General features: G+C 70.8%; 46 protein-coding genes and 9 pseudogenes (1 of these 55 running past the window's edge). 37 read left to right on the top strand and 18 right to left on the bottom strand.

The genetic code is table 11. The features are described from left to right. Window positions 1-356: the 5' portion of an alkaline phosphatase family protein gene (locus tag ACWD1U_RS33735; protein WP_451113167.1), read on the bottom strand. Its footprint begins 1,189 nt before the window's first position; only the first 356 of its 1,545 coding nucleotides appear in the window; the start codon lies at window positions 354-356; the stop codon falls past the left edge of the window. A gap of 495 nt (window positions 357-851) precedes the next feature. Between ACWD1U_RS33735 and ACWD1U_RS33730 the strand changes: the two genes are divergently transcribed. The 12 genes from ACWD1U_RS33730 to ACWD1U_RS33675 all read left to right on the top strand — a co-directional run bounded on the left by ACWD1U_RS33730 (window position 852) and on the right by ACWD1U_RS33675 (window position 12,905). After that, entirely contained in the window at window positions 852-1,790 is a 939-nt protein-coding gene (locus ACWD1U_RS33730) for a glycosyltransferase family 2 protein (RefSeq protein WP_451113166.1), read from the top strand. Beyond that, complete coding sequence (locus ACWD1U_RS33725; protein WP_451113165.1) at window positions 1,787-2,974, top strand: PIG-L family deacetylase; 1,188 nt, start codon at window positions 1,787-1,789, stop codon at window positions 2,972-2,974. Before ACWD1U_RS33730 ends, ACWD1U_RS33725 begins: the two co-directional genes overlap by 4 nt. A gap of 81 nt (window positions 2,975-3,055) precedes the next feature. Beyond that, a complete protein-coding gene (locus ACWD1U_RS33720; protein ID WP_451113164.1) occupies window positions 3,056-4,168 on the top strand; it encodes a radical SAM protein in 1,113 nt (370 codons plus the stop codon). Then, entirely contained in the window at window positions 4,161-6,491 is a 2,331-nt protein-coding gene (locus ACWD1U_RS33715) for an AMP-binding protein (RefSeq protein WP_451113163.1), read from the top strand. The genes ACWD1U_RS33720 and ACWD1U_RS33715 overlap by 8 nt, the downstream gene beginning before the upstream one ends. Then, a complete protein-coding gene (locus tag ACWD1U_RS33710; RefSeq protein WP_451113162.1) occupies window positions 6,491-7,264 on the top strand; it encodes an SDR family NAD(P)-dependent oxidoreductase in 774 nt (257 codons plus the stop codon). The genes ACWD1U_RS33715 and ACWD1U_RS33710 overlap by 1 nt, the downstream gene beginning before the upstream one ends. Before the next feature lie 35 nt (window positions 7,265-7,299). Next, on the top strand, window positions 7,300-8,460 hold the full coding sequence (locus ACWD1U_RS33705) for a Gfo/Idh/MocA family protein (RefSeq protein ID WP_451113161.1): 1,161 nt from the start codon (window positions 7,300-7,302) through the stop codon (window positions 8,458-8,460). Next, window positions 8,457-9,560: an LLM class flavin-dependent oxidoreductase gene (locus ACWD1U_RS33700; RefSeq protein WP_451113160.1), complete on the top strand. Its 1,104-nt coding sequence runs from the start codon at window positions 8,457-8,459 to the stop codon at window positions 9,558-9,560. The genes ACWD1U_RS33705 and ACWD1U_RS33700 overlap by 4 nt, the downstream gene beginning before the upstream one ends. A 25-nt stretch (window positions 9,561-9,585) precedes the next feature. Next, complete coding sequence (locus ACWD1U_RS33695; protein WP_451113159.1) at window positions 9,586-9,957, top strand: hypothetical protein; 372 nt, start codon at window positions 9,586-9,588, stop codon at window positions 9,955-9,957. Between the two features lie 13 nt (window positions 9,958-9,970). Continuing rightward, a complete protein-coding gene (locus tag ACWD1U_RS33690; protein WP_451113158.1) occupies window positions 9,971-10,903 on the top strand; it encodes a transglutaminase domain-containing protein in 933 nt (310 codons plus the stop codon). A gap of 213 nt (window positions 10,904-11,116) precedes the next feature. Continuing rightward, window positions 11,117-11,485 (top strand): MmcQ/YjbR family DNA-binding protein, encoded by a 369-nt coding sequence (locus ACWD1U_RS33685; protein ID WP_451113157.1) that lies wholly within the window; start codon window positions 11,117-11,119, stop codon window positions 11,483-11,485. Window positions 11,486-11,544: 59 nt separating this feature from the next. Next, the gene (locus tag ACWD1U_RS33680) at window positions 11,545-11,943 is read left to right on the top strand and encodes a VOC family protein (protein WP_451113156.1); all 399 of its coding nucleotides are present in this window, start codon (window positions 11,545-11,547) and stop codon (window positions 11,941-11,943) included. Between the two features lie 26 nt (window positions 11,944-11,969). Continuing rightward, window positions 11,970-12,905, top strand: a complete 936-nt coding sequence (locus tag ACWD1U_RS33675) for an ROK family protein (RefSeq protein ID WP_451113155.1) — start codon at window positions 11,970-11,972, stop codon at window positions 12,903-12,905. 20 nt (window positions 12,906-12,925) lie between these two features. Here the strand turns inward: ACWD1U_RS33675 and ACWD1U_RS33670 are convergent, their stop codons facing one another. The 4 genes from ACWD1U_RS33670 to ACWD1U_RS33655 are packed head-to-tail and all read right to left on the bottom strand — an operon-like array spanning window position 12,926 to window position 16,461. Then, on the bottom strand, window positions 12,926-14,299 hold the full coding sequence (locus ACWD1U_RS33670; RefSeq protein WP_451113154.1) for an alkaline phosphatase family protein: 1,374 nt from the start codon (window positions 14,297-14,299) through the stop codon (window positions 12,926-12,928). Between the two features lie 48 nt (window positions 14,300-14,347). Beyond that, window positions 14,348-14,797 (bottom strand): type II 3-dehydroquinate dehydratase, encoded by a 450-nt coding sequence (locus tag ACWD1U_RS33665; protein WP_451113153.1) that lies wholly within the window; start codon window positions 14,795-14,797, stop codon window positions 14,348-14,350. Continuing rightward, window positions 14,794-16,176: an alkaline phosphatase family protein gene (locus ACWD1U_RS33660; RefSeq protein WP_451113152.1), complete on the bottom strand. Its 1,383-nt coding sequence runs from the start codon at window positions 16,174-16,176 to the stop codon at window positions 14,794-14,796. Before ACWD1U_RS33660 ends, ACWD1U_RS33665 begins: the two co-directional genes overlap by 4 nt. 18 nt (window positions 16,177-16,194) lie before the next feature. Further along, window positions 16,195-16,461: a phosphopantetheine-binding protein gene (locus ACWD1U_RS33655; protein ID WP_451113151.1), complete on the bottom strand. Its 267-nt coding sequence runs from the start codon at window positions 16,459-16,461 to the stop codon at window positions 16,195-16,197. 668 nt (window positions 16,462-17,129) lie between these two features. Between ACWD1U_RS33655 and ACWD1U_RS33650 the strand changes: the two genes are divergently transcribed. From ACWD1U_RS33650 to ACWD1U_RS33620, 7 genes and pseudogenes are all read left to right on the top strand, one after another. Beyond that, window positions 17,130-18,296, top strand: coding sequence for an aminotransferase class I/II-fold pyridoxal phosphate-dependent enzyme (locus ACWD1U_RS33650; protein WP_451113150.1), 1,167 nt, complete (start codon window positions 17,130-17,132; stop codon window positions 18,294-18,296). Between the two features lie 69 nt (window positions 18,297-18,365). Then, window positions 18,366-19,022, top strand: a complete 657-nt coding sequence (locus tag ACWD1U_RS33645) for an HAD-IA family hydrolase (RefSeq protein ID WP_451113149.1) — start codon at window positions 18,366-18,368, stop codon at window positions 19,020-19,022. Continuing rightward, a complete protein-coding gene (locus tag ACWD1U_RS33640; RefSeq protein ID WP_451113148.1) occupies window positions 19,019-20,044 on the top strand; it encodes an LLM class flavin-dependent oxidoreductase in 1,026 nt (341 codons plus the stop codon). Before ACWD1U_RS33645 ends, ACWD1U_RS33640 begins: the two co-directional genes overlap by 4 nt. A gap of 2 nt (window positions 20,045-20,046) precedes the next feature. Further along, entirely contained in the window at window positions 20,047-21,642 is a 1,596-nt protein-coding gene (locus ACWD1U_RS33635) for a serine hydrolase domain-containing protein (protein WP_451113147.1), read from the top strand. A gap of 53 nt (window positions 21,643-21,695) precedes the next feature. Next, a complete protein-coding gene (locus tag ACWD1U_RS33630; protein WP_451113146.1) occupies window positions 21,696-22,538 on the top strand; it encodes an SAM-dependent methyltransferase in 843 nt (280 codons plus the stop codon). A gap of 51 nt (window positions 22,539-22,589) precedes the next feature. After that, entirely contained in the window at window positions 22,590-24,032 is a 1,443-nt protein-coding gene (locus tag ACWD1U_RS33625) for an MFS transporter (RefSeq protein WP_451113145.1), read from the top strand. Window positions 24,033-24,764: 732 nt separating this feature from the next. Beyond that, window positions 24,765-24,994, top strand: a pseudogene (locus ACWD1U_RS33620) (IS21 family transposase); the annotation flags it as partial. A gap of 112 nt (window positions 24,995-25,106) precedes the next feature. Here ACWD1U_RS33620 and ACWD1U_RS33615 read toward each other — a convergent pair. Then, window positions 25,107-25,568, bottom strand: coding sequence for a hypothetical protein (locus tag ACWD1U_RS33615; protein ID WP_451113144.1), 462 nt, complete (start codon window positions 25,566-25,568; stop codon window positions 25,107-25,109). Window positions 25,569-26,068: 500 nt separating this feature from the next. Further along, window positions 26,069-28,354, bottom strand: coding sequence for a catalase (locus ACWD1U_RS33610; protein WP_451113143.1), 2,286 nt, complete (start codon window positions 28,352-28,354; stop codon window positions 26,069-26,071). 412 nt (window positions 28,355-28,766) lie between these two features. Here ACWD1U_RS33610 and ACWD1U_RS33605 point away from each other — a divergent pair. The 8 genes and pseudogenes from ACWD1U_RS33605 to ACWD1U_RS33570 all read left to right on the top strand — a co-directional run. Next, window positions 28,767-28,909 (top strand): annotated as a pseudogene (locus tag ACWD1U_RS33605) (IS5/IS1182 family transposase); the annotation flags it as partial. A 542-nt stretch (window positions 28,910-29,451) separates the two neighbouring features. Then, window positions 29,452-29,718 (top strand): DNA alkylation repair protein, encoded by a 267-nt coding sequence (locus tag ACWD1U_RS33600; protein ID WP_451113142.1) that lies wholly within the window; start codon window positions 29,452-29,454, stop codon window positions 29,716-29,718. 94 nt (window positions 29,719-29,812) lie between these two features. Beyond that, window positions 29,813-30,010: a hypothetical protein gene (locus tag ACWD1U_RS33595; RefSeq protein WP_451113141.1), complete on the top strand. Its 198-nt coding sequence runs from the start codon at window positions 29,813-29,815 to the stop codon at window positions 30,008-30,010. 258 nt (window positions 30,011-30,268) lie between these two features. Beyond that, window positions 30,269-31,000 (top strand): phosphotransferase, encoded by a 732-nt coding sequence (locus ACWD1U_RS33590; RefSeq protein WP_451113140.1) that lies wholly within the window; start codon window positions 30,269-30,271, stop codon window positions 30,998-31,000. 206 nt (window positions 31,001-31,206) lie between these two features. Next, entirely contained in the window at window positions 31,207-32,583 is a 1,377-nt protein-coding gene (locus tag ACWD1U_RS33585; protein WP_451113139.1) for a pyridoxal phosphate-dependent decarboxylase family protein, read from the top strand. A 70-nt stretch (window positions 32,584-32,653) separates the two neighbouring features. Further along, window positions 32,654-32,869, top strand: coding sequence for a hypothetical protein (locus ACWD1U_RS33580; protein ID WP_451113138.1), 216 nt, complete (start codon window positions 32,654-32,656; stop codon window positions 32,867-32,869). 576 nt (window positions 32,870-33,445) lie between these two features. Further along, window positions 33,446-34,546, top strand: coding sequence for a calcium:proton antiporter (locus ACWD1U_RS33575; protein ID WP_451113137.1), 1,101 nt, complete (start codon window positions 33,446-33,448; stop codon window positions 34,544-34,546). Between the two features lie 385 nt (window positions 34,547-34,931). After that, window positions 34,932-35,342 carry a hypothetical protein gene (locus tag ACWD1U_RS33570; RefSeq protein WP_451113136.1) on the top strand — a complete coding sequence of 137 codons (411 nt, stop codon included), beginning with the start codon at window positions 34,932-34,934 and terminating at the stop codon, window positions 35,340-35,342. A gap of 255 nt (window positions 35,343-35,597) precedes the next feature. On the opposite strand, the pseudogene ACWD1U_RS33565 reads toward ACWD1U_RS33570, so the two are convergent. From ACWD1U_RS33565 to ACWD1U_RS33550, 4 genes and pseudogenes are all read right to left on the bottom strand, one after another. Beyond that, window positions 35,598-35,872, bottom strand: a pseudogene (locus ACWD1U_RS33565) (transposase); the annotation flags it as partial. A gap of 83 nt (window positions 35,873-35,955) precedes the next feature. Next, on the bottom strand, window positions 35,956-36,243 hold the full coding sequence (locus ACWD1U_RS33560; protein WP_451113135.1) for a hypothetical protein: 288 nt from the start codon (window positions 36,241-36,243) through the stop codon (window positions 35,956-35,958). Window positions 36,244-36,486: 243 nt separating this feature from the next. After that, window positions 36,487-37,887 (bottom strand): hypothetical protein, encoded by a 1,401-nt coding sequence (locus ACWD1U_RS33555; protein ID WP_451113134.1) that lies wholly within the window; start codon window positions 37,885-37,887, stop codon window positions 36,487-36,489. Beyond that, window positions 37,884-39,158, bottom strand: coding sequence for a glycosyltransferase (locus ACWD1U_RS33550; protein WP_451113133.1), 1,275 nt, complete (start codon window positions 39,156-39,158; stop codon window positions 37,884-37,886). Before ACWD1U_RS33550 ends, ACWD1U_RS33555 begins: the two co-directional genes overlap by 4 nt. Window positions 39,159-39,823: 665 nt before the next feature. On the opposite strand from ACWD1U_RS33550, the pseudogene ACWD1U_RS33545 reads away from it, so the two are divergent. The 4 genes and pseudogenes from ACWD1U_RS33545 to ACWD1U_RS33530 all read left to right on the top strand — a co-directional run bounded on the left by ACWD1U_RS33545 (window position 39,824) and on the right by ACWD1U_RS33530 (window position 43,228). Further along, a pseudogene (locus ACWD1U_RS33545) lies at window positions 39,824-40,348 on the top strand (PadR family transcriptional regulator). Continuing rightward, a pseudogene (locus tag ACWD1U_RS33540) lies at window positions 40,345-41,041 on the top strand (ABC transporter ATP-binding protein). The pseudogenes ACWD1U_RS33545 and ACWD1U_RS33540 overlap by 4 nt, the downstream one beginning before the upstream one ends. Beyond that, window positions 41,038-42,888: pseudogene (locus ACWD1U_RS33535) on the top strand (FtsX-like permease family protein); the annotation flags it as partial. The pseudogenes ACWD1U_RS33540 and ACWD1U_RS33535, both read left to right, overlap by 4 nt. Window positions 42,889-42,892: 4 nt before the next feature. Continuing rightward, entirely contained in the window at window positions 42,893-43,228 is a 336-nt protein-coding gene (locus tag ACWD1U_RS33530) for a hypothetical protein (RefSeq protein WP_451113132.1), read from the top strand. Window positions 43,229-44,103: 875 nt separating this feature from the next. On the opposite strand, the gene ACWD1U_RS33525 is transcribed toward ACWD1U_RS33530, so the two are convergent. Together ACWD1U_RS33525 and ACWD1U_RS33520 are read right to left on the bottom strand one after the other, a co-directional pair. Continuing rightward, complete coding sequence (locus ACWD1U_RS33525; protein ID WP_451113131.1) at window positions 44,104-45,018, bottom strand: S41 family peptidase; 915 nt, start codon at window positions 45,016-45,018, stop codon at window positions 44,104-44,106. A 342-nt stretch (window positions 45,019-45,360) separates the two neighbouring features. Then, complete coding sequence (locus tag ACWD1U_RS33520) at window positions 45,361-46,815, bottom strand: VWA domain-containing protein (protein ID WP_451113130.1); 1,455 nt, start codon at window positions 46,813-46,815, stop codon at window positions 45,361-45,363. 256 nt (window positions 46,816-47,071) lie between these two features. On the opposite strand from ACWD1U_RS33520, the gene ACWD1U_RS33515 reads away from it, so the two are divergent. After that, complete coding sequence (locus ACWD1U_RS33515) at window positions 47,072-47,671, top strand: TetR/AcrR family transcriptional regulator (RefSeq protein WP_451113129.1); 600 nt, start codon at window positions 47,072-47,074, stop codon at window positions 47,669-47,671. Further along, window positions 47,668-48,651, top strand: a complete 984-nt coding sequence (locus tag ACWD1U_RS33510) for a GNAT family N-acetyltransferase (RefSeq protein ID WP_451113128.1) — start codon at window positions 47,668-47,670, stop codon at window positions 48,649-48,651. Before ACWD1U_RS33515 ends, ACWD1U_RS33510 begins: the two co-directional genes overlap by 4 nt. Window positions 48,652-48,892: 241 nt before the next feature. On the opposite strand, the gene ACWD1U_RS33505 is transcribed toward ACWD1U_RS33510, so the two are convergent. Beyond that, window positions 48,893-49,624 (bottom strand): alpha/beta fold hydrolase, encoded by a 732-nt coding sequence (locus tag ACWD1U_RS33505; RefSeq protein ID WP_451113127.1) that lies wholly within the window; start codon window positions 49,622-49,624, stop codon window positions 48,893-48,895. 102 nt (window positions 49,625-49,726) lie between these two features. Then, window positions 49,727-51,002 (bottom strand): annotated as a pseudogene (locus ACWD1U_RS33500) (IS701 family transposase). Between the two features lie 23 nt (window positions 51,003-51,025). Between ACWD1U_RS33500 and ACWD1U_RS33495 the strand changes: the two are divergent. After that, window positions 51,026-51,511, top strand: coding sequence for a VOC family protein (locus ACWD1U_RS33495; RefSeq protein ID WP_451113126.1), 486 nt, complete (start codon window positions 51,026-51,028; stop codon window positions 51,509-51,511). 432 nt (window positions 51,512-51,943) lie between these two features. Here ACWD1U_RS33495 and ACWD1U_RS33490 read toward each other — a convergent pair whose 3' ends face one another. After that, on the bottom strand, window positions 51,944-52,486 hold the full coding sequence (locus tag ACWD1U_RS33490; protein WP_451113205.1) for a serine hydrolase: 543 nt from the start codon (window positions 52,484-52,486) through the stop codon (window positions 51,944-51,946). Window positions 52,487-52,491: 5 nt separating this feature from the next. Further along, a pseudogene (locus ACWD1U_RS33485) lies at window positions 52,492-53,094 on the bottom strand (serine hydrolase domain-containing protein); the annotation flags it as partial. A gap of 442 nt (window positions 53,095-53,536) precedes the next feature. Between ACWD1U_RS33485 and ACWD1U_RS33480 the strand changes: the two are divergent. The 3 genes and pseudogenes from ACWD1U_RS33480 to ACWD1U_RS33470 all read left to right on the top strand — a co-directional run. After that, complete coding sequence (locus tag ACWD1U_RS33480; RefSeq protein WP_451113201.1) at window positions 53,537-53,746, top strand: hypothetical protein; 210 nt, start codon at window positions 53,537-53,539, stop codon at window positions 53,744-53,746. 312 nt (window positions 53,747-54,058) lie between these two features. Then, window positions 54,059-54,289 (top strand): hypothetical protein, encoded by a 231-nt coding sequence (locus tag ACWD1U_RS33475; protein ID WP_451113125.1) that lies wholly within the window; start codon window positions 54,059-54,061, stop codon window positions 54,287-54,289. A 140-nt stretch (window positions 54,290-54,429) separates the two neighbouring features. Continuing rightward, window positions 54,430-54,735: pseudogene (locus ACWD1U_RS33470) on the top strand (Tn3 family transposase); the annotation flags it as partial. 146 nt (window positions 54,736-54,881) lie between these two features. Here ACWD1U_RS33470 and ACWD1U_RS33465 read toward each other — a convergent pair. Further along, complete coding sequence (locus ACWD1U_RS33465) at window positions 54,882-55,103, bottom strand: hypothetical protein (RefSeq protein ID WP_451113204.1); 222 nt, start codon at window positions 55,101-55,103, stop codon at window positions 54,882-54,884. Window positions 55,104-56,828 lie beyond the last annotated feature (1,725 nt).

The raw sequence follows: 56,828 nt of genomic DNA, 5'->3' as shown, positions 1-56,828 counted from the left end.
GCCGGCGGGTGGGACATCGGGATGTTGACGAGCCCGAGCGTGTACGACTGTGCCGCGAGCCAGTCCCATGCCGAGGACCGCCCCAGGTCGCCGGCCTGGGTGATCCGGGCGCCGTAGCCGGGGTCCTGGGTGTCGTAGAACTGGTAGATGCCGTGGTTGCCGGGATCCGCCGCGCTGACGAAGGCGGACCAGCCGGGAGCGGTGTGGGCCGGCCAGGTGCAGGTGGTCCTGCTGCTGGCCGAGGCGGTCAGGAGACTTCCGATGTTCGGGAGCAGTCCCCGCTCCACCAAGGGGTCGATGAGATCGAACGTGCCCCCGTCGATTCCGATGACGAGGGCGAGCGGCGAGGGTGGCACGTGATTGCCTCCAGCGGTGTCGCCGGTGATCGGACCTGACCGTAACACTGAAGCAGACCGGCATTCTGCGAAAGACCTTTGTCAGGGGCACCTTGACCGAAAACCGAGGATCGGGCGCCGCTCCGTTCCTGTTCCGCCGTCCGGTTCGGGGAGACCGACGACGCACATGAACAGCTCCTTCCGGATGTACTGGACACGGATCGGATCCCATGCAGTTATGGCCAAAACGAATCGCCCGGAGTGATCGCTCCGGTGCCCGCGCGTGCTTTCCGGTCAGGCGGCCTTTCCGAAATTCGGCATGCCCGGTTGACTTCCCCAGCTTCGTCGATGGACCCTTCCCAGGCGGGCTCTTCGCGGACAGTCCGGCGTCATCCCGTCTCTTCCTCTGTCGTTCACGTCGATTTCCGCAGCGCACCCGCCTGGTTTCCCGCGCTCCGGAGCGCGCCGGGATTTGCCGGGCAGTGCTGATTCCCCTGTCGACGGAAAGGCCGATGCATGTCCCCGCACCTGCCATCCGCTCCGCTCACCCTGGCGGTGGTGGTCCCCACCCGGGGCGACCACCAGCGGCTGCGCCTCACGCTCGCCTGTCTCGCGGCCCAGACCGACGCACCCGCCCACGAGGTGATCGTGGTCGACGACAACGCGCCCGAGGGGCGTCCGGCACTCGCCGAGGTCCTCGCCGAGGCGCGCGACCGGCTGCCGCTGCGCGTGGTGCCCGGTCCCGGACGAGGGCGGGCGGCCGTCCGCAACACCGGTGCCGGCGTGGCCGAGGCCGCCTGGTTGGTCTTCCTCGACGCCGACGTCGTCATCGGCCCCCGCTTCCTGCAGGCGTACGCCGACGCCGCCCGGCCCGGGTTCTTCCTGCATGGTCGGATGCGCGAACTCCCCACGGCGGCACGGCTGCTGACAGCGCTGGCGGACGCGCCCTGGCCCGAGATCCAGCGGACCGCCGCCGAGCTGACCGGATCCGCTCCGGACGCCCGCGGCCGGGATCCCCTGCGCCGCACGATGGCGAACGCCCTGGAGCGCGCCGTCGAGGCGATGGACGCGGGGACCCTGCCGGACGTCGCCGCCTGGCTCGGCTTCGTCGGCGCCAACTCGGCCGTGGAGAAAGGGGCGTGGCGCTCCGTGGGCGGCTTCGACGAGGGGTTCGGGCGCGACTGGGGCTGTGAGGACATCGAGTTCGGGGTGCGGCTGCACGCCGCGGGGCTGCGGCGCGCCCTGGTGCCCGAGGCGTACGGCATCCATCTCAGCCACGCCCGGCCGGGCCGCTGGCACCAGCACGGGCGGAACATGGAGCGGTTCGCGATGCTGCATCCCCTGCCCGGGGTACGCGCCCTGACTGCCCTGCTGGGCCCCGACGGAACCCCGGAGCGCTATGTGGCCGCGGTCCGGGCCGAGGCGGCCGGGGCCCGGCCGACCGGCACCCGATGAGCGCGCAGCGCGAGGCCCGCGCCCAGCTGGTGGTCTCCCCGCACCCGGACGACGCGGTGTGGTCTCTCGGCGGCCGGCTCGCCCACTGGGTCGCGCAGGGGGTCTCGGTCACGGTGGTCACGATCTTCGACGGGCCGGAGCCGGAGGCCGGTCCGGCGGTCGAGCCGGCAACCGGCTCCGTGCCGGCATCCGGGTCCGAGCCGACATCAGGGTCCGAGTCGGAGGAGGCGGCACCGGACGCCGCCGGCGCGCGCCGCTCCGCCGCCCCCGACGCCGGGCGGCACGCCGCTCACCCCGTGCGCCGCCCGGCCCCGGAAGCAGATTCCCCGGCACCCGGTCCGGCCGACATGTACCGGACTCGGCGGCAGGCCCACTCCCTGCTGCACCGCCGAGCCGCGGCCGCAGACGCCCCCGATCCGCGCGGCACTGCGGTCCCCGGCGCATTCGACGCGCACGGCGTGGAGCGGGATGCCGCCCGCGTCGTCCCTCACCGCCCGGCCGCCGACGCCCTCGCCCCGCCCGGTGCCCGGCGGCACGACGCCCACCCCTTGCTGCGCCGCCACCTCCCGCCCCCCGGCACGCCCTCGCCCGAGGACCCCGACGCCTGGCGGTACGTCGCCCAGCCCGCGGTCCGGCGTCGTGAGGACCGTGCCGCGCTCGGCGAACTCGGTGTCGAGCACGTCTCGCTCGGCTTCACCGACGCCGCGCTGCGCACCACGGACGGCCGATACCGTTACCGTTCGGCGCCCCGGGTCTTCGCCGCGCGCCACCCGGACGACGACGATCTGCCCGGCGCGATCCGGGACGCCCTGCGTCCGCTGTGCCCGCCCGGGACCCGGGTGCACGGCCCCCTGGCCGCCGGCCGGCATGTCGACCACGTGGTCTCCCGGGCCGCCGTGGAGCGCCTCGCCGCGCCCGGCACCGCCTGGTACGAGGACTTCCCCTATCCCTTGCGCAGCCGGGACCACCACGGCTTCGTAGCCCGCTGCCATTCCCTCACCGACGCCGAGGTCGAGCGCTGGCTGGTCGCCGCCCTGCACTACGCCAGCCAGGCCGAGGCTCTGTTCGGCGGCCCGGACGGGCTGCGCCGGGCCCTGCTCGCCCGGGCCCGCGCCCATGGAGCCGAGGCGGGGACACCGCACGCCGACCGCCACTGGCTGGGCGCCGAGCCGGACGGCCCCTAGCAGTCCACCGGTCCGGTGCCCCGGCCCCGCGTACAACCGCGCGTCACGTGCCCCGTCGGACGACCGTGAAAGGACCCGCAGATGCCGCCCCTCGCCCCGCTTCCGCTGATCGGCAACGACCTGGTCATCAACGAGGACTCGTGCAACCTCAGTTGCACCTACTGCCTGACCGGGCAGAGCAACCTCAAGGAGGGCCACTCCCTCAAGCTCATCTTCGACCCGCCCAAGCGCGACGACTACACCCCGGACTCGGGCCTCGGCCGGCGCATCAACACCGTCGCCGACCGGCTCGGTGACCGCTTCGACCTGCCGCTGCTGAAGGTCACCGGCGGTGAGATCTTCCTGGTCCGCGGCATCATGGACTTCCTTCAGGAGCAGTCCTCCCGGTATGAGGTCCTCGTCGTCCAGACCAACGGCGTGCTCGTCACCGACGAACACCTCGAACGCATGCGGTCCTGGGGCAACGTCGTCCTCCAGGTCTCCCTGGACAGCCACCTCTACCCGGGCAACAGCTACCGCGTGCAGTCGGAGTCGCTGCACACCAAGGTGATCCGAGCCGTCAGCCGGATCCTCGACTCCGGCCTGCCGGTGGAGATCTACGGCGTCCTCAACGACCGCAGCGTCGGCGAGTTGTCCGACTTCGCCGGCTGGCTCGCCGCCTTCGACACCGCGCCCACCTTCTTCCCCTTCCCGGTCCGCGGCCCGGACGCCGAGGGGTTCGCGGTCCGCCGCGACCAGATCGGCCATATCGAGGAACTCGCCGGGCGTCACGACGAGTTCAGCCGGGTCCTGCCGCCGCGCGCCTACTTCGACCGTCTGCTCAGCTTCTACCACGAGGGCAGGCGCACCTTCCGCTGCCATCTGCCCCGGCTGGTCGTCTCCAGCTTCAGCGACGGCGTCGTCACCCCCTGCCCCAACATCTGGTTCTCCGACATGGGCAACCTCCTCGGGGACGAGGCCGAGCACCTGCTCGACCGGCTCGGCTCCAGCGGCCTCTACCAGGCCCTCCTGGCGCCCAAACCGAGGCTGGGTGCCTGCCACGGCTGCTTCACCCCCTGGGACACGCTCTCCATGTACTTCGAGGACGAGATCACCCTCGACGAGCTGTGTGCCGCCCCCACCTACGCCCCGCCCCGCATCCGCGGCATGATCGAGCGGGCCAAGGCCGACTACCTGGCGAGCAGCGATGGCTGAGGGCGCCGAACGGGCCCCGGACACGCTCCCGGACACGCTCCCGGACACGCTCCTGGACGCCGTCGGGCGCCTCGCCCCGGACACCGGGATCCTGCCCGGCCGCACCTCGGCCGAGCTGACGGCCGAGGCGCAGCAGGTCGCCGACGCCCTCAAGGCCCAGGGTGCCGAGGGCGAGGCGGTGGCGCTCCGGCTGCCCAACGGGCCCGGCTGGGTGGTGCACTTCCTCGGCCTGCTCGCCGCGGGCGCCCGGCCGCTGCCCGTGGCACCCGACACCCCCGACCCCGAGGTCCGCAGACTGCTGGAGCTGGCCGGCGGCGGACGGGTGCTGACGCCGGCCGACGGGCCCGGCCGGCCGCCCCGGCTCGACGGCACCCCGGGCGCCCCCGCCGACGACGGCCCCGGCGTCCTGCTGCCCACCTCGGGTTCCACAGGCGCCCCCAAACTGGTCTGGCGCCCCGAGGCGAGCTGGCTGTCCGAGGCCCGCCGCTACCGCGACGGCGTCGGCCTCACCGCCGAGGACGTCCTGCTGCTGCCCGTACCGCTCTCGCACGCGTACGCCCTCGGGTGGATGTGCGGCGCGCTGCTCACGGGGGCCGCCCTGAGACCCGTACCGCCCACCGGAGTCGGCGAGACGGCACGCGCACTCGCCACCGGGGCCACCGTCGTCGCCCTGGTGCCCGCCACCGCACGGCTGCTGTCCACCCGGCAGCGGCTGCGCGCCCGCCGCGCCGGGCCCGAAGCGGCCCCGCCGGCTCCCCGGCTGCGGATCGCCATGGCGGGCGCGGGTCCGGTCGACGGCCCGCTCGACGCGCTGTTCCGCGAGGCCTATGGCCTGGGGCTCGCCCGCAACTACGGATCCACCGAACTCGGCGCGGTACTTTCCGGCCCGGCCGGGCTGCCCCCGCTGTGCGTGGGCTCCCCCCTGCCCGGGGTCGGCGTCCGCCTCCTGGACCGCACCACCCGCGCCGTGACCGCGGACGGCCCCGGAATCCTCCAGATCCGCACCGACGTGCTGCCCGACTGGCACGACACCGGCGACCTGGCCGTCCCCGAGCAGGGCCACTGGCGCATCCTCGGCCGCGAGGGCACCGCCGTCCGGCGCGGCGCCCGCTGGGTGGCGCCGCTGGAGATCGAGTCGGTGCTGCGCGCCCACGGCGGCGTACAGGACGTAAGGGTCGCCGCCCGACGCCGCTCCCACGAGGGCGAGGACGGACTGGTCGCCGAGGTCGTCGTGACCGACGACACGACCGGCGAGGAGGAGCTGCGCCTCCACGCGGCCCGGCACCTCGCCACCTACAAGGTCCCTGACACCTTCGTGCTGCGCACCGCCCTGCCGAAGACCGCCACCGGCAAGGCCGCCGCCCCCGTCCGCTACCGTCTCACGCCGCGCGCACTGCGGGCCGCCCGCGCCTACAAGGCGTCCGAGCTGCTCTTCGCGCTCCACGACCTCGGCGCCCTGAGCGCCCTGGCCAAGGGCGCCGAACTCGCCGACATCAGCACCGAACTCGGCTGTGACACACGAGCACTGGAGCTGCTCCTGGACACCGCCACGGCCCTCGGTCTGCTCTCCACCGCACCCGCCCCCAACGGCCCCGCGGTCGTCGCCGACGAACTCGCCGCCTTCGTGGAGCTGGAGAAACGACTCTCCCGCGATCTGGTGAGCCGGGAGGCGTTGGCCGCCGTGGCGCGTACGGGCGTACACCAGCGGCCGTTCGAACAGCGCGCGCACGACGCCGAGTTGGTGCGTGTCTACCAGGGTGCCATGAGCGGCCCCTCCGCCCGCGCCCGCACCGCCGTCGGGCTGCGGCTGGTCCGGCCGCGGCCCGGCACCCGGCTGGTGGAGGTCAGCGCCGGGCCCGGCCGCTACCTGGAGCGGCTGCTCGCCGCCGACCCCACGGCCACCGGCCACCTGTGGCAGACCGGCCGGCTCGCGGGCCCGGTGTGCGAAGCGGTGCGCGCGGCCGTCGCCGACGGCCGGATCACGACCGGGCCCGAGCTGCCGCACGGCGACGCCGACGTCTGCGTCGTCGCCAACAGCGTCCACGACCCCGCCGGCGGCGCCCGCCTCGCGCCGCTGCTGCGGACCCTGAAGCCCGGCGGCCTGCTCCTGGTCGACGACGTCTTCCTGCCCTCCGGCGCCCCCGACGGCGAGCCGGGCGAGGGCGCCGAACTGGCGCTGGACTGGCTCACGCACGGCGGCACCCGCTGGCCCACCCTCGCGGCGCTCACCGCCGCCCTGGCCGATGCGGGTGCGGACCTCGTCCGCGACCTGCACTTCGAAGGCTCCCCCTGCCATCTCGTCCTAGCCAAGGAGGCCGACTGATGGGCGATCCCATCGTCCGTATCGCCGAAACCATGGGACAGCGCGGCCGAGTCGTCGTGGTCTCCGGAGCGTCCGGGACCATCGGCAGCGCCTGCGCCCGCCATCTTGCCGAACTCGGCGCCACCGTGGTGGCCGGCTACCACAGCGGCGAGGACCGGGTGGGTAAGCTCGCCGCCCAGGTCGAGGAGGCCGGCGGCACGCTCGTGCCCGTCCGGGCCGACCTGTCGGCGCCGGGTGCCCCGTCCGCGCTCGTCTCGGCCGCCCTCGACCGGTTCGGCCGGATCGACGGCCTCGTCGCCGCCGCCGGACTGCGCACCCGGCGCCTCGCCATGGCCACCGACGCCGACACCCTGGCCGGACTGCTCGACGTCAACCTGGCCGGCTCGGTCAACCTCGCCAAGGCCTGCCTGAAGCCGATGATGCGCGCCCGCTACGGCCGTATCGTCCTCTTCGGCTCCCGGGCAGGCACCAGCGGCCTGCCCGGGCACAGCGCGTACGCGGCGACCAAGGGCGCCCTGCAACCGTGGGCTGCCTCGCTCGCCGGCGAGGTCGGAAAGCACGGCATCACGGTCAACGTGGTGGCGCCGGGAGCCATCCGGGCCGAGGTCATGGACTTCTCGCCCGAGGAGCGCGACCTCGTGCTGAAGTTCATCGGTGCCGGGCGGCTCGGTGAACCGGATGAGGTCGCCGCGGCGGTCTCGTTCCTGCTCTCCCCGGCGGCCTCGTACGTGAACGGCAACACCCTCGTCGTGGACGGCGGTGCACGCTTTTGATATCCGGCACGGTCCACGCACCCTGCGGCCCCGTCGTGGCCACCGAACGTTCCCGGTCACGCACGGCCGACGCACCGGCCCTGCGCACGGCCGTCCTCGGCGCGGGCTGGGTTTCGCGCACGGTCTGGGTGCCGCTGCTCGAGGCTCACCCCGCGTTCGAGGTGACGGCGCTCGTGGACGCCGACCCCGCCGCGGCCCGTGCCCTGGTACCTCCCGGACGCGACGTCGTCGTCGGCACCGGCCCGGACGACCTGCTCGGTCTGCCCCTGGACCTCGCCGTCGTCGCCCTGCCCAACCACCTCCATGTGCCCGTCGCCCGCACCCTGCTCGGCCGCGGTGTCCCAGTGTTCGTGGAGAAACCGGTCTGTCGCACCGCCGCCGAGGCGCGGTCCCTGGCCGAGGCCGCCCGGGGCGGTGCGGGCGTGTACGCCGGGAGCGCGGCCCGCCATCGCGCCGACGTCCAGGCACTCGCGGCGCTGCTGCCCTCGCTCGGCGACCTGCGCGCCCTCGGCCTCGACTGGACCCGGGCGTCCGGGATCCCGCAGCGCGACGGCTGGTTCACCGACCGCCGACTGGCCGGCGGCGGCGCCCTGCTCGACCTCGGATGGCATCTGCTGGACGTCGGTCTCGACCTGCTCGGCCGGCCGGGGGTGACGGCCGCTCTGGGTGCCGTCTCCGGCGACTGGCTCGGGGACACCGGCGCCACGGCCGACTGGAGCCCGCGCGGCCGGGACCGCGACACCCCGGCCCGCACGGCGGGCGACCCGGTGGAGGACACCGCGCGCGGGTTCCTGCTCACCGACACCGGCGTCGCCGTCTCGGTCCTGGCGCGCTGGGCCTCGCACCAGGCGGTGGACAGCACCACCCTCAGCGTCGAGGGCACCAAGGGCGTCGCCGTCCTGCGCGGCACCTTCGGCTTCAGCCCGCACCGCGTCCCGCGCTCCTCGCTGACCGTGCTGCGGCGCGGCGAACGCACCGAGGTACCGCTGCCCGACGAACCCGTCGGCATCGAGTACGAACGCCTCGTCGACGACCTCGCCCGGCGGCTCACCGACCCCGCGCGCTCCACGACCGGGGCGGACGGCGGCTCGCTGGCCGAGATCGGCGTACTCGCCCACTGCGTCGACCGGCTCTACGCGACGGCCGGCCGCACCGGTCCTTCCCCGACGACCCCGGAAACCCGGAGTGCCCCATGAAATTCGCGTACTTCACCCACGTATGGGGACGGGAGAACCTCACCGTCCCTCAGCGGTACGAGGAACTGTGGCAGGAGGTCGAGGCGGCGGACCGGCTCGGCTTCGACTACGCCTTCTCCGTCGAACACCACTGCACCCCGGAGGAGAGCTGGATGTCCTCGCCCGCGGTGTTCTGCACCGGCGCGGCGTTGCGCACCGAGCGCATCCGGGTGGGGCCGATGGGCTGGGTGCCGCCGCTGCACCACCCGCTGCACATCGTGGAGCAGGCCGCCACCCTCGACCAGCTGCTCGGCGGCCGGCTGGAGGTGGGACTCGCCTCCGGGGTCAGCGACCAGCCGTTCAGGCCTTTCGGCGCCGACTTCGCCGGCCGCAAGGAGCGCACCCGGGAGTGCGCCGACCTGCTGCGCACCGCGTTCACGAGCAAGGGCGCCTTCGACTTCGACGGACCGGTGCACCGACTGCGCGACGTCACCCTGTCGTTCGGCGCCGAGCAGAGCCCCCACCCGCCGCTGTGGATCCCCACCACGGACCGCGCGACCCTGCGCTACCTGGCGAGGACCGGAGGACACACCTGCTCGACCATGATCGTGCCGAGGGCGGCCATGGGTGTCGTCTACCGCCACTACGTCGACTGGTGGCGCAAGGAAGGGCAACCGGGTGTGCCGAACATCGGCTACTGGAGCCTCGTGCACGTGGCCGAGACGGACGCCGAGGCCGAGGCCCGGGCGGCTGAGCAGGCGACCCGCACCTTCGTCGAGACCCTGCGCTACGGCGCGGTGCGCCGCTCGACCGACCGGCCCGCCCCGGCGAGCGGCCTGAGCACCGCCGACATCCTTGCCGGCTGCAACGACTTCCGGTTCCTGATGGACCAGAACCTGATCTTCGTCGGCTCGCCGCGCACGGTCGCCGACCGCATCGCCGCGGCCGCCCGCGAGGGGCACTTCAACACCCTCTTCGGCGAGTTCGTCTTCGGTGACGTCACCGGCGGCGAGGCGATCGGCTCCATGGAGCTATTCGCCCGGGACGTCGTCCCGCGGCTGGCCGCGTTCTCCCCGTACCAGCCCTCCGAGATGGCCGAGCCGAGCGTCGCCGTCTCCTGAACCCCAGGGATCAGCCTTGCCCTCCATGACTGAACGCGACGGTGTCCTGATCGGATTCGCCGACGGTGACACTGCCGCCCGCCAGGCGCTCGCCCGGCGCCTCACCGACCTCGTCGCGCAGCGCGGCGCCCGGGCGACCGTCCTGACCGGCCCGGCCGTGCCCGCCGAACTGCGCGCCGCCCTCGGCCCGGACGCCACTGATCTCGTCGTCGAGGTGACCGGCGGGCCGCGCGGCGCCGAGCCGATCGTCGTCCCGCCCGGCGAGCCGGATCCGCTGGACCGCCTCCTGAGGGAGCTGGAGCGGCACGGGCTGCCGCCGGCACCTGCCGCTCCCTACAGCCCTGACGAGGAGGACGAGGTGGCCCGCCGTCTCGAAGCCCTCGGCTACATCGACTGACCGAGGTTGCCCCATGGTGACGCCCGTCAGCAGCGAGCCGCGCGAGCGCCAGCTCCCCGACCCCGAACGCATCGAGGACCTCGTGCGGCGCCTGCGCCAGGTACCCGATGGTCAGCGGCGCTTTTCGGTCACGCCCGCGCAGGCCCGCCGTGTGCACGGCATCCGCCCTGATCTGCTGGCCGCCCTCACAGCCGCCGGCGTGCCGCATGTCGGTGCGGGCGACGAACGGCTCTACGACGCCTACGACCTCGGCAACGCGGCCCTGCACCTCGGCCGGCTCTCGGTGCAGAGCCGGTCCATGCGCGCGTGGGCCAAGGCCTGGCAGACCGCGCTCGACCAGATGCCGGGTCACCGCATCCAGGTGGTCTCCGCCTGTCCGGCCCCGGGCCATCCCGGTCCCTGCCGCTACGGCGTCCTGCTCGACGGCCGGAGGCGCCAGGTCGTGGGACCCGCGGCAGAGGCCCGGCTCGGGGAGCTCCAGGTGACCCCCGCCACCCGCGCCTGGCCCGAACTGCCGCCGAATGTGAAGGAGTTGCTCCAAGAGGTGGCGGACATCGGATTCTTCCTGCTGCCCGAGGCGGTGCGCTGGGACCCCGAGTTCATGTGGCGCACCCGCATGTCGGACTGCGGGGGCGCCGCGGCCTGGCTGGTCCATGAGGGCAGCCGGCGCGGCCTGGAGACCCGGTTCTCCTTCGGCCTGCTGGTGGCAGCCCCGTACTCCACCCCGCACTGCTGGGCGGAGTTCCGCGTCGACGGGGTCTGGGTGCCGGTCGACCCACTCCTCGTCCAGGCCCTCAACCAGTGGGGCGGACTGGACCCGGGCGCCTTCCCTCCCGACGACACCCCGGGCGCCCTCTTCCACCGGCTCACCGACCGCTTCACCAAGGTGGTGAGCCACGGCGGCATCTGGGCGCAGGTGTCACTGCCGACGGAACGGACCGACTGAGCGGGCCCGGGCGTGGCGGCGTCCCGGTGACGGTTCGCGGCACTCCCCGGCGCAGTGCCAGCCTTTTTCGGCCATCGTGCCCGGACCGCAGGCGCGTTGGGCGCGACGGCCGCAGGGAAGGCCTAGGCTGGCGTACGCCACCGGAGCGCCGGACTCCGCCGGTCGCGTGCCTCCCGGCACGCCGCCGGCCCCATCCGCGACGAGAGGACGGGCATGACCCCTGAAGAACTGTCGGACTTCGCCCTGGAGCTGCCGAGCGCCACGGACGACGAGGCCTTCGGCCCCGGCGCCACGGTGTTCAAGGTCGAGGGCAAGGTGTTCGCCATCCTTCAGGACGCCACGGACGAGGGGCCCGCGCAGGTCACTCTGAAGTGCGAGCCCGACCTGGCGCTGCACCTGCGTGACCAGTACCCCGCGGTGGGACCCGGCTACCACGTCAACAAGAGGCACTGGAACACGGTCCTGCTCGACTCCACCGTCCCGACGCCCGAACTCAAGGAGATGGTGGAGCACTCCTACGACCGCGTGGCGTCCGGCCTGCCGAAGGCGGTGCGCGAGCGCCTGCGGCTCCAGCGCGGCTGACCGCCGGGACAGCCCGCGCCCACCCGAATAGCCCGACTCCAAAGGAAAGAGCACCACTCATGGCAGTCCCTCAGCTGTCCCTCTTCGGAATCGTCGTCGACGACATGCCCAAGGCCCTGGCGTTCTACCGCCGTCTCGGGCTGGACATCCCCGCCGAGGCCGACGCGCAGCCGCACGTCGAGACCGTGCTGCCCGGCGGGGTGCGGCTCGCCTGGGACACCGTGGAGACGGTCCGCAGCTACGACCCCGAGTGGAAGGCGCCCAGCGGCAGCCACCGGTTCGCCGTCGCCTTCGAGTTCCCCGACGCACAGGCCGTCGACGCGAAGTACGCCGAACTGGTCGACGCGGGCTACGTCGGGCACGTCGCGCCCTGGGACGCCGTCTGGGGCCAGCGTTACGCCATCGTCCTCGACCCCGACGGCACCGCGGTCGACCTGTTCGCACCGCTGGCCGGCTGACCGTCCGCCACCGCGGGAGCCGGCCGGTGCCATACCTCGGGATCGACATCGGCGGCACGAAGGCCGCGCTGCTCCTGGAGCGGTCCGGCTCCGCGCCCCCGGCACGGCTCAGGTTCGCCTGGCCCCGGCACGGCGGCGCCGACGACGATCTGGACGCGCTCGCCTCGGCGGTGTCCCGGATCGCGGCCGACGCAGGCTGCGAGGGGCTCGCCGGGATACGGGCGGCCGGTCTCGCGCTGCCGGCCACCGTGCGGGAGGGCAGGATCACCGTCTGGCCCTCCCGGCCGAGCTGGGCCGGGCTGCGCCTCGACGCGCTGCTGGGGCGGGTACTGCCGCGGATCCCCGTGCTCCACGAGGACGACGGAAACCTGGCCGCCCTCGCGGAGGCCGCCCGCACCGGCGTGCCCGACCTGGCCTATCTGGGCCTGGGCACCGGAGTGGGCGGCGGCATCGTCCTCGACGGACGGTTGCACACCGGCCCGTTCGGCGGCGCCGCCGAGATCGGCCACATGGTGATCGATCCCGGCGGCGCCGTCTGCGTCTGCGGGCGGGCCGGCTGCCTACAGGCCGTGGCATCCGGCACCGCGACCCTCGCCCGAGCCGCCGCCCTGCGCGGCGCCCCGGTGGACGCGGCGGCCTTCCGCACCGGGCTCGCCGAGGACCGCCCCTGGGCCACCGACCCGCTGCGGCAGACGGCGGCGGCGCTGGCGGTCGCTGCCGTCAACCTCGGCGAACTCCTCCAGTGCCGCCAGATCCGCATAGGCGGCGGCTTCGGCCACGGCACACCGGGCCTGCTCGGTCGCATCCGTGCGGAGACCCGGCGGCTGACCCGCCCCGGCGTCGCCCCTCCCGTGATCCGCCGCGCCGCCCACGGCGCCGACGCCTCCCTCCACGGAGCCGTACTGCTGGCCCGCACCGGAGGGGCGGCGCAGCCGGCCGGCTCCCGTGCGGGCCGGGCCTGACGGGCCCGGGCCCTTCCGCCTCACCCGGGCAGCCTTCCGCCTCCCGGCAGGCCCAGCAGCTCCCGTAGCGCGGGAGCCACGTCGTACAGCGACAGCCCGTCCGCCCGGCCCGGGGTGACGCCGGGTGAGTCGAGGACGAAGATGCCGGTGTCGCCGTGGTTGGCGTGGTCGGGGCCGGTGTCGTTCTCGGTGGTGTACAGCCCCTCGCCCAGGCCGAGGGTGGCCAGCGCGCGCCAGCGCAGGTTGCCCACGTAGACCAGCAGGTCGGGGGCGATGCCGTTGACCTCCGGGTAGAGCTGCTGGGGGCGCAGGGCCCGGGTGCCCATGGGGTTGCCCTGGTCGTCGGGCAGCCGCTCCAGCGCGCTCGCGATGCGGTCCAGGGTGTCGTCGTACTCCCGCGCCGGAACCACGCCCTCGGGCTCGCGGCCCTCCACGTTGAGGAAGATCCGGCCGTAGTAACCGCCCTCCGCCCACGCCGTGGTCCGTTTCCAGTCGACGTGCGCCTTGGCCATCGGCGTCGGCCCGTCCGGTTCCTTCGCCAGGACGAGCAGCCCCTCGCGCCGCAGCCACTCGTTGATGAACAGCCCGCCGACCATGGGCTGCGCCCCGTGATCGGAGACCACCAGGACGGCAGTGTTCTCCGGCAGGCACTCCAGGAAGTCGCCGATGTGCCGGTCAAGCGCACGGTAGTAGTCGCGGAACAGGTTCTCGTAGGGGTTGCCCGGCTCGTGACGGGGGTGCCCCGGGTCGCAGTACTTCCAGAAGCCGTGGTGCAGTCGGTCCGGGCCCATGTCGACGAAGGACAGGAACTCCCAGTCCTGGCGGGTGGCCAGATGCCGGGCCACCCGGAAGCGCTGCTCGCTCATGTCGAAGATCTGCTGGGAGACCCGTTCCAGCTCGGGCGAGCGGAAGTTCTCCACGTCGAGCGCGTAGCCGCCGGTCAGCTTCTCCAACTCGTCACGCAGATCGGGCGGCGAGGTGTATTCCGCGCGGGTCGAGGGAGCCAGGAAGCAGGAGACCATCGCGCCGCGGATCGGGGTCGGCGGGTAGGTGCCGGGCACGCCCAGCACCACGCTGTCCCGGCCCGCGGCCGTCATCTCGTCCCAGATCCGCGGCGCCCTGATGCTGTGCGAGGTGGCGAAGGCGAGCGGCCCGTAGTCGTGGGCGGCGCGGTCGCGGAAGCCGTACACCCCGAGTTCTCCCGGCGTGCGGCCGGACATCATGCACGACCAGGCCGGCATGGTGATGGGCGGGTCGACGCTGCGCATCGGGCCCCACAGTGAGCGCTGCCGCAAGGCACTGAGGACGGGCATGTCCTCGGCGAACCTGTCGAACACGAGCTGCGGCGTCGCCGAGTCGAGTCCGATCACGGCCACCCTGCCGGGCTGGGGCATCGATTCCTCCCTCTCTGGGGGACGGGGGTCGGGGCGGGGCGCAGCGGGTCAGTCCGGCTCGCCTGCCGAGGACACGAGCTGGGTGAGGGCCTGAGCGGCGACGCGGTAGCCGAGTGCGCCCATGCCCATGACCACGCCCGCGGCGAGCGGGGCGGTGACGGACATGTGGCGGAAGCTCTCGCGCGCCCAGACGTTGGACAGGTGCACCTCGATCCAAGGGGGCGCGAAGTCGGCCAGCGCATCCCGCAGACTCCAGCCGGCGATCATCAGCGCCCCGGGGTTGACCAGGGCGCCGACCGCGTCGCCGTGCTGCTGGAGCAGCTCGATCAACTCCCCTTCGCTGTTGCGCTGTTCGGCGACCAACTCCCAGTTGCGGGTGGAGACCTCCTTGGCCACCTCGGCCTCGATCTGGGCCAGCGTGGTGGTGCCGTAGATCTCCGGTTGGCGGGTGCCGAGCGTGCCGAGGTTGGGGCCGTTGAGCAACAGCACATGGCTCATTTCCGTTCCCCCTCACCGGCACCGAGGACGACCGCGCCGTCGAGCCCCAGTGGCTGGATGCCGATCGAGGCGAGCACGGTCGGCGCCACGTCCACCATGTCGAACGGCTTCTGCGGCACACCGGCGGCCGTCCGCGGGGCATGGGCGCCACGCCGGTAGAACACCGCGTCCTCGCGGGTGTGGGTGCCGGTCAGCGTGTCGGAGCGCACCTGGGCCGTGCCCTCCCAGCCGCCGCGCAGCTGCACGCCCGGCGCGGGCAGCGCCAGCAGATCCGGGGCATGGCCGGTCAGCGGACCGTGGTACAGCTCCTCTGACCGGTACACCGCGGAGACCAGCAGGGGTCCGTCCACATCGGCACCGACCCGTTCCCCGTCGAAGCGCAGCGCGGTCAGTTCGGCGGCGATCTCCTCGGCCAGTTCCTCCGCCTCCGAGTCGGTGAGCCCGCCGCCCGGGAACCGCCTCTTGCGGTGCAGGTAGATCCGCGCGGGGTCGAGGGCGAAGGCCCCGGTGCGCGCGTCGAGTCCGGCGGCGAGCTTGGGCGCGGCGCTCTGCGGAGCCAGATGACCGGCCTCCCGCAGCCAGGAGTTGACGTAGAACTGCCGGTCGACGGGGCCGAAGCCGTGGTCGCTGACGAGGAACAGCTCGTCCTCGTCCCGGCACAGGTCGACGAGCCGGCCGACGCAGGAGTCGACCAGCCGGTAGAAGTCCCGTACGGCTCCGTGCAGCGGGTCGGCGGGGTCGGCCACCGCCCGCCACAGGAAGTGGTGCACCCGGTCGGTCTCGGTGACGACCGCCACCCCCAGGTCCCACGGCTCGTGGGTGAGCAGGTGCTCCATGGCGTCGGTGCGGGCCCGCAGCGCCCGTACCGCCCGGCCGAGGAACCCTTCGGGGTCCTTGGCCACATCGCCGACCTCGACGTCCAGCTCGTAGCCGAAGCCGCGCAGCACCGGAAGCAGCCGGGCCGGGGTGACCGCGTTCTCCATCCGGGGCGCCACGAAGCCGGAGACCACGACGCAGTCGGCGACCGGCGCGGGGTAGGTGCCGGGCACGTTGAGGCACACCGTACGGCCGCCCGCCGCGGCGGTCAGCGCCCACAGCGGGGGCTGGCGCAGCTGCAGCAGATTCGAGAAGTGCACCCGGTAGTCCCCGTCGGGCACGAGGTCGGTGAAGCCGAAGATGCCGTGCCGGCCGGGGTTGGTCCCGGTGAGGAAGGTGGCCCAGGAGGTGGAGCTGATCTCCGGCACCGGAGCCCGCAGCTCGGCACAGTACCCCTCGCCCAGCAGCTCGCCGATGCGGGGCAGGGTCCCCTCTGCCGCGAGCTCGGTCAGCAGGGTGCGCGGCATTCCGTCGAGCCCGATGATCAGGGCGCGCTCGGCCATGTCTGCTGTCTCCGTTCGTCAGACGGTGGGCGTGCCGCTGCGGTCCATGCGGTCGTTGACGTAGGCGGCGAGCAGGTCGAGGTCGTCGATCAGCTTGATCGAGAGGTCTTCGTCGGCGATCTCCACCCCGAATTCGCTCTCGACCCAGATCAGGAACTCGATCGTGTTGACCGAGTCCAGTCCCAGCGCTTGCACGAGCCCGTGGTCGGGGATGTCGGACGGCTCGACGGACAGTTCCAGGGAGTCCACGAGCACCTTGCGCAACCGAGCCTTTATCTCTTCCACGGCGGAGCGTCCTTTCGGGGAAACGCGAACCGGACGAGCGGAGTGCAAAGGGAAGGCGGGCAGAAGGGGAGCGGCTGGGGTGCCCGCGCGGGCACCGCCCTCGGTACGAGCTGTCGACCGGTCCAGAACAATCGCTGGCCTGGGAGGAACCGCGAACGGGCGGCATGGAAATGTGCCCGGGGCATCGTCGGCTTTCCCGGCGGGCACCACGATAGGGGGATTTGCATTCGGTTCAGGCGTGCAATCTGGCCATTCCTCCGACGCGGGTACGACGGCCGAGAACACCGGCCCCGGTGCGGTGCGCAGCGGTGTCCCGGCCGGGGTCCGGCGGCCGTGGGGGTGGCAGAAAAACTACCGTGCGGACCGTGGCGGACTCGCCCCCTACGTCGCGGTGTTGACGCCGTTCGGCGGAGCTTGCAGGATTTGGACCGCCGGGCGACCCCGATCGCCCCTCCACCGTCTGCCCGTTTCCGTCAGCGCAGCTCGACCGGGTCGTATGGACCCGGACTCCTTCGTCAGCGCGACGCCACGAGAGGCCCCGCCTCAGCGCCGCGAACGACGGGCTCGCCCCCGGCCCGGGACTCGTGTCCACCCTCGGACCGCCGCCCGTGGAGTCGTCGCAGTACCGCGCGCGCCGCACACCGACCGAGACGACGAGAGGCACGCCTATGTCATCCGATCCCGCCCAGCCCACCCTGACGTTCCCCGCGTGGCCGCAAGCCGGTGCCGAGGAGCGCGAGGGTCTGTTGCGCGCCCTGAACCAGGAGGGCTGGTGGCGCAACGGCGGCAGCGAAGTGGACAATTTCGAGCGCGAGTTCGCCGAGCTGCACGGGGCGCCGTACGCCGTCGCCACCACCAACGGCACGCACGCCCTCGAACTCGCGCTGTCCGTCCTCGGCGTGGGCCCCGGTGACGAGGTAGTCGTGCCCGCCTTCACGTTCATCGCCTCCTCGCTCGCCGTCCAGCGGCTCGGGGCGGTCCCGGTGCCCGCCGACGTCCATCCGGACACCTACTGCCTCGACATCGAGGCCACGGCACGGCTCATCACCCCGCGCACCAAGGCCGTCATGCCGGTGCACATGGCGGGCCAGGTCGCGGATCTCGACGCGCTGGCGAAACTCGCCGAGGCGACCGGAGTCACCGTGCTCCAGGACGCGGCGCACGCGCACGCGGCCCGCTGGCACGGCCGCCGCATGGGCGAGTTCGGCTGGATGGCGGCGTTCAGCTTCCAGAACGGCAAGCTGATGACGGCCGGCGAGGGCGGCGCCCTGCTGCTGCCGGACGAGGAGAGCCACCGGCAGGCTTATCTGCGGCACGGCTGCGGGCGTCCGCCGGGCGACCGGGTCTACGCCCACCTCACCCAGGGCTCCAACTACCGCATGAACGAGTTCTCGGCGGCCGTCCTGCGGGCGCAACTGACACGTCTGGAGGCGCAGATCGCCGTACGCGAGCAGCGCTCCCGCCAACTGACGGCGGCGCTCGCACGGATTCCCGGTGTGGTGCCGCAGGGCCGGGACGACCGGTGTGACGTGAAGTCGCACTACATGGCCATGGTGCGGCTCCCCGGGGTGACGCCCGAGCGCCGCACCGCCGTGGTGGACGCGCTGAACGCGCACGGCATCCCCGCGTTCGTCGGCTTCCCCCCGGTCTACCGCACCCCCGGCTACTGGCAGGGCCCGTACTCCGGCGACGCCGACGAGATCGGCAAGCGCTGCCCGGTGGCCGAGGAGATCGGCGGCGACTGCGTGTGGCTGCACCACCGGGTGCTGCTCGCCGACGCCGCGACCGTGGACCGGCTCGCCGAGGTGTTCGCCGAGGTCGTGGCCCGCACCTGAGGCGCGGCGGCCCGATCCGCCGCGCACATGGGGACGCTTCTGTCAGGCCTATCACGGAACGGGGAGCAGATGACGGCTCAGCGTGAGTTCGGCACGGTGGTCTTCGATCTGGACGGGGTGCTCATCGACAGCTTCGCGGTCATGCGCCAGGCGTTCGCCATCGCCTACCGGGAGGTCGTGGGCGAGGGAGAGCCGCCGTTCGAGGAGTACCGCACCCACCAAGGGCGTTACTTTCCGGACATCATGCGCCTGATGGGTCTGCCCCCGCAGATGGAGCAGCCCTTCGTCGAGGCCAGCCACCGGCTCATCGCCGAGGTCGAGGTGTACTCGGACGTACCCCTGTTGCTGAAACGGCTGCGGGAGTGCGACATCCGCACCGGCATCGCCACCGGGAAGTCCGGGGCACGGGCGCGCACCGTCCTGGAGGTGGTGGGTCTGCTTCCGCTGCTGGACACGGTCGTCGGCAGCGACGAGGTCCCGCGACCCAAGCCCGCGCCCGACATCGTCCGCGAGGTGTTGCGCCGACTCGGCGCCGGACCCGATGACGCCGTGATGGTGGGGGACGCCGTCATCGACATCCAGAGCGGCCGGGCCGCCGGAACGGCCACCGCGGCGGCGCTGTGGGGGGAGACCGCACCGGATCCCCTGCGGGCGGAGCGCCCCGACTTCGTCCTGGAGCGTCCCGCAGATCTGCTGGAGCTAGTCCCCGGCGGGGCGGCCCGATGAGCATCGAAGCCCCACGTCCGCGCCTCAGCGTCGTCGCCCCGCAGGGCACCAACCTCGAACTGGCCGGGCTCGACGGAGCCGCCGCTTGGCGCACCCTGGCCGACACCGCGGCGCTGGCCCGCACCTGCGGATACGACACGCTGTGGCTTGAGGACCGCACGGACACCCTGCCGCGCAGGGAACTGCAGCCGGTGACCGAGTGCTGGACCGCGCTCGGCGCCCTCGCGGCGACCGTCCCGGACCTCGGTCTTGGCCTGCTCAGCGCGGCTCCGCCGCACCGCAACGCCCTCCTGCTCGCCAAGCAGGCGGCAGGCGTCGACCTCATCTCCGGCGGCCGCTTCACCCTGGGACTGCCCACATCCCCGCACCTGCCGGAACACGTCGCCGCGGGCACCGCCCGCCACGGGGCCGAGACCGGGCCCGCCCTCGCCGAGACGATCGAGGCGCTGCGGGCCCTGTGGTCCGGCACCCGCACCAGCGTCGTCGGTGAAACGTTCACGCTCGCGGGCGCCCACGCGGTGCCCGTCCCGGTCCAGCCCCGGCTGCCCCTGGTGATCCGGGTGGACGCGGCCCGCCCCGACGCCACCGGCCTGCTGCCGGAGGCGGCGGTCCGCGAGTGCGCCGCGGTGCAGTGGCAGGGCGAGCCCGGTGAAGTGGCGTGCGCCGTCACGGAGTTCGGGCTGCGACGGGAGAAACTCGGCCTGGATCCGGCCCGGACACAGCATGCGTTGCTGGCCGAGTGCCGGGTCTTCGAGGACCGGGTGAGCCGGGACCGATGGCTCGCCACCCCGCACGTGGTGGCGTTCTGGAGCCACCACCCCGACCTGCTGGCCCGGCGCAGTCTGTACGGGACCGTCGAGCAAATCCTCGAACGCGCCGGGCGCTATGCCGCCGCCGGGGTGACGGAGTTCGTCCTGTGGTTCCGCGACTATCCGGAGACCGAGAGCCTGCGCCGGTTCGCCGAGGAAGTCGCACCGCGGCTGCCGACGCCGGCCCACGGCACGGACATCGAGGAAGCGTAGACATGCCGACGCCCACCGCGACCACCGGCTATCTGTCGGACGCCTGGCTGTCCCTGGCCGCCGGGCTGCGACCCGCACCCGACCCCGGCCGGCGCAGCACCGTCGCCCTTCGCCTGACGGTCACCGACCCGCCCCCCGGCGTCCACGCCACGGTCGACGTGCGCGTCGACCTGGAGGCCGGCCGGCTCGCGGTCACCCCGGCGACCGGCGAGCCACCCGGGCTGCTGATCACCCTCCCGTACACCGCCGCGTACACCCTTCTGCTCGGCGCCGCGCGGCCACGCGCGGAGCTGCTGGAACGCGGCGACGTCACGATCACCGGCAACTTCAGCCTGCTGTTCTTCATCGACGCGGCGCTGCAACGCGACCGCAGCGGCCATGTCGCCGCCCTGCGCGCCGGCACCGCCGTACCCCCGGGGCACGTACCGTGGGACGAACCGAAGACCGAGGAGGGGGGGACCGGCACATCCCGGACCGACCGTGAGGCCCTCGCCCGGGCCGCCGACACCTTGCCCGGCACCCTGCGGGAGCTGTGCCGCGAGGTGGGCACCTCCACCCCGGGAGCACAGTTCTACGCCTCCCAGGACGGCAGGGTCCTGGCCGACGTCGGCCTCGGCCTGGCCCGGCCCGGCGTCGCCATGACCGCGCAGTCCGCACCCCTGTGGTACTGCTGCGCCAAGCCGCTGCTGTCGGTCGCGCTCGGCCGGCTGTGGGAGACCGGGGACTTCGACCCCTACCGTCCGGTCGCCCACTACCTGCCCGAGTTCGGCACCAGGGGCAAGTCCCACATCACGTCGATGGAGTTGCTCTGCCACACCGGGCCGGTGCCCACGGGCCTGGACCCGCTGCACGGGGTGGTGACGGGCCCGGACGCGGAACGGCTGCGGCGCGCCCTCGACGTGCAGGTCCCGCTCAAGTCCCCCGAGAACCGGCCGGGCATCAACTACAGCCAGTGGTGGGCCTGGTTCGTGCTGGCCCGCCTGCTGCCCGCCATCGACGGCCGCGACTACGTCCCCTACGTCGAACAGCAGATCCTGCGCCCCTGCGGCATGGAGCGCACCTGGGTGTGTCTGACCCCCCAGGAACATGGTGAGTTCGGCGAACGGCTCCCGCTCATCCATGTGTCCAACCTGGGTGACGTACCGCAACCGACCTACTTCTGGTCGACGCGCGGCGCCACCACCCGCTGCGTCCCCGGAGTGAACACCCGAGGTCCCCTTAGCGACCTCGGCCGCCTGTTCGAGATGCTGCTGGACGCCGGGACCGCCCCCGGCGGACGCGTCCTGGCGCCGACGACCGTTGCTGCTCTCACCGCCCGTCATCGCACCGGACTGACGGACCGGTACGGAAACGCCGACTGGGGCTTCGGTCTCCGTCTCGAATCCCGCTCGCTCGGCCCTGAGTACACAAGCTTCTCGCGTCATGCCTCCCCGCGCGCCTTCGGCCACGACGGGCTGTGGACCGCCGTCGTCTTCGCCGACCCGGAGGCCCGCCTCACCGTGGCCGTCCACCTCAACGGCAAGGTGGAGCACGAGCGGCACCGCGAACGCATCCTGCGGATCGCCGACGCCGTCTACCAGGACCTCAAACTCACCTGAGACGACAGGAACCCGTCAACAGCCCGGGCTTCTCGCACCCAGAAAGGCGTCCGATGGCACAGCAGCCCGCCCCACCCACCCTTCCCGTCCCCGACGAGGTCGGCCGGCTCTACGACCGCTATACCGACCTCGGCAGTGCCACGCTGGGCGAGAATCTGCACTTCGGATACTGGGACACCCCGGACAGTCCCGTCCCGCTGGAGGAGGCGACCGACCGGCTGACCGACCTGATGACGGACCGTCTGCACCTCCGCCCCGGCGCCCGGGTGCTGGACCTCGGCTGCGGCACGGGCCGCCCCGCCCTCCGGATCGCCGACCGCACCGGGGCGGACGTCACCGGCATCTCCATCAGCCACAAACAGGTCGAGCGGGCCACGGCGCTGGCCGCCGACCACGACTTGGCGGGCCGGGTCCGTTTCGAACGGGCCGACGCGATGGATCTGCCCTTCGCCGAAGACTCCTTCGACGCGGTCATCGCCCTGGAGTCCATCATCCACATGCCCGACCGCGCCCACGTCCTGCGCCAGATGGGCCGGGTGCTGCGGCCGGGCGGACGGCTGGTGCTCACCGACTTCTTCGAACGCGCGCCGATCCCCGACGCAGGGCGGCCCGCCGTCGAGCGGTATCTGCGCGAGTTCATGATGACGATGGTCCAGGCGGAGGACTACCCGCCCCTGCTGCGCCAGGCCGGGCTGTGGTTCGAGGAGCTGACCGACATCAGTGAGCCCACCCTGCGCCGTACCTTCATCGAGCTGTCCGCGCGGATCAGCAGCTCCGCGCAGCAACTAACTGCCGACTACGGGGGCGAGCTGGTCGAGCAGTTCGACCCGGCCGACATGACCGACGTCAAGGAGTTCGGTCATCTGCTCGTCGTGGCTGTGCGGCCCGTTCGCTGAGATGGCGGGATGCAGCCGTCGGCCTCAGAGGCACTGGCAGGATGGCGGGTCATGTCACACATGATTTCCGAACCGGATTCCGCCCGGGGCGAGCAGCGTGATGGCGGAACCACGTGGATCGCTGTGTTCGCCGCGTGCGTGGGACAGTTCGTCGTCGTCCTCGACATCTCGGTGATCAACGTCGCGTTGCCGTCCATCCGCGGGGGTCTCGGCATCGGTGCCGGAAGCCTGCAGTGGGTGGTCAACGCCTATGTGATCACCTTCGCCGGGTTCCTGTTGCTGGGCGGCCGGGCATCCGACCTGTTCGGGCGCAAGGCTGTGTTCGTCTTCGGACTCGGCGTCTTCACTGCGGCCAGCCTGTTGGGCGGGCTGGCGACCTCGCCGTGGATGCTGATCGCGGCCCGCGCCTTGCAAGGTCTCGGGGCGGCCGTGCTGTCGCCCGCCACCCTCACGATTCTCACCACGACCTTCCCGGAAGGCACCGGACGCGTCCGTGCCATTGCGACGTGGACGGCCGTGGGAACGGGAGGCGGCGCGGCCGGCGGGGTCATCGGCGGGGTGCTCACCGACTATCTGTCCTGGCGCTGGGTCCTGCTGATCAACGTTCCGCTGGGGCTGATCGTGATCGCGGCGTCGGCGGTGTGGCTCGCCGAGGGCAGGACCAGGCAGACGGGCCGGCGCCAGCTCGACGTTCCCGGAGCCGTCCTGGCGACGCTCGGCGCGGGCTGCCTGGCGTACGGCATCTCCCGGACGGAGTCGGACGGCTGGGGCTCTGCACCGGCCCTGGGATTCCTGCTCCTCGGCGTCGTGGCGCTAGGGGCGTTCATCGCCGTGGAGCGCCGTGCGGCCGAACCGCTGACCCCCCTCGGGGTCTTCCGCGTGCGATCGGTGTCCGTGGCCAACATCATCACCATGGTCAGCGGCATGGCCTTCTACGCGATGTGGTTCTTCCTGTCGCTGTACATGCAGAACGTGCTGAAGTACTCGGCTGTGGAAACCGGGCTCGCCCTGTTGCCCCACACCCTCGCCGTCATCCTTTCCGCCCAGCTCGCGCCCCGGATAACGCGCTGGATCGGCGGACGCGCGCTCCTCACGCTCGCCGGTGTGCTGACTGCGGCGGGCTTCTTCTGGCAGGCGGCCATGAAGGCCGACGGCACCTTCCTGATCACCCTGCTCGGTCCCGGCGTCGCGTTCTCCTTCGGCGCGGGTGTGATGATGACCCTCCAGTCCGTCTTCGCCACCACGGGCGTGCCCCCGCAACAGGCGGGAGTGGTGGCAGGTCTCGTCAACACCTCGCGCACCATGGGTGGTGCACTCGGGCTGTCGGTCCTGTCGTCCCTCGCCGCGAGCCGCACCGACCGGGCCGGGACCGGCCTGGAGGCGCTGACCTCGGGGTATGCGAGTGCATTCTTCGGATCCGGAGTGGTCATCGTACTGAGTATGGCACTGATCGTATTGCTGCCCCGGTCGCCACGAAACCCGGCGACCCCGTGACCACGAGGCTTGCCGGAGCCTGTCCGCGGCGATGACACCCGGCCCTTGCGGTGCGGCTACCGAAGCGGCAGCGGTCCGGGTCCGCCGCTTCGATGGCACGGCCACGGTGGTCACCGGTGCCATGCAGTCACATCAGCCGCCACACCGACGCTATTTTGTCTTCGATGCCCCGCGCGTCAAGGGAAGGCCCTGTCTGGTATCGCGCGCGGCCGGGGCGATACTCACGGCTGCAGCTGCAGAGGACTGATCGAGCGCCTCGGCCCCGAAGGTCACAAACGGTTCACTGAGACAGGAGGATCACTGAGACACCCGAACTGTTCCCAACGGCGGTCACGTCGGCCCGACGCCGCACGAGCTTCATCGCCCCGGTCCACGACTCGCCTGATGTGCGCACCTGTGCATCCCGAGGCGGGGCCGGGCCTCGCCTTCGAGTAAGGGCGTACAACTACAACACCACGGCCCTGCGCACTCTGTTGCTGCAGCCTCCGACACGGCTACACCGCCGCCCGCTCCAGCCCGAGGGCGGCCAGCCGCTGGAGCTTGTCGGCGGTGAGCCTCGCGCGCCTGCTCTTGCTGTTGCTCTGGAACACCGAGATTCACCTCGGTCCCATCCGGCAAAAACTGGACGGGGGAGCGGCTTCGAAGGCCCCCAGAGGCGCCCTTGGGGGCCCTGACGGGCACGTGTCGACGGTCAGGAAGTACCTGGCGCCGGCGGAGTCGGCCGGGATCACTATCCCGCGCCGTCTGGTGCCGGACAACCTGAAGACCGGGGTGGGCAAGCCGGTCCTCTACAACCCGCAGAGCAACAAGTCGTCTGCCGAACGTGCCTCCCACTACGACACGTTGGTGGATCCGGCTCGCGCCTCGAAGCCGAAGGACAAGCCCAGAGTCGAGCGGCCCATGCCCTATGTCCCGATTCGTTCTGGAGCGGGTGGACGTTCACCACGCTTGAGCAGGTGCAGGCCGGGGGCCCTGCTCTGGGCGAAGATGGTCTCCTGACGCTTCTGAGGGCCGGGGGCGGCAACGCCGGCCGTGGCCGTGCCGCGCTGCCGTCGCCCCCCGGCCCTCCCGCGTTCAGCTCATCGCGGGCCAGAACTGCACGAGATACTTCTCTACGCCTTTGCCAGTGCCTTCTTGCTCCGACAGGGCCGCGGTCTCCTTGCGCCCGGTGCAGTTCGCCCGTACGCGCCACGAGCCGCCCGAGTCGGAGAGCGTGATCAGGTCATCGGCGCGACCCATGGACCATACGGCCACTTCACCGCTGGTCGACTCGAAGTCGGCCTCGGCCTGCTCGTCCCACTGCTGGGGGTCCTGAGAGGGAGGCTCTGCGTCCCATACCTCGACAGTGACCGAAGCGGTGTGCGTGTGGCCGGCACTGTAGAAGTCAAGACGTCCGGGGAAGGCGTTCAGGAACACGCCGTCCGCGAAGTCGTCAGGGAACGGGACGGGCAGATCAGCGTCATCGGACTCCTGGAACCCGAAGCAGTGGTACGACACATCCGCATCGACATGTTGCTGCCGGACAAGCTCGGCCATAAGAGCTCCCTTGGCGCGACAAGCCACTGATCATCCTCGTGATGGTAAGCGGATTCACCCTAGAGCGCGTTGACATGGGCTTTCAGGACGCTGAGAGGCCGTACCTGACACGCCAGGTGATAGCTGGCTCCATCAGGTGGCAGGACTGCCATGGATTCCGTGGGGGATCACTTGCACTCCGGCAACCTGTCCACGGTGCTCGACGGCGGGCCACTCGTCGCCCCGTGAGGTCACCGTCCGGCCTGAACGCCCGGGACGGACTGACCGTCTGACACCTCAACGCAACGCGCTCCTTACCGACCGCGCAGGCGTCCACTGCAGGGCCGGATGTCTCGTCGGCGCCGTCGAAGCGGTAGCGCCCGGGGTTCCGGCCGTGACGGGCCGCCGTCGCCGAAGTACCCCACTGTGGGCCGTACGCCTCGTCTCTCCCCCCTCGTGGTGGATGGCCTTCGCCGGGCCGGGGGTCGCGCGTACGTCGCCCCCGGCCGCGCGCGTGCCGGTCAGACGCCGGCGACGGCTGTGAAGCGTTCCCACACCCGATGGGAACCCATTAGCTCCTGCACCTGCTCCAGCGCGGCGGTCCCGCTGCCGACGACCACCACCCCTGGCGCGTCAGCGGGCACCCCGGCCCGGTCGAGGGCGTGCTCACCGCCGGCCCAGGCGCCGATCGCCTTGCCGTGCCGGAATGCCTCCGACAGCAGCAGACTCACCCGGGGATCGGCCGCGGCGGGCACGGTGCCGGAGGGGTACGCCTTGGCGTCGCGGGATCCGTACGCGTCGCTGCCCACCGTGGGCGTACCGGCCAGCAGCAGCGCGTCGAACTCGACGGACCGTGCGGTGGCGTACGTCCGCTGGGCCGTCACCGCGCCGTCGCCCGAGCCCAGGACGCCACCCGTGGGCGCGATGACCAGCGGGACCATGCCCGCGTCGAGGATCACCTCTCGTACCGCGCGCACGCCGTCCAGGTCGCCATTCGGTCCGGTGACGATGCCGATGATGCGGCCGTCCGCCGGCCAGGTGTGGCCGACCTGGGACAGCGCGGGGCTCGGCTCGACATCGGCCAGCGGCATGGTCGGCCCTGGCGCGGGCAGGCCGAGGCCCTCGGCGACGCCCGCGCAGAGTTCGGGGTCGATGTTGGCCAGGACCTGAAGTGCCCGCTCCTTGACGGCCTGTTCATAGCACTTGCCGAGTTCGAAGGTGTAGGCGCCGATGATGTGCTCGCGCTCCACCGGGCTCATGCTCAGCCAGAACCGGCGGGGCTGGCTGAAGTGGTCGGAGAACGACTCGGGAGCCGCGCGTACCTTCGTCGCCTCCGGCACACGCACGGGGGTCTCGATGTACGCGCCGGCGTCCGCGCCCGCCAGGAACGGGCAGCCGCCATCGAGCGAGTTGGGCCGGTACGGCGCGACGCCCCGGTGCACGGCCGTCTGGTGCATGCCGTCGCGCAGCATGTCGTTGACGGGTGCGTGCGGCCGGTTGATGGGCAGCTGCGGGAAGTTGGGCCCGCCCAGGCGGGTGATCTGCGTGTCCAGGTAGGAGAACAGGCGCCCGGCGAGCAGCGGGTCGTCGGTGATGTCGATGCCCGGGACGAGGTGGCCGACGTGGAAGGCGACCTGCTCGGTCTCGGCGAAGTAGTTCGACGGATTGCGGTTGAGTGTCAGCAACCCGATCGGCTGCACGGGGGCGAGTTCCTCGGGGACGATGTTCGTCGGGTCGAGCAGGTCGATGCCCTCGAAGGTCTGTTCCGGGGTGTCGGGGAAGGTCTGGATGCCCAGCTCCCACTCCGGGTAGGCGCCCGCCTCGATGGCGTCGGCGAGGTCCCGGCGGTGGAAGTCCGGGTCGACGCCGCCGGCGATCTGCGCTTCCTCCCACACCAGGGAGTGGACGCCCAGTTTCGGCTTCCAGTGGAACTTCACCAGCGTCGTGGAGCCGTCTGCGGCCACCAGCCGGAAGGTGTGGACGCCGAAACCCTCCATCATCCGGTACGAGCGCGGGATGCCGCGGTCGGACATGTTCCACAGGGTGTGGTGCGTGGCCTCCGTGTGCAGGGTGACGAAGTCCCAGAAGGTGTCGTGGGCGCTCTGTGCCTGCGGGATCTCCCGGTCCGGGTGCGGCTTGCCCGCGTGGATGACGTCCGGGAACTTGATCGCGTCCTGGATGAAGAAGACGGGGATGTTGTTCCCGACCAGGTCGAAGACGCCTTCGTCGGTGTAGAACTTGGTCGCGAAACCCCTCGTGTCACGCACGGTGTCGGCAGAGCCCCGGGACCCGAGCACCGTGGAGAACCGTACGAAGACCGGTGTCTCCACGTCCTTGGCGAGGAACGCGGCCTTCGTCACGGAGGCCGCGGTACCGTAGCTCCGGAACACTCCGTGTGCCGCCGCGCCGCGGGCGTGGACCACGCGCTCCGGGATGCGCTCGTGGTCGAAGTGCATGACCTTCTCGCGAAGGTGATGGTCCTGCAGCAGCACCGGCCCGCGCGGTCCGGCCTTGAGCGAGTGGTCGGTGTCGTACAGCCGCGCGCCCTGAGCGGTGGTCAGGTACGCCCCGGACTGGGCCGCCCGCGCCTGGGCGTCACCGGTCGGCTGGCCCGTCGGCGACATGGTCTCCGGGCCGCTCTGGTCCGGCTTCGGCGGCAGCGGCTCGCGGGGTTCGGTCGGCTCGGCGACGGACGGCGACTCGGGACCGGGCTTTCCGGGAATCCCTTCCTCCGGACCCGTCCCGCCACCCTGCACGGCCTCGGTGACCTTCTCGGCTGCCCGCTTGAGGGGATTAGGCTGGCTCATCGATGTATCGATTCCTCTGATCTCGACCGGCCACGGTCACCGTGGCCACGCGTGTCGGAGTGTGGTGAAGGCCGACGGGTGGGCCCACTCGAGCGAGACATTTCCCGAATCATCCGGAATGGGCGTTCGCCTGCCAACTTGTCACAGCGCGATCACCCACACACCGGGCGCGTGCCAGGGGAGTGAACCGCCCCGGCAGGCCATGGTCCGAACTCCGCTCCCATGCCCCTCGCTCCTCTTCCTGCCCGATGGCTGTGACCGCCACGACTGCGTACCCAGGCATCAGGACTCAAGGCATGCGGAATGCGTCGGCTGCGACGACAGGGACGGAGAAAGGCATCGGCGGGCGCGGGCAACGCGCTCGGTACGGCCGTCGGGGCGTGGCTGCGCTCCCGGGCGCCGGAGAAACCCGGAGTCAACCGCCCACCGCTGGTTCTTGATCTGGTCGAGAGCCGGCGTCTCGGGCCGACTACCCGAAACCGTGCTGCACCGACTGAACGACGCCGGCCTGATGAACGCATCCTCGACACCGCGCACGTCAGGGCCAACAGGGGGCGAACTCAAAGGCCCCGGTAGCCGCCGTCAGTGACGGTGGTCATCCGGGCCGACCATGACCTTTGCCTTCTAGCCGTTGCGGTTGCCGGGCACTGGCCTGTCGACGGCGACGACCAAACTGCTTGCCGCGTCCAGCACGATCTGGTGATCGGTGGAGCAGCGGTCGTACCCGCAAGGGAGCGGAAGCCGGCCGTCGACCCGGGCGTGCTCCCTTACGTACGGTCGATATGACCGAGGTCGCGGACAACGCGGTGACGAGACTCCCGCTCGGGCGCCGCCGTGTCTCCCATCCGGTCGTGGAGTGACCCGCGAGATCAGGTGGTACACACGGTTATTCAGGGCCGCGACGCAAGCCCGCATATTGCAGTGCTCGCTGCTTGTGGCGAACCGGGCAGCCCCCACCGGGGCACTGCTGTCGGAGGACAAGGCGCGCGTCACCAGGTGGACTATGCGGAGCTGTCCAGCGCAACGGGCATGCGAGGAATGCGTGCGGCGATGGCGGGTTGCATAGGCGTGGGCATGTCGTCGGCCGACCGCGGGCAGTGGTAAACCATGGCTTCGGACAGTTCTTCGAGCTGCCGCTGTCACACGTCTTCGACAACTGCGTCCGGCTGATGCACGACGATCACGCCTACGTGCAGAAGGGCTGCGGCTGGCTGCTCAAGGTCACCGCCGAGGTCCATCCCGACGAGGTGGCCGAGTTCCTGCGCACCTGGCACACCGACATGCCCCGCGACACGTTCCGGTACGCGGTGGAGAAGATGGACCCGCGGCTGCGACGGTCCTTGATGGCACTGGGTCAGGGGTGACGCGATGAGCCCGCCCGGCCGCTACGTCCACCGGCGGGGCGTTCGCTGCGAGTCGGCCTGCCCCATGCGCCGCCTCGCGGCCGGCGGATGAGAGGTGGACGAGGAGATCGTGTCCGGGCTGGACGTGGACGGAGGTTTCGGCTTCTCGTTCTTACCGGCGAACGGCAACGCGCCGGACATCGCCGTCGGCAAACAGGCGATCATGCCGCTTCGGGCGTCGCGGCTGATGGGCGTCGAGGTCGCACCCCGAAGTCCGGTACGGGCCTGGCCGAGCCGTTCGCCGAGCCCCTGATTCTGGCCCACGCCGTCCACTCCACGCCCGCAGCACACCGGTAGCCGCACCGCCACGCACGGGTGCGCATCGCGTGCGCGCGCCGCGCACCGGCCGGTGCGCACCGTCTGGAGTGAGCCCTCACCATCTTGACGTCGCAGGTCAAAGGGCTGGTGTGCTCGTCTGTCGGGGTGCTCGCTGGTCGTGGGCGGCAGTCTGCGGAGTAGATCATCTGCGGAGTTGCCTTGGGGGGAGGTAGCGATCAGGCAGTGTGGATGGATGCCTGAGTCGCCCTTGCCTGGAGGTTTTGTCAATGCGGTCGTCCGTGTCGGGGACACGGTGCGCCGTCCAGCCTCGTCGAAGTTCGTGGGTGATCTGCTGAGGTTGCTCGAAGCCGGCGGCTGGAGTGGTGCTCCGCGGTATCTCGGTGTGGACGACGAGGGCCGTGAAGTCCTCAGCCACCTCGAGGGTCACGTGGCATGGGAGCCGCGACAACCTGCTGCTGTCTCATCCGACGAGAGTCTGGTGACGGTCGCCCGGCTCGTCCGGGAGTTCCATGACCTGACGACCGGCACTCCGCTGGCCAGGGATCAAGAGGTCGTGTGTCACAACGACCTGTCGCCCAAGAACACGGTCTATCAGCTGTGCGGTGGCGAGCTTCGGCCAGTGGCGTTCATCGACTGGGACCTTGCGGCACCGGGCGCGCGGATCCACGACATCGCTCATGTCTGCTGGCAGTACCTCGATCTGGGCCCTTCGGTCACCGACGTCCAGGAGGCAGCGCGCCGCATGAGGCTGATCGTCGACAGCTACGAGTTGTCGGACCGGCGACGTCTCGTGCCCACGATCTTGTGGTGGCAGGACCGGTGCTGGCGGGGCATCGAGACCCAGGCCGATGCCGGTGACGTCGCCATGGCCCGGCTCCGTGACGCAGGGGCGGTGAGGCAAGTCCAGGCGGCCTGTCAGTGGGTTTCCGATCACCGGGGTGCTCTGGAACGCTCAGTGCAGTGAGCGCGTGGGTAACGGCCGCACTCGGTTCGCCGTCCCTCCCGTGGCGGTCGGACGGCCTTCCCCGATCCGGCGCACACTGGATCCCGAACCGCCGGTACGGATCACCGCGCGGCGCGCGGAACACGCGGGGCTGAGGGACCGGAGAGAAGTCCAATGTCCCCCCTTTGGCCGTTCCCGGCCGCTCGAGGGGTGGTTACGGTCTGGCCATGGACGAGCTGACAAGGATCTTGCATCGCGCTGCCGAGCACGCCGCCGCCTACCGCCGCTCGCTGTCCGAGCGGCCGGTGGCGCGGCCCGTCGACTACGCAGCTCTGCGCGCCGCGTTCTCCCGCCCGCTGGACCGCTCGCCCGCCGACCCGCTCACGGTGGTGGACGAGTTGGTTGCCGCCGCCGAGACCGGACTCGTCGCCACCGCGGGGCCGCGGTTCTTCGGGTTCGTCGTCGGCGGGGCGCTGCCCGCGGCCACCGCCGCGGAGATCCTCGCGGCCGGATGGGACCAGAACGCCTTCAACGCAGCGCTCTCGCCCGCCGCCCTCGCCGCCGAGGAGGCGGCGGGCGGCTGGCTGAAGGACCTGCTCGGCATCCCGGCCACGGCGTCCACGGGGTTCGTCACCGGCGGGCAGGCGGCCAACACGGCAGGGCTCGCGGCAGCCCGGCAGCATCTGCTCACCGAGGCCGGCTGGGACGTCGGGCGAAAGGGGCTGGGCGGCGCCCCGCGCCTGCGGGCGGTCGCGGGCGAGGAGCGGCACGCCACCATCGATCGTTCGCTGCGGCTGCTCGGCCTGGGCACCGACTGCCTGGAGACGGTCCGCACCGATGGACGCGGCGCCCTCGACACCGACGACCTGCGCCGCGTGCTGGCGTCCGACCCGGACACGCCGGCGATCGTCTGCACCCAGGCGGGCAACGTGAACACCGGCGCCTGCGACGACCTCCGTACCGCCTGCGAGCTCACCCACGCCCACGGCGGCTGGGTGCACGTCGACGGCGCCTTCGGCCTGTGGGCGGCCGCGAGCCCGGCGACCCGCCACCTCGTCGACGGCGTCGAACTGGCCGACTCCTGGGCCTGCGACGGCCACAAGTGGCTTAACGTGCCCTACGACTGCGGCTACGCCTTCTGCTCCCGCCCCGCCGTCCACGCCGGCGCTCTGTCGTACACCGCCTCCTACCTCACCCGCGCCGACGGTAGTCCGGCCGGCGGCGCCGACTACACCGCCGAGTCCTCCCGCCGCGCACGCGGCTTCGCAACCTGGGCGGCGCTGCGTGAACTCGGCCGTGACGGCGTCGCCCAACTCGTGGACCGCTGCTGCTCCCTCGCCCGCCGCTTCGCCGACGGCCTGTCCGGGGCGGGCTTCGAGGTGGTCAACGACGTGACGCTCAACCAGGTCCTCGTCAGCTTCGGCGACGACGCCCGCACCGACCACGTCGTGCAGGCAGTGCAGAATGACGGCACCTGCTGGATGGGCGCAACCACCTGGCGCGGCCGGCGGCTGATGCGAATCTCGGTATCCGGCCACGCCACGACAGAGGCCGACGTCGACCGGTCGATCGCGGCGATCGTGCGGCTGGCACGGGCGTCGTAAATTCGGCGGCACTCGTGGGGCCGAGTCACGCACCACGCTGGACACATGGAGATGACCGGGACGGACGCTCGTGGCTGACCCGACACGAGCCTCCGTCAACACCGGCACCGGGTCCCGCCGCCACGGAGCGGCCGTGCACGACTTCCGGCTGTGGTCGCGGATCTACCCGCCGGCCGGACGCGCGGGTTACCCGCCGATAGCGTTCGTCTTCACCGGCAAGACCGCCGCGCAGCGCGAGAGCCCGATGCTGCGCCTGGAAGAGGGCGGCCGCTTGGGGTACTTGTGACACCGGGAGTGGTGCGCAGCGAAGCGCGGAGCACCTCTCCCGGTGCTTCTGTGGGTGCTGGCTGGCCCGACCGGGGGGGGGCCGGGCCCGGAGGCCAGCGGTCCCGTTGCGGAACCGCCGAAAACATAACGGGGCACCACGGCCGGATAGAGACACCTGTGGACGCACCCACGAGGTTCGTGCGGATCATCGATATCGAGAGACCGCATCGACGAGATGCGGGAGCCGGCCCATGAGACGGAACAACGCCTCGCGGAGCGCAGCCGTGGGCCCCACGCGCCGTTTCATCCGCACGGACGGGGGCAATCGAACCGCTACCTCGTAGTGATCGAGTTCGACTCCCACGAGGCCGTCCTGCGTAACAGCGGCGACCCCGAGACGACCGAGTGCGCGGAGCAGATGGCCGCACCGTGCACCAGGCGGCCGTCCTTCACGGCCTGCGACGTATAGGAGATGACCAGGGTGTCGCGTAGCGACATACAAGACACGAAGGCCCCGCATTCGGAGGGCGCGGGGCCTCCTGACAGCGCCACAGACCGGGATGCGAACCCCGAACACCTCGGCGACGATCGCTCCGTGATCGCTCTGCTCAGGCCGCTCATGACCCGGTGGACGTCCCTCGTGCCGGTGCTCGCGGTCGTCCTGCTGGCCTTCACCTGGGGACGGGACCTGCCCGGCGCGGTCGTCGCCCTGGTGACGCTGGTCCTCGCGGGAGCCGTCCTGTCCGCCGTACACCACGCCGAAGTCGTCGCCCACCGCGTCGGCGAACCGTTCGGCTCGCTCGTCCTCGCGGTTGCCGTGACGATCATCGAGGTCGCCCTGATCGTGACCCTGATGGCGGACGGCGGGGACAAGAGTTCCACCCTCGCCCGGGACACGGTCTTCGCCGCCGTGATGATCACCTGCAACGGCATCGTCGGGCTGTGTCTGCTGGCCGCCTCTCTGCGGCACCGGACGGCGGTGTTCAATCCTGAGGGCACCGGGGCGGCGCTCGCGACCGTCGCCACCTTGGCCACGCTCAGCCTGGTGCTGCCGACGTTCACTACCAGCAAGCCGGGCCCGGAGTTCTCCACCGTGCAGCTCACGTTCGCCGCGGTGTCCTCGCTGGTTCTGTACGGTTTGTTCGTGGCGACCCAGACGGTGCGGCACCGCGACTACTTCCTCCCCGTCAGCCGGCAGGGCGACGTGATCGCCGCGGACGACCACGCCGACGCACCCTCCGCCCGCACCGCACTGATCAGCCTCGGACTGCTGTGCCTGGCGCTGATCGGCGTGGTGGGCCTGGCCAAAGGGGTGTCGCCCACCATCGAGTCCGGGGTGGCGGCCGCCGATCTGCCGCACGCCGTCGTCGGCGTGATCATCGCCATGCTGGTGCTGCTTCCCGAGACGATCGCCGCACTGCGCTCCGCCCACCGTGACCGCGTGCAGACCAGCCTGAACCTCGCGCTCGGCTCGGCGATGGCCAGCATCGGCCTGACCATCCCGGCGGTCGCTCTGGCCTCCCTCTGGCTCTCCGGCCCGCTCGTCCTCGGCCTCGATCCCACCCACATGGTGCTGCTCGCGCTGACGGTGGTGGTGAGCTCGCTGACGGTAGTGCCAGGGCGGGCGACGCCGCTGCAGGGAGGCGTTCATCTGGTGCTGTTCGCGGCGTACCTGGAGCTCGCGATCAATCCGTAGCCGCAGTATCCGCATCTTCATGGACGGGTAATTTCGAGGCGGAGCGGTGACGGTGGGAGTTGCCCTGCCGGTGTTCAGCTCGTGGCTGGACCGCGAGAACCGCGGGCCGTCCCCCGATGACGCCATCCTTGCGGACATCTGCAAGCCGCCTGCACCCCCGACCGCCTCCCCAACCGGTCGGCGAATGCTGCTGAGGTGAACCAACTCAAGGCGTGCTGCAGGCCAGTACGGTTGCCCGCCGTAGACGTCGACGGAGCCGTACCCGACACCCGCCAAGGTGAAGGACCTGCGCTGGTGCGGCTCCCAGCATGTCCTCCCCAACGCAACACGATTCGTTACGTACCGGGCTGGGGCGGAACCATTGCCTCCATGATGGAGTCGAACAGTGACCTGGTGGCAGGGAGTCCAAAACCGCATTCACAGGCGTCGGCGACCCAGGAGACTCCGCAGAGCAACCGAGGACACCGGGCATCGCCGGCCCTCCCGGCTGACAGATGCCGCAGTCGCGCTGCTCCTGGCGGTAGCCGATGCGCTGGCCCTGGCCGGCGCTGCCCTGTTCACGTTCCTGCTCGGGATGTCGCGCTCGGAGCCACCGGGAGACGGGCCCACAAGTGACCAGCCTGTGCCGTTCTTTCATCTGACCCTGGTCTGGATCATCCCCGCTGCACTCGCCGTGTCGTGCTACGCCCACGCACGGCTGCGCATGCCCCTCACCAGCGCCGTTCAAGGACTGTTCTTCATCATCGGCACAACGCTGGCCACCGGACAAACGAGGATGCTGCTGTCCTTCACCTGATGCAACCCGGCTCGGAGCGCAGGCAGTACAGCCGCCGTGTCGACACACCCCTTGCACCCGTCGGCAGGTACCGGCACGCTATACGACTGGCCGTCCAGGCACCTCGGTTCCACGGTGTCAGCGGCAGCGCTGCTGCGCCGCATTCCGGCTTGTCCGGCTGCGGTTTGCAGCAGGTCGGGGCACCGCCCCACCCCAGGCCCCGGTCCGGGTGAGGTCCTTCAGCCAGATCAGCGACGCGCGCAGGTGAAGGCCGACGAGGGTCCACCTCGCACCGCTCGTGGCTTCCGCGATCACGCCCTCCAGCAGGGCCTCGAAAACGCCTGCATCTCGCCACTGCCGAAAGCGGTTGTGCACGTGGACCCAGGCGCCGAACTCCTGCGGCATCTCCCGCCACGGCGAGCCGGTCTCGAACCGCCAAATCACGCCCTCGAACTGCTGCCGCAGCCGCTCGGGGTACGGACCGTAGTCCCCGATGGGCAGGTACGCCCGATGAACTCCCACTCAGGATCCGTCGATTGCACTCGCGTCACGTCAGAAGATCTACCCTTCCAGGCCGCGTCGCGAGGGCGAAGCCCCGTGGCTGCCACCGCCCGCCTTTAGAGTGCAACCGAGCTCAGCCGAGACCACGATGAGCGGCCCACAACGCCCCGGCACGGCTGGCAGCGTCGGCGACCAGGGCCGCAAGTTCGGGTTTGTCGGGGACAGGGAACGAGACGTATGCGCCCCGACCACCATTGACTGGCCGGCCATAGGCCTTTACAGCGAGGTGACCGTCCGGGAGAAGCCGGACGTTGAGTGTGGTCAGCGTAAACGCTTCACCGCGTCGAGTGTCTGTCCAGCGGAGCGCCTGCGGGATCGTGACATTGATCGCCAGAGCACTCACTTCCAGGTCGCTGCTCATGGACGGATGATCTCACGCGAGTCGCCGCAGGGGGCCGCTACCGCCGTATGGAGCAGGCAGTTTGATCACGACTCGATACGCGCCGTAGTACTCCAGCAGTACTTTGATGCCGTACATGGAGTGGGGCATGCGCCGGGCGCTGCACTTCTCGGGCCCGGACGCGAAGGCATTCGGGAGCCGTCGGCGCCAAAGTGGACCTCGGGGGCCGCATAGCCCTACCGCCCTGAGCCGCACAGCCGGCCGTCATGGACGCACGACGACGGTCCATCCTGGGTTGTAGGTGTCCGGCACCGGAAAACGTGGCCAGTCGCGGGCCCAGTGCGGTGGCTTCCGCTCGCGAAGGACCAGCGCACTGGGGTGCGCCGGGGGATCCGTCTCCGTGACGGAGCAGCCCGCGGTGTGGGCGATGGGAATCGTCGAACTGTTCCCCGCGAGGACACACGGCGGGTGCACCCCGTGCTCGCGCAGCACGCCCTCGATCCGGCCCCAGTCCCCGCGGGCCCGCTGCTGGATGCCCGCATGAGTGTGGACGAGACCGACCTGGATGCCCCAGTGCCCGAGGAGTGCCAGAGCGAGCACCGCGGCTGTCGGCAGCGAACCGCGGGTGCGGGCCCGGTGGACGACGGCGAGGAGCCCGACAGCGGCAGGGAGCGCCAGCAGGGCGTAGGCCGGCAGCAGGAACCGCGGCGCGGCGTAGGGGACGAGGAAGAGATACGGGGCTGCCGTGGCCACCGCCACCGCCACGGACAGCCACAGCGGCGCGGCGGACCTGCGCGCCCGGCGCTCCGTCCACAGCCCCAGGCCGACCAGCAGCGGCAGCAGCACCCACCACTCCGTCACGGGCAGCTGAACGCTGTCGCCCGTACAGGGACGGCACAGCAGCGGGCCGTCCAGCGCGGTGAGATGGGCGCGCGGGGAGAAGACGGCCCGCAGACCGCCCTGGACCTCGTCGGCCTCCGCGAGCCGGTTCCGCACCCCGCCGAACCGCACCTCGGCCTCGACGACCCAGGGCAGCGCACCCGCCACGACTCCGGCCGCCACGGCCGACAGGCGCCCCCGGAGGCGGCCGTGGCCGCGCAGTGCGGGCATCAGTACGGCGGCCAGGAGCAGCGGCGCGGCGACGGCCACACCGTCGTTGGGCCGCATCAGGGTCACCACCGCCAGGCCTGCCGCGACACCCGCGTACCGGGGACGCGGTGCGAGGAAACAGCCCAGCGCGGCGGTGGCACCCATCGCGGTGTAGTGGTTCGGCATCGCGGAACCGGCGTAGAACAGGGTGATCCACAGGCTGCCGTACAGCCCGGCCGCCACCCACACTGCCGACGGGCGGTGCACGATGCGCAGCCAGGGCCGGAATCCCAGCCAGAGCGCACCGCCGGCCAGCAGGAGCAGCCACACCCTGAGCAGCACTGTCGAGTCACTCCAGGAGGCGACCGGAGCAAGCAGCAGGGGGACCCCGCGGGTACGCGGGGCGCTGAACGGGGTCGCGGGACCGTACGGGCCGAAGCGGCTGGCGTACACGATCTCGTCCCAGCCGAGCGGCAGGGTGAGCGGTACGAGGACGGCCGACAGCAGACAGAACCCGGCAACCACGATCCACAGCATCCGCTGTGCCGACGAGGCCGCTGTGCGATCCGCGTTCATCCGACCCACCCCAGCTTGCGCCGCCCGCGGCGCACCGCTCCGCGGGCGAGGATGCCTGCCGTCGCGGCGAGCACGGTGGCACGGTCGCGCCAGTCGGCCGGTCCGGGCGGTGGAGCGGACCGCTCGGCCCGCTCCTCCACCAGGGTGCTGAACAGCCGCTCGTAGCGGTCGGCGACGCCCTCCGGGGTGAATCGTTTCGCCGCACTGGCCAGGGCGGCCCTTCCCATCTCCGCACGCCGTCCGTCGTCCCGCATCAGTGCCAGCAGTGCGTCGGCCACGCCCCGGGTGCTGTCGCGTGGGACGAGACAGCCGTCCACACCGTGGCGGATGATCTCGCCGGGCCCGTGGGGGCAGTCGGTGCTCACCACGGGCAGGCCGCAGCGCATGGCTTCCACGATCGTCATCCCGAACGACTCGTGCGCGGAGGTCACCGCGGCGATGGAGCCCTTGGCCCACTCGGCCTCGATGGGAGTGGCCGAACCCATCAGGAAGACCCGGTCGCTCAGGCCGTGGTGGGCTATCCGGTCGGCTATCCGGGCGCGTTCCGCGCCGTCCCCGTAGATGCGCAGGGTCCAGTCGGGGCAGGCCGCACCGGCCAGGGCGAACGCGTCGACCAGCATCTCGTACCGCTTGACGCGGGCCAGCCGTCCCGCCGCGACGACGACCTTGGCCGCCGCGTCGGCCGGCGGCACCGAGGGTTCGGGGACGCTGTTGGGGATGGCCAGCACCCGGGTGCGCGGCAGCCGCATGCCGCGCCGGTGGGCGCGCGCGTCGGCCTCGGTCATGGTGACCAGCGCGTCGAGACCGCCGTACCAGCGTTGGAGTTCCGTCCGCAGCCGGTGCGAGTGGTTGTCGTGGGTGAGGTGTTCCTGGCCGACGAGCACGGCATGTCGTGGTCCGAAGCGGGCCAGCAGCGCGTTGAGTCCGGCCCTGGTGCCCACGACGACGTCGGCGTCCGTCTCCCGGAGCCAGTCGATGACCCGCTGCTCGGCGAGCCGGTGGTACTGGTGCGAGCGGCTGTCCCCCTTCGGGAAGACCTCCCCGGTCCGCCGGGCGAGGGGGTCCGCCGCGTCCGCGAATCCCTCGCGCCGGTCCACCAGGGCCCGCAGCGGCACCTCCGGCGACCGTCCCAGCCGTGGTGTTTCGCGGTGCCGGAAGACCGACACGAGTTCCACCTGATGTCGCCCGGCGAGCGTGTCGGCGAGTGTCATGCTCGTCCGTACGGTGCCGCCCATCGCGTAGGCGTTGTGCAGCAGGAAGGCGATGCGCACGTGCGGCGTCCCCCGGTTTCCTTGTGATGTGGCTGGTCAGAGCCGCTGTGTTCACCTTCGGCGAGGCAACTGCACCCGTGCTGTCCGGTACGTTCCTGGCCGCGCTCGCCTCCGTCCCAACCCTGCTGGCCAGAGCCGGCGGAGACGGGTGCTGGGCTGCGCGAGCCGCCGCACCGGCACGAGGACAACAGATCGCTGACGTCTGCTCTGTGCGCTCACCGGAGATGACAGGCACCTCGGGTGTACAGATGCATCATCTGGCCCAGGGGTTCCTCAGCCCCGAAGCCCGCTCACCGTGACGAGGGATCTGAAGCAATGATCGTCTTCACGGATTGCCTCCCGCGGCAGGCGGAGACGTCGAGGCCCGCTCCCTCCGTGCCCCTGACACGGCGCTCCACGTGATCCCGGAACAGACCAGCGGCCGCACGCCGCCCCGCGCCCGCCGAGTGGCGGACGGCGGGTGACTGTAGACGCCGAGATCTTGGGAGGCGCTGGCGGAGGACCGGGTGGCTACCCAAGGGCACACCCGGCCCCCGTCCGAAGAGGTGGGCCACTCGTATCAAAAGCGTGACCAAGGCCCGCCACCTGCACGGGCGTACCCCACGCCATGGTCTAAACACTGCGCGTATACATGCCACGTATACATGGTGTGCAGCGTGCTGGGCATGTCCATCGGCAGTACCCTTCCGGGGCTCCTGGAGTCCGGTCCGCGACATGGTTGCGACCTGAAGCGGGTCTTCGACGAGAAATTCGGTCATGACCGGCCGCTGCACTACGGCCAGGTCTACTCGACGATGTCCCGGCTGCTGAAGAACGGCCTCGTCGAAGTCGACGGCATCGAGGCGGGCGGTGGGCCCGAGCGCAAGCGGTACGCGATAACGGACGCCGGGATCTCCGACGTCGAGCGCTGGCTCGCGACGCCGGAGAAACCCGAGCCGTACCTGCAGTCGTTGCTGTTCAGCAAGGTCGTCCTCGCGCTGCTGACCCACCGGGACGCGGCCGGCATCCTCGACACGCAGCGCTCCGAACATCTGCGCAGCATGCGGATCCTGACCGACCGCAAGCGCAAGGGCGACCTGGCCGACCAGCTGATCTGCGACCACGCCCTGTTCCACCTCTAAGCGGATCTGCGGTGGCTGGAGCTGACCGCCGCGCGTCTGGACAAGCTCGCCGAGGCGGTGACCGCGTGACCCGTGTTCCTCCTCCAGGCTCTCTGCTGGCTGCCCAGGGCCTGCGCAAGGCGTACGGGCCGACCACCGCGCTCGACGGTGCCGAGTTCTCCATCCACCCCGGTGAGGTCGTCGCCGTGATGGGCCCGTCCGGATCCGGCAAGTCGACGCTGCTGCACTGCCTCGCCGGGATCGTGACGCCCGACTCCGGGGCCCATCACGTACAACGGGCGTGAGCTGGCCACCATGAACGACGCCCAGCGCAGTGCGCTGCGCCGCCCAGAGTTCGGCTTCGTCATCCAGTTCGGTCAGCTGGTGCCCGAGCTGACCTGTGTGGAGATCGTGGCGCTGCCGCTGCGGTTGAACGGCACCTCCCGCAAGGAGGCCGGGCGGTCCGCGCTCCGGTGGATGGAGCGGCTGGAGGTCGACGACCTGCGCAAGAAGCGGCCCGGCGAGGTCTCCGGCGGTCAGGGGCAGCGGGTGGCCGTGGCCCGGGCGCTGGTCACCGACCCCCGGGTGCTGTTCGCCGACGAGCCTACCGGCGCGTTGGACTCGCTCAACGGCGAGCGCGTGATGGGGCTGTTCATCGAGGCGGCCCGCTCCACCAACGCGGCCGTCGTGCTCGTCACGCACGAGGCCCGGGTCGCCGCCTACTCCGACCGCGAGATCGTCGTACGCGATGGCATGTCCCGGGACATGGAGCGGGCCATATGAAGGTGCGCCAGTGGTCTCGTGACCTGAGCATGGGAGCCAGGTTCGCTTTCACCGGCGGGCGGGAGGGGCGGGTGCGGATGCTCCTCCCCGCAGTCGGCGTGGGGCTCGGCGTGGCACTGCTGCTGCTGTCCACCACGGTCCCGAACGCGCCGGCCGTCCGGCACGACCGGGAGGAGGCGCGCGCCGACCTCACGTATATGGCCAGCGAGTCGCCGCTGCCGAAGGCGGACGACACGCTGCTGGTCGGCGAGGCCGGGACGGCCTTCCATGACAAGGAGGTGCGCGGGCGGGCGTTGCAGCCCGAGGGACCCAAGGCACCCCTGCCGCCGGGGGGCTCGAGGTTTCCGGGGGTGGGCGAGATGGTGGTCTCCCCCGTGCTGAAGCGGCTGCTGGAGTCCGGCGAGGGGAAGATGCTGCGCGAGCGGCTGCCGGAGCGGATCGTCGGCACCATCGCCGAACCCGGACTGATCGGTGCCCAGGAACTCGCCTTCTACCGCGGCGCCGATGACCTCGTGGTCAAGGAGGACAGCGGCCTGGTCGAACGCATCGACCGGTTCGGCGCAGGGTACAAGCCCTCGGAGAAGACGGACCCCGTCCTGGTCCTGCTCGCCCTTGTCGTGTTCCTGGTGCTGCTGACGCCGGTCGGCGTGTTCATCGCCGCGGCCGTGCGGTTCGGCGGCGAGCGCCGCGACCGGCGACTCGCAGCCCTGCGGCTGGTGGGCTCGGACAGCCGGATGACCCGGCGGATCGCCGCGGGCGAGGCCTTCGCCGGCTCCGTGGCCGGCCTGGCCTTCGGCACGGTCTTCTTCCTGATCGGCCGGGACCTCGCCGGGTCCGTGGACCTGTTCGACGTGAGCGTGTTCCCCAGCTATCTGACTCCCACCCCCGTGCTCGCCCTGTTCGTCGCGGTCGCGGTCCCGGCGGCCGCCGTGCTGGTCACCCTGCGGGGCGTGGTGATCGAGCCGCTCGGAGTGGTGCGCACCGCGAAGCCCCCGCGGCGCCGGCTGGCTGCCGCTGGGCGGGCTCGGACTGCTCTCCCCGCTGCCTCGGCAAGGGCCGAGGCAGCGGGGAGTTCAACCAGTACCTGGTCATCGGTGGTGTCCTGCTGCTGCTCGGCGGGGTGACCGCGCTGCTGCCGTGGGTCGTGGAGAGGGTTGTGAACCGGCTCGGATCCGGCGGGGTCGCCTGGCAACTGGCCATCCGCCGACTTCAGTTGAGCAACGGAACGGCCGCTCGCCTGGTCAACGGCATCGCGGTCGCGGTGGCGGGCGCCATCGCCCTGCAGATGCTGTTCTCCGGGCTGCAAGACCAGTACACCAAGCACACCACCAACGACCTCACCCGGGCCCAGATGCACGTGACACTGCCGGAGGAGGTCCCGCTCGCCCGGGCGGCGGCCGACTTCAAGGCGACGAGAGGCGTTGCGAAGGTCTACGCCTTCGACGAGGGCTACGTCAGCGACCGGCGCAGGTTCGCCGAGTACACCGCCCGGGTCACGATCGCCTGCTGCGCTCCCCTGCGCGAGGTGGCTTCCTTCCCTTCCTGCGAGGACGGTGACGCCTTCGCCGTCCGGGGTGGCGACGATGAGGAGGGGGTGACCGACCTTTCCAAGCCCGGCACAAAGCGCGCCCGAGTACACGCGGAACACGGCCCGCCGTCTCGGCCTGCCCACCGACCCGGTGATGTTGGTGTCCAGCAAGCACGACGACACCTACGCCTCCATCCGCACCGGCCTGTTCGTCGGCGCCGCCTGCGTACTGGCGCTGATCGGCGCCGGTTTGCTGGTGTCGCAGCTGGAGCAGCCGCGCGAGCGCCGCAAACTGCTGTCGTCGCCCGACGCAGTGGGACGCGATGACGGTGAACGAGACGGTCATCGCGCTGATCCGCCCGAAGCCCGACCTTCACCTGGTGGCCGGTGAACCGGCCGAAGCCATCGCGGCAGCCCAGGCCTGGGTCGGCGCGCCCGACGGGATCGGCAGCATCACCTCCTACGCCACCGAAGGCGCCCTTCCGGCGACTGGCACGTGGAAGAACCCCGGCGTAGGAGGCGCGCGGGCCGACATCGTCCTCATCGCCCCCGAGGTGGGGCTGCCGCTGTTGTTCATCGAGGCCGACAACTGCACCGAGGACGCCGCGAAGACAGCGGCGAAGTTCGACAAGTACATGCGCCACTTCACCGGAAGGTGAAGGACACCGACGGCCAGGCCAAGCCGATGTGGCGCACCGCTGGTCCGCTCCCGATCCGCAGTGGGGCGACGCGTCGCACCCGCCGGTCCTGCTCGTCTTCAACCAGGTCGGCCCGCGGCCCGCGCTGAAGCAGATGGAGAAGGTCGCCGACCTCACCCGCGAGCACTGGCAGGGCCAGTGGGCCGAAGGCGGCTTACGCATCTGCAACGGGAAGATGCCGATCGTGGCGACCACGCTGGAGCTGCTGCGCGAGCACGGCCCGGCCGGGCCCGCGTTCTGGCGCTTCGGCCGCGAGGACCGGTCAGAACCTCTGGGACGCGATCGGCAACCCCCGCCGGGACGCCGCCCTCGCTCGCCGCGCCGAACAGGCGCGACGCCGCCAAGCGCAGGAAGCAGCCGAACGCGAAGCCCGGCGCTCGGTGTGCGCCGACTGCCGGACCAAGCTCACCGACGACCGGTGGAAGACGAGCACCACCCTGGACTGGGGCCGCGGGGACAGTCACCCGCACCTGTGCGACGACTGCAAGGCCCGCACGCTCGAAGCGGAGTGGCAGGCCGAACAAGCCGAACGCGAGCGCCAGGAGCAGGAGCGCCAGGAAACCGGAGGCGGCGCAGGTAAACCAGGGGGCCGGCGGCTGGCTCTCCTGCTTCCGGACCTGATTAGGGCCTGCCATTCCAGGCAGCGCGGGCAAGGTCAAGGCGACTGTGGGCAAGCCTGCGTTGTTGTGGCGGCTGAGACGGGCCCACGCCCGTCGTGGACCGGTCAGGAGAGGTGTACAACGTGTGGCCTGCGGCGGCAGGTAGCTGTCGTAAGTGTCTGTTTTCGATCCCCGGGTTTTGAGTAGCTTTGGGTCCCAGGCTGGACACGGATCCGCCTACGCGCAGCCGGGCTGCTCGGACAACCATTCCGTTGCCGCGTCCAAGACGGGATCCTTGCTTCCCCCGCGCCCGAGGTTGTCGACGACTGGCTGGTCAGGCGGAATGGGACTGTCGTATGCGCGCCCCGTGCGGTCGGCATCCATCACCTCTGTCAGGTTGAGGATCGCCCCATCGGACAGTCGATGCTGTGCGTTGCCGGTGGGGATGCCTGTGGTGTCCTCGCCGAAGGAGCGCGTATCAGGGCGCCCGCGGAAGGCCACGGTCACCGCCTCCCCGGAACTGGCAGTGGAACGGCTGGTGAGCACCGCAACAGGGGCTGATCCGCCGCCTATTGGAGGACTTGTTCCCCAGCCGGTGGAATCACCGTCCAGACGAGGGCTGCCCTTCTCAAGGGACCACACCGTCTTCTTGCCGTCCGCATCGACGAATGATCCGACGTCGCCGTCACCGAGGATCGGTCCCACGACGGCGAGCATCGGCCACATGTTGCCACCGCGATTGCGGCGGAGGTCGATCACCCAGCCGCAGGCGTTCGGACGATTGGCCTTCGCCACGGCATCTCGTCCTTCCCGCACGTACTGCTGAAAGACTCTCTCAGATCCCTTCACTCCGGGGAGCGACAGATACCCCACGCGGCCGGGCAGCGCCCGCCCTTCCACCGGCTGGCGGACCTGCTCGTCCCCGGACAACTCCTTCGCCCTCTTCGGGTCGTAGAAGCCGCTGTGCCCGTCTCTCAATCTGCCCAGGGCTGCCTCAACGGCCTGATAGGTGTCGGCAGGACGCTGCGCGTTACCGGCTTCGGTGAAGGCTGTTCGCCGTATGTCACCCCAGTCGACATCGTCGCGGCGAAGTGCGTTGTCCTCCATGACGGTCAACGCGGTGGACAGGTAGGACCGAGCCTCGTCAGACATTGCAGCGCCAGGGGGCGACGCTTCCCCTCCCGAGCACCCGGCCCCAACAGCGAGAGCACACACCACCCCCGCAACCTTCAAACGCGGCAAACGTTCCCAAACCATGTGCCCCCAGTCGGCCAAAGGAGTCGATCTATTGGTGACCCTGACTCCTGATGATCAGCAGGCAGCCGACTCCGGTTCAGATCAGACTCCTTGACGTTTGAGGTCCAGGGTCGAACGTGGCTCGAAGTTGACTACTTTGTTCGAAGTTCAGCAGACGCACACCCGCCCGCGTGCGGCGGGGGTTCAGGCACCTCTGCAGCTCTGGGTCCTCACCCCTCGTCCGGACCGGTTGCTGGCTCAGATGATGCCCAGCCGCCGTGCCTCGCGCATCCACGACGGAAACTCGGACAGCAGCCGGTCGTAGAGCTCCGCATCCGGTACGCCGCTGATGTCGTCGACGGCGAAGAACCCCACGTTGTCGACGCGCCGGCCCGGCAGGGTGTCGAACCGCTCCAGCACACCGTAGTTGGAGCGACCCAGTCCGACGAACTGCCAGAAGACCGGTTCGTCCACCGCCTCCCGCAGCTCGGTCTCGATCTCCTTGTTTCGGTAGACGCCGCCGTCGGAGAAGAAGAGCACCAGCGTGGGGGCTGCCGCCGGGTGCTCACGGACGTAAGTCCGCACCTCGGCGATCACCTTCTGCTCCTCGTTCTGGACCCCGACCGCGCGCATGTCCACCTGGCCCGGCAGCAGACCCTTCCGCGGCTTCTTGCGCCGGAACAACGCCAGTTCACCGACCCGGACATGACGCTGCAGCCACTCCGGCAGGTCACCCAGGGCGAGGTCCGGCAGCCGGGCCGGGTGCGACGCGAACGTCCATGCCTGCATCTCACCGTCGTCGTCGAGCTGCGCGGCCACCGCGGCCATCCGCTCCACCACGTCGGCCACGACACCCTTGGAGTACAGGAACGACATCGACCCGGAGGCGTCCAGGACCAGGATGACGCGCGCGGTCACTCCCGCAGCCCCGTGCTTGCGAAGACTGACGGCCACCTGCTCCTTGCGCAGAGAGAGCCGCTTGCGCATGTCCACCGGCAACTGCTCCTCGCCCTTGACGAGACGCGGGGAGGAGGCGTCCGGGGCGGGGGTCATCGAAGCCCGGGGCGTGGTGGGAGAGGCAGGCCGGAGCGCAGCGCTCGCGACGGCAGGGGCGGGCGTGGACGGGGACGTGGGGGCGGGCGTGGCCGCTGAGGAAGCCCTCGACGCCGTGGCGCCCGGTTCTTCATCCACGCTGATCCCGAAGTCTGTGGCCAGGCCCGCAAGTCCCGACGCGTACCCCTGTCCCACCGCGCGGAACTTCCACTGACCGGCCCGCCGGTACAGCTCTCCGCCGATGAACGCAGTCTCCGTCGTTGCTTCCATCTCGAACGACGCCAGTTGTCCACCCGTCCGCGCATCCAGCAGCCGCAGCCGCAGACCGGACAACTGGCCAAAGGTGCCCCCATCCGCGGAAGCGCCGAGAACGACCCGCTCGATCTCCGGCTCCAAGGCCCCAAGATCCACGCCGACGGTGTCCGTCGTACCGCTACCGTCCCGCCGCTTCCCCAGATGACGCACGGCACCCGAGGCATGCTGGGGCTGGTTGTAGAAGACGAAGTCCCCGTCGCCCCTCACCCGCCCGTCGGCACGGAGCAGCAGCGCGGAAGCATCGGCGTCCGGCGCACCAGGGCTCCCGGACCAGCCGAGCTCGACCTGCACCGCCTTGGCGGCGACGGGAAGGTTGCCGCCCTTGCTCATCGATGTCGCTGTCATGCGCCCAGTCTGCAGTGTGCCCACAGAACCCGGTACCGGGACCGTCCCATAGACAACTGCACGGACCGATCGGCGCCGCTCCCACCAGCAAGGGGATCGCCGCGGCGCGGATCTCGCGGCTCAGGGCATTTCCTTTTCGTGGGCTGTCGAGGACGTGACCACGGCCCCCTGGCCCACATGCCAGGCCGCCGTGGCCAGACCCGACCGTGCTAACGTAGCAGCCGTTACGCAACAACTGTTATGTAAAGGGTGGCGGATGCCGAGACAGGTGGACCACGAAGAGCGGCGGGAGGCGATCTCCCAAGCTGTATGGCGGGTCGTCTCGGACAGCGGACTGGAGGGCCTGACCCTGCGCGCGGTCGCCGCTGCGGCGGCCTGCACCACGGGGATGGTCACGCACTACTTCGCCGACAAGAAAGCGCTGCTGGCCCATGCCCGCACCGAGATGCACCATCGGATGGCGGCGCGCATCGACACTCTTCCCGTCGGCGAGAACGCCCGCGACACGCTGTACGCCGTGGCCGAGCAGGCCCTGCCCCTGGATGCCGAGCGGCGTCTGGAGGCCGTTGTCTGGTCCCAGTTCCTCCTCAGCACCCGCCACGACCCCGCACTGCTCACCGAGCACATCCGCAGCCATGCCTCCTGGATCAGCCGCCTGACCGCTCTGGTGCAGACCGCCTGTCTTGACCGCCTGGAACCGGCCGATCTCCAAGCCAGGGTGCGCAGCCTCGTCGCCTGTCTGGACGGCCTCGCCCTGAACGCCGTGACCGACCCGGACGCCTATCCGCCCGACCTCCAGCGGCGCGTCCTGGAAACCCAGCTCGACCTGATCCTCGAAGGGAACCACAGCCTGTGACCTCTCCTGACCCCGTCATCACCGCCGCAGTGGCCGGCGACTCGAGGATCCAGCAGCTGGTACGCAACCTCGACGCCGACCTCGCGGCCCGTTACCCGGACGAGCCCTGCACCGGCGGCGCCCACATCAACCCCGGGATCCGCTTCCTGCTCGCCGAAGTCGACGGCCGGCCGGTCGGCTGCTGCGCCGTGCAGCCCTTCCCGTTCCCGGACACCGCTGCCGAGCTGAAGCGCATGTACGTCACTCCAGAGGTGCGTGGCAGGGGAATAGCCGCTCGTCTCCTGGCCGTGGCCGAACGCACCGCCACCGTCTTCGGCCACCCCGAGATACGCCTGGAGACGGCCGTCCACCAGCCCGAGGCCATCGCGCTGTACACCCGCGCCGGCTACACCCTCATCCCCAACTACCCGCCCTACCAGCACAAGACGCTCAGTCGCTGCTACGCCAAGCCGCTGCCGCTGCCCGAAGCGCGCCCCGAGGACCGGGAGGAGATCACGGCTTTCCTCGTGGGCCAGGGGCTCTCGCCCCAGGACGTCCTGGCGCCCGGCACTCGTTACTGGCTCACCAGGGATGCGGCCGGGCCGGCCGCGACCGTGGGCCTGGAGCTACAGGGCCACTGCGTGCTGCTGCGCAGCGTCGCGGTCCGCCCTGATCTTCGGGGGTGCGGAGCCGCGTGGCGGCTGGTGCGGCGCGTTCTCGCGGAAGCGGCCACGCAGGGCGGGCGCACCGCGTATGTGTTCTCCACGGGCGCCGAACCGGTGTGGGAACGGCTGGGCTTTCGGCCGGTGCCGGTCGCCGAGGCCGCCGAGGCCCTGTCCGACGCGCCACAGGTCCGCCATTACCGGGCGACCGGCACTCTGGCCGACGAAGCCGCATGGCGCCATGACCTCGTCGATGTCACAACGGGCGATCTGCCGCCCATGAGTGCTGACCGCTCCGCGGCCGATGCCCCGCCCACTGCTGTGGCCAACGGCAGATGAGCCAGGCCGCTTCCGGCTGCCGCGCCCTTTCGGGTGGTTGTTTACCGGCCATCAACGTCGGCTTCGGCGTCGCCGCGGCGAGCGCCGGATTCAACGCTCCCCGTCGGCGGAAGACCTGGCGGTCAAGGCCGAAAGGCCGCCTAGTACTCCAGTGCGGTTTTGTAATCCACCCAGCGACTCGTGGCTGAGCACTGCAATTGGCTGGTGGGCACGGGGTGCCGGTGCCCCGGTGATGGCGCACTCAGCTGACGGCAGGGAGCTGCCGAGCGAAGCGGCGAACGGCATCAGTGAAGGAGTCTGGGTCGTCGAAGTTCGCGAGATGTCTTGCGCGCGGGATCAACTCGACCCGAGCGTGGGGATGTGCGCGGGCGAAGTCCGCCTCGCCGCTCCGGAAGACGGCGTCCTTCTCGCCGTTCAGGATCAGTACCGGAGCCTCCACAAAACGCATCGCACCCGCGTCGAAGCGTCCCAGGACCTCGCCCCAGGCTGCTGGCAGGGTATGGAAGGCGTAGCCGGAATGGATGGTCGCCTCCACCACTTCTGGCGGGTAGAGCCGCCGCAGTAACCGGTCGTTCCACTGGGCCAGCCAGTCCGCCGGTATGCGAGGGACCAGCCTGGCTACCCACCGATATGGCGCTGCCCAAATGCCGCGGGTGGAGGCGCTGGCTCCCGCGAGGATCAGCCCGCGCAGTTGTTCTGGATGACGCCGCGCGAACTCCAGCGAGGCGTATCCGCCGAGCGAGTGCCCGACGATCAGAGCTGGCCCACGGTCGAGCGAGTCCACCGCGGAAGCGATGATCTCTGTCGCACTGCTCAGGCTCCAGGCCTGAGCCGAGCGCTCCCCGTGGCCGGGCAGGTCGACGGCGGCTACCGGGAATTCGTCCCGGAGTGCAGCAAGCTGCACGCTCCACTGCCCCGCGCTGAAGCGCGTCCCGTGAACGAAGACTATGGGCACTGCATCCGCTGCCGTCATCAGTTCCCCCCAGGGTGGTGACGTCCAGCCGACTCTACCGGCGTGGTCTCCCTCGCGACCAAGGGAGATGGAAGTGCTTCTCGAGTCAACTGCGGTGCAAAATCAGGCGAGTTCATCGGTGGACCGTCGTCGGTAGTGGCTGCGACGGGCTGTTGCCTGGTGGCGTCTGCGCCAGGTGGGCCCGTGCAGCAGTCTGGCTGCGGTCACGGCCGGTGGGTCGAAGACGGCTGCGAGCAGATGGCGGATCTCGGGGCAGTCAAGGTGATCAGGTCGTTGCTGCTGGCTGGGTGGTGCGGGTCGGCGGGCCGGTTGGGGGCCGCGCTGGCGGCGAGGCGGTCAGGAAGGCCAGGGCGAACATGGCGAGCGTGATGTGCCGGTGCCATGAGGTCCAGTGCCGAACCTGGTAGTGGTCGAGGCCGACGTGGCTCTTGGCGGCCTGGAAGCACTCCTCGACACTCCAGCGTGCACCTGCGACGCGGACCAGTTCGGACAGCGTCACCGTGGTGGGGGACCAGCACAGGGAGAAGGCGAGTTCACCACTGGTGCGGTTGCGGCGGATCAGCTGATGGCGGTGGCTGTCGCTGCCGATGTGGATCCAGGCCCAGTCGTAGTAGCGCGGGCCCTTCGCACCGGGTCCGGCGCTGCGCCGCTGCCAGTCCGTGGCGGGTAGACGCTGGGCGAGGACATCGGCGCGGGCAGGAGTGCGGCCGTGATTGATGCGGACCCGAGGGAAGTAGGCCACGGCCGGCATCTAGCCGATGCCGCGCGCCTCCAGGGCAGTCCGCAACCGCGGGTCCTGGCCGTAAGCTTCGTCGCCGGTCACCCAGGAGGCGGTGATGCCGGCGTCCAGCGCGGCGGCGATCACCTCCTCGGCCAGGCGGGGCTTGGTCGCGAACTGCACCGTCTGGGGTATCCCGGCCGCGTGGCGGCGCTCGTCATCGGTGCACCACGAGTGCTCGGGCAGGTAGAGCCGGCGGTCGATCAGGGCCCGCCCTCGGCTGCCGGCCAGGGCGAGGAACACGCCGGCCTGGGAGTTCTCGACGGTGTACTGCCGCTGCACCCCCGCTGAGGTGCGGCCCTTCTTCACAAAGCCGGTCTCATCCACGATCAGCACACCGCCGGCGGTGCCGAGGTGGTCGGCAACGTAGGTGCGCAGGTCGTCACGAACGGCATCGGCGTCCCAGCGGGTGTAGCGCAGCAGGCGCTGCATCGGCCCGGGTCGCACGTGGCCGGCGTGTTCGGCCAGCTGCCAGCAGTTCTTGCGCTTGACATCCGACAACAGCCCGAGCAGATAGGCACGGGAAGGGGCCACAGCGGCGCTTGACCTCAACCAAGCTTGAGTTTCTAGGTTCGTTCCAGAGCCGCAGGAACTGACCAGCGGTGCCTTCAAGGAGGTTCGCCATGACCGAGCGCACAGCTCACGTCGACATCCCCGACCGTTATCGCTATGCCGTGATCCCGCACATCATGGTCGATGACGCTGCCGCGGCGATCGATTTCTACCAGCGGGCGTTCGGCGCCCGTGAAGACTTCAGGGTCGATGCTCCGGGCGGCGGGATTCTGCACGCCGAGATCACAATCGGACGGTCGGCGCTGATGCTGGGCGACGCCGGCGCGGACGAGTCGGAGGTCGGCTCCTTCGCCGCGCCGGCCTCGCTCGGGGGAGGAACGTCCGTCACGCTGCATGTTTTTGTGCCGGACGTCGACAGCTTGGCGGCGCGCGCAGAGGCTGCCGGCGCCGAGATCCTCCAGCCGCCGACAGACATGTTTCACGGTGACCGCACCGTCATCCTCAAAGATCCTTCGGGTCACATGTGGGTATTTCTGACCCACTTGGAAGACGTCTCAGAAGAGGAGCTTCGGCATCGGCTGGCCGCCACCGGGTGACCTCTTGCAGTTGGGCGAGGTGGGCTGAAGGACCGAACCTGGTGACGGCAACTGCGCTTCCCGCGCTGTTGGTGACATGCTGCGCGCCGACCCAGTGACAAAAGTGAGCTTCGTTGACTAGAAGACGCAGGTCAGCGTCCATCCATGGTGACAACCAGCGTGCTTTGGCTCATGTCATCCGCTGCGCCCAGTGCGCGGCGGATCCGTCATCCGTTCGTTCTTCCGCGACGATTCGGAGGCTCGTGTGAGCACCCCCGTACCCCGACACCGCCGGCGGCCGCGCGCCGTGAGCCGGTCGACCGGGCGCGCCGGCCGCCGCACGGTCCGCCGGCGCGCCCGGGGCATGACCCACCCAGATGCGGCCGCCGCCCTCGAGGAAGCCGAAGCCACCCGTGGGGACGGTCCGGATCTCCGCAGCGCACCCCACTCGCGTCACCCGAGCGCCCGGACCACCGACCACAGCAGGCGCTTGTTCTCCGCGGCCGCGCCGCCCGGGTAGGCATAGCGGCGGCGGGTGTACGCGTACGCGTAGCCCTGGCGGGGGTCAGCGAAGGCGAGGGAGCCTGCGGCGCCGCTGTGGCCGAAGGCGCCGGCGCCGACGGAGTCGAAGTGGCAGCCGATGGTGTTGAAGCCCAGGCCGAAGGCCTTCTGCGAGCCGCTCACCAGGTCATTGCCTTCGGAGTGGACCCGGGCGAACTCGGCGGCGGTGTCCGGCTTCAGGAGCGGGCCGTCCCCGTTCAGACCGAACGCGGCCGCCGCGTACATGCCGGCCAGACCGCGCGCGGAGCCGATGCCGCCCGCCGACGCCTGGCCGTTCGCGCGGACCAGGCGCGATTTCGCGAAGTCCTCCAGTTCGACGCTGTCGGGCGCGTGCTCGTTGAACGCGATGCCGCCCAGGCTGTACGGGCTGTACGGGCTGTACGGGCTGTACGGGGAGGCGTCGATCTCGGCCTGCTGCTCGGGCGTCGGCAGCATCGGTAGCGTGCTGAGGAACCGCACTCCTCGGACTCTGGAAGGCCCAGCCACATGTCCAGGCCGTACGGGGCGCGGATCCGCTCCTCGTACCACTCCTGCAGGGTGCGCCCGGTGGCCCGGACCACCACTTCGCCGACCAGCGCGCCGATCACGTACCCGTGGTAGCCGAAGAACTGCCCCGGCTGCCAGAACGGTCGCTGCCCGGCCAGCAGGGCCGCTATCGCCCGGTCGTCGGCCAGCTCCTGCGGGGTGAACCCGGCGTCCAGGCCGACCACACCGGCCCTGTGTGCGAGCAGCTCGCGCAGGGTGATCCCACCTTTGCCCTCGGCGGCGAAGTCCGGCCAGTACGAGGCCACGGTGCGGTCCAGGTCGAGGGCGCCGTCCTGGACCAGGAGCGCGGTCACCAGGTACGCCGCGCCTTTGGTGGACGAGGAAACGCCGAGCAGCGTCTCCCCGGTCACCCCGTCCGACCACAGGTCCACGACCCGCTCGCCACCCCGGTGCACCACCAGCTGTGCGCCCGGCGCGTGTTCCTCGCTCGCGAGGAAGGCGGCGAACTCCTCCCGTACTCCCTCGAAACCGGCGGCCACCGTGCCGTGGACCGCCATGAACCCTCCCGAACTGCCGTGCGGGTCTTGTGCTTTCGGCAACCGGACGGCCCGGGCCACTATTCCCCTGCCTGGCTCCCAGGCGAGCCCTTCGATCCGCCAGAGCGACCGACGGCCTCGGAAGAATCTTCAGGGACTACCGGCCGTGGCTGACGGCCAGACTCGGTATCAGTTGAAACAGCAGAGCGTGACAGCGTGACGCGTGACAGAGCGCCCCGGCCGGACCGCCCGCGGCGTCACGGTCCGCACCCGCTCCCGCAGGCCTCGCTCACCCGCACCCGCCGCGTCCCTGACCTGCGCAATCAAGTCAGCAGGGCCGCTTTGCCGCCAACCCCCGTCAACCCCGGCGCGCTCTTGGTCACTTCGCGCTACAGAAGAACACCGGAGTGAACATGCGGTGCTCGCAAGGCAGTTGTGGCCTGACGGGAAGTCCGGGCAGGTGATCGTGACCATCAACGTGGCGGTGCTGCTCGCCATCATCGCCGTCGTGCGGCTGCGCCGCCGTACGCATTCCCGGAGCCGGTTCGACGAGAAGACGACCGTGGCCCTCTGCCTCACGCTCGGGGTGCTGATCGCGCCGACCCCGTTCGGGCAGACGATCCTGGACGTCGTCCCCCAGCTTGTGGAAGGTTCGTCGCAGGCTGGCCAATGACCCCGGCCGAACTCGCCGCGCGGGAATCAGCTCGCCGTGCGAACCTGGTTCCCGCTTGGGCCACTGGGGCCTGGGCCCGGCGTTTACCCAGGTGGACACCCGCACCTGGGTCCAGCTGGGTCCGGTATCTGTGTCATCGGCGTCGATCTGTGTCATCAACCCCCTGTTTTCCCAGGTCGTCATGACCATCTGCGTCACTGTTCAGCTGTGTCATTTGTGTCATGAAGGCGGGTTTCGCCCGTCCCGCAGACCGGTGCCGCGCCCCGGCGATACCGTGAGCACACACGCCAGATGACGCCCCGGAAGCCCTCGATGAGCCAGGAGCCGGCCGCCGCGCCCGACCGCCAGCCGCTCGGCGAATCCGCCGCCGCCTCGGTCCGCAAGTACGCGGCCGACCAGCGCGCCAAGGTTGACGTCCTCGCTTCCGTGCTGGAGGACATCGCCGAACGCGGCTACCCCTCGCCGGAGTCCGGCATGCCGTGTGAGGTCGCCCGCGACACCCACCTCGCCCGCCTCGCCGGTGAGGAGCCACGTGTCGCCTGACCACGGCGCGCGGCGCTCCCGGGTCATCCTGGTGGAGCCCGCACTCACCCAGCTGGCGAAGCTCACCACCAACGAGACGCACCGGCTGGACCGCGCGATCGTCGCGATCAGCGTCAACCCCGAAGCTCCTCTGAGGCCAGGTGGATCTCGGTGCTCAGTTCGCCGCGGGAGCGTCCGAGTGCGTGGTCGGCCGGCTCGTTTCGGTCTGCATCCCCCCATTTGAGTGCCCCGGTGGACTGCCGGTGGGCCCGGACGACGGTGGAATCGGCCGAATCGGTCCAGCCGGTGTCGTCGACGGCATCCTCTTCGCGTGCGACCACCTCGCCGACCCCGTCCTGCGCCGCGAGACCCACGCCGGCCTCCAGGTCGTGGAGAACTGCAACAGCGCGAACACCGTGCTCCACTACGGCAAGGACGGCGCCCTGACCGGCCCGGACAAGGAGCACGCCGAGACCTCGATGCTCGCGCTGCACCTGCTCCAGTCCGCGCTCGGGCACGTCAACATTGCAGCAGGTCCTGGCCGAACCGGCGTGGGCATCGAGGCTCTCGGACGACGACCGGCGCGGGCTGACGGCGCTGTTCTGGTCGCACGTCAACCCGTAGGGCACCTTCCTGCTGAATCCAGGCCCAACCGCCCCGAGGTTCGGTGCGCCTCGTCGACCACGATCAGGTCCCACCTCGGAAGACCGGCCTGGTGTGCGCGCTCGAGCGTGCCGAGTCCGAGGGAGGCGTAGGTGGCGAACACGGTGATCTTGTTGAAGGGCCGCAACCAGCCGACGAGCTCGTCTACGTCCGTGGTGTTGGGGAAGGCCACGTCCCGCCCCGCAGGGAGGAGACCCCGATATCATCGGGCCGGTGCGGCCTCCCTCGCGCCACGCGGTTCCGGTCTGGGCGAGCAGGTCTAGCGAGGGTACGAGGATCAGCACACGGCCGACACGCAGTTCCTCGGCGCTGCGCACGGCGACGAGGGTTTGCCGGTTTCGGTGGCCATGATCACCTGCGTGCGCAGACCCCGCTCGGGCCCAGTCGATCGTGCAGGAAATTCGAGTGCCCGGAGTATCGTGTCCACGGCTTCCCAGTGATGAGGACCGGAGCTCCTGCATAGCCATTCCGTCGGCCCTTTCCAGCGGAGTCAGACGAACATTTCCATACGCCCCGCCCGGCCAACCGTCGTGTACACAAGCCACGTTGGCCCATGAGATCGTCTTACCCGAGAAGGGTCATGCACACCCTGACCCGAGACCCACACAATCAGCCTGCAGCAGCGCACCCGCCACATTCCTGGAGCCATCTGAATCCAGAGTCTATCGCAGTGAAAAAAACGAAGCACCCTGTCTTGTGAATCAACCTCGGCGCCACGGGTACTCCGCATCGAAACCCCAACACTTCAAGCTGCTCCCAGGAGAGTCATGACGCAGGCGACCGAGAAGGGCAACCGGTTCTGTAAGGCGTGCGGTACGCCGGCCGAGGACGGGAAGTTGTGCAGCCAGTGCGGCGCGGTTTTGGACTTCCCTGATGAGGGTGGGCTGATCGAGGACCAGGGAGCTGCAGTGCGGCGGGACTTCGAGGGGCGTGCCCGTCACCCAGAGGGCTGAGTGGAACTTGACTACCGGATCAGGACCACGACTTCGTCGGCCGTTACCGGTCGGCCACCAGCCTGACCGCTCCTTGCCCGGTGCCGCCCTCAGCTGGCCCCGGTTCCGGTTCTCTGTCATCGATTGGTTGTGTCTTCCGCTCACGGTGCCTGCTGGACGTGCGTACGCCCAGGCCTGACAGGGCAGGAGGAGTGCCGGTAGCTGGTTGTGCTTCACAGCAGCGTGTGGATGTCATGAGTCGTTGTACTCATGCGTGGTGGTCTTCCCGCGCGTCACACTGCCTTGGCCGTGACAGACCATCAGAAGGGGCAGGCGTGATGAGTGCGCGCAGGACCGTAGCAGTGGCGTTATTGGCGGCTTTCGGGGCGGTGGGTGCAGGGGCGGTGCCGGCCGCGGCAGATGGTGGTCTTCTTCCTCATCCCGGGCCTGAGGGTCTGGTGTGGGTGCCGGAGTGGACGGGTGATGGCGGGGTCGCGTCCGGTGGGGCATGGGAAGGGCTCCCGACCGTGCTCACGGTGGCCTGTGAAGGCGGAGGCAGTGTGGCGGTGACGATGGAATCGCAGCAGGCACGGGTGGCCGAGTTTTCGGTGGACTGTCCTGCCGGCAGCGCGGGTGTGGGCTCGGTGACCATGGATCCCGGAATCATGCAGCGGGGTTCTTTCACCGTAGGAGTTGACGCCTCGAATGACAGTATCCGGTGGGCTCTGACAGTGACCCAGCCCGAGTAGGATCACCCGCCCGGCATCTGCTGCCGCCCGGGCCGAAGGCCCGTTGCCGGCCCCGCGCAGCGGGGCCGGCTTGCTTGGCGCGCAGCGCCTCCCGCAGCTCCGGGAGCGCAGCGGACGAAGCTGATCGGCAAGTATCGACCAGGGGATCGACCTGGTTGAAGCACGCAGGCGAAACGGACTGGGTCGTCACGAACGGGCATTGCGTAGATGCCATGG

Source organism: Streptomyces sp. NPDC002788 (genome assembly GCF_053592115.1).
Note: the sequence above shows the minus strand (reverse complement) of the source record. Positions and strands in the feature narration are given on the sequence as shown.

What these genes read in the sequence shown, in the direction of transcription:
- ACWD1U_RS33625 (WP_451113145.1), top strand. Translation starts at nt 22,590, where the DNA reads ATGTCACACATGATTTCCGAACCGGATTCCGCCCGGGGCGAGCAGCGT.
- ACWD1U_RS33475 (WP_451113125.1), top strand. Translation starts at nt 54,059, where the DNA reads ATGAGCCAGGAGCCGGCCGCCGCGCCCGACCGCCAGCCGCTCGGCGAA.
- ACWD1U_RS33680 (WP_451113156.1), top strand. Translation starts at nt 11,545, where the DNA reads ATGGCAGTCCCTCAGCTGTCCCTCTTCGGAATCGTCGTCGACGACATG.
- ACWD1U_RS33685 (WP_451113157.1), top strand. Translation starts at nt 11,117, where the DNA reads ATGACCCCTGAAGAACTGTCGGACTTCGCCCTGGAGCTGCCGAGCGCC.
- ACWD1U_RS33670 (WP_451113154.1), bottom strand. Translation starts at nt 14,299, where the DNA reads ATGCCCCAGCCCGGCAGGGTGGCCGTGATCGGACTCGACTCGGCGACG.
- ACWD1U_RS33495 (WP_451113126.1), top strand. Translation starts at nt 51,026, where the DNA reads ATGACCGAGCGCACAGCTCACGTCGACATCCCCGACCGTTATCGCTAT.
- ACWD1U_RS33585 (WP_451113139.1), top strand. Translation starts at nt 31,207, where the DNA reads ATGGACGAGCTGACAAGGATCTTGCATCGCGCTGCCGAGCACGCCGCC.
- ACWD1U_RS33560 (WP_451113135.1), bottom strand. Translation starts at nt 36,243, where the DNA reads ATGAGCAGCGACCTGGAAGTGAGTGCTCTGGCGATCAATGTCACGATC.
- ACWD1U_RS33640 (WP_451113148.1), top strand. Translation starts at nt 19,019, where the DNA reads ATGAGCATCGAAGCCCCACGTCCGCGCCTCAGCGTCGTCGCCCCGCAG.
- ACWD1U_RS33515 (WP_451113129.1), top strand. Translation starts at nt 47,072, where the DNA reads ATGCCGAGACAGGTGGACCACGAAGAGCGGCGGGAGGCGATCTCCCAA.
- ACWD1U_RS33665 (WP_451113153.1), bottom strand. Translation starts at nt 14,797, where the DNA reads ATGAGCCATGTGCTGTTGCTCAACGGCCCCAACCTCGGCACGCTCGGC.
- ACWD1U_RS33715 (WP_451113163.1), top strand. Translation starts at nt 4,161, where the DNA reads ATGGCTGAGGGCGCCGAACGGGCCCCGGACACGCTCCCGGACACGCTC.
- ACWD1U_RS33525 (WP_451113131.1), bottom strand. Translation starts at nt 45,018, where the DNA reads ATGTCTGACGAGGCTCGGTCCTACCTGTCCACCGCGTTGACCGTCATG.
- ACWD1U_RS33555 (WP_451113134.1), bottom strand. Translation starts at nt 37,887, where the DNA reads ATGAACGCGGATCGCACAGCGGCCTCGTCGGCACAGCGGATGCTGTGG.
- ACWD1U_RS33720 (WP_451113164.1), top strand. Translation starts at nt 3,056, where the DNA reads ATGCCGCCCCTCGCCCCGCTTCCGCTGATCGGCAACGACCTGGTCATC.
- ACWD1U_RS33650 (WP_451113150.1), top strand. Translation starts at nt 17,130, where the DNA reads ATGTCATCCGATCCCGCCCAGCCCACCCTGACGTTCCCCGCGTGGCCG.
- ACWD1U_RS33635 (WP_451113147.1), top strand. Translation starts at nt 20,047, where the DNA reads ATGCCGACGCCCACCGCGACCACCGGCTATCTGTCGGACGCCTGGCTG.
- ACWD1U_RS33505 (WP_451113127.1), bottom strand. Translation starts at nt 49,624, where the DNA reads ATGACGGCAGCGGATGCAGTGCCCATAGTCTTCGTTCACGGGACGCGC.
- ACWD1U_RS33630 (WP_451113146.1), top strand. Translation starts at nt 21,696, where the DNA reads ATGGCACAGCAGCCCGCCCCACCCACCCTTCCCGTCCCCGACGAGGTC.
- ACWD1U_RS33710 (WP_451113162.1), top strand. Translation starts at nt 6,491, where the DNA reads ATGGGCGATCCCATCGTCCGTATCGCCGAAACCATGGGACAGCGCGGC.
- ACWD1U_RS33590 (WP_451113140.1), top strand. Translation starts at nt 30,269, where the DNA reads ATGCCTGAGTCGCCCTTGCCTGGAGGTTTTGTCAATGCGGTCGTCCGT.
- ACWD1U_RS33520 (WP_451113130.1), bottom strand. Translation starts at nt 46,815, where the DNA reads ATGACAGCGACATCGATGAGCAAGGGCGGCAACCTTCCCGTCGCCGCC.
- ACWD1U_RS33725 (WP_451113165.1), top strand. Translation starts at nt 1,787, where the DNA reads ATGAGCGCGCAGCGCGAGGCCCGCGCCCAGCTGGTGGTCTCCCCGCAC.
- ACWD1U_RS33695 (WP_451113159.1), top strand. Translation starts at nt 9,586, where the DNA reads ATGACTGAACGCGACGGTGTCCTGATCGGATTCGCCGACGGTGACACT.
- ACWD1U_RS33490 (WP_451113205.1), bottom strand. Translation starts at nt 52,486, where the DNA reads ATGCTGCCGACGCCCGAGCAGCAGGCCGAGATCGACGCCTCCCCGTAC.
- ACWD1U_RS33730 (WP_451113166.1), top strand. Translation starts at nt 852, where the DNA reads ATGTCCCCGCACCTGCCATCCGCTCCGCTCACCCTGGCGGTGGTGGTC.
- ACWD1U_RS33645 (WP_451113149.1), top strand. Translation starts at nt 18,366, where the DNA reads ATGACGGCTCAGCGTGAGTTCGGCACGGTGGTCTTCGATCTGGACGGG.
- ACWD1U_RS33660 (WP_451113152.1), bottom strand. Translation starts at nt 16,176, where the DNA reads ATGGCCGAGCGCGCCCTGATCATCGGGCTCGACGGAATGCCGCGCACC.
- ACWD1U_RS33530 (WP_451113132.1), top strand. Translation starts at nt 42,893, where the DNA reads ATGACGGTGAACGAGACGGTCATCGCGCTGATCCGCCCGAAGCCCGAC.
- ACWD1U_RS33690 (WP_451113158.1), top strand. Translation starts at nt 9,971, where the DNA reads ATGGTGACGCCCGTCAGCAGCGAGCCGCGCGAGCGCCAGCTCCCCGAC.
- ACWD1U_RS33610 (WP_451113143.1), bottom strand. Translation starts at nt 28,354, where the DNA reads ATGAGCCAGCCTAATCCCCTCAAGCGGGCAGCCGAGAAGGTCACCGAG.
- ACWD1U_RS33700 (WP_451113160.1), top strand. Translation starts at nt 8,457, where the DNA reads ATGAAATTCGCGTACTTCACCCACGTATGGGGACGGGAGAACCTCACC.
- ACWD1U_RS33615 (WP_451113144.1), bottom strand. Translation starts at nt 25,568, where the DNA reads ATGGCCGAGCTTGTCCGGCAGCAACATGTCGATGCGGATGTGTCGTAC.